Genomic DNA, 57,671 nt, shown 5'->3' with positions numbered 1-57,671 from the left:
CTGCTCCTGGACGATCCGGATGACCTCGGCGACGCAGCCGGGGTGGAGCACGTCGTCGTCGCCCAGGGTCCAGACCCAGGTGCCGCGGGCCAGCTCGAGCGTCGAGACGAGGTTGGCGATGCCGCCGGTGTTGCGCTGGTGGCGGACGTAGCGGAAGCGCTCCTCGCCGACCTTGCGCTGCCAGCGCTCGACGACCTCGGAGGTGCTGTCGGTCGAGGCGTTGTCGTGGACCGCGAGCTCCCACGCCACGTCGACGGGAGCGAGCTCGGCCACGAGGTGGGCGAGCAGCTCGTCGAGCTGGGGTGCCCGGTTGTACGTCGGGATCGCGAGCGTGAGCAGCGGCACGGTCGCGCTCCCGTGCGACGTGCGGTCGCCGCTCATGCGCCCACCGGTCCCCGCTGAGCACGCCGCTCCGGCACTGCTGCCAGCATGACCCTCACCCTCCTGCCGCTGCGGACCCCCGCGGGTGCCCGCCGGCGTCCTCGCAGGCGGCCCCCCCGCCATGGCGAACTCCCATGGAACCAGATCGCGCCGGACCACGGACGCGGCGAGGGGGATTTCACCCCTTCGCAACAACCCGGCAGCCTGGGACGGGCGTACGTGTCCGGGAGGCCACGACCGCGTAGCGCGTCGGGGCACGGCGCGCCTGCTCCGGTCAGGGGAGGGTCCGCGGAGCGTCCTCGCCCGACTGGTACGGGTGGAATACTGCGATGTGGGTGCGTGCGGCCGATGGGGAGCGCAGCGCCCAGGCGCCCCCGGCAGGTCGGCCGCCGGGACCGCCCGGCGCGCCCGTCGGTCGCGCGTAGGGGAGGAGGAGCGTGAGTCTCAGCAGCTACCTGGGGGTCGTCCGGCGACGGTGGGGCTACGTCCTCATCGCCCTGCTGGTGTGCGTCCCGCTCGGGGTGCTGGCGCACGAGCGCGCCGTCCCCGTCTACTCCTCCACCGCGCAGGTGCTCCTGCTCCCGAACGACCTCTCCGAGCGCGGCGTCTCGAGCGACACCGGGGACACGACCGACCCGGTCCGCTACCAGGCGGGCCAGCTCAGCGTGATGATGAGCCCGCAGGTGGTCTCCGCCGCCGCGCGCGACGCGGGGCTGCCTGTCAACGACCTGCGCCGGCACCTCTCCGTCGTCGCGGACGACTCTGCGGACACCGTCGAGATCACGGTCACCTCGACCGACGCCCTCAAGGCGACCGACGCTGCCAACGCGGTGGGTCGGGCGTACATCCAGTACAACAAGACCCAGGCCCAGCAGTCGCTCCAGACGGCCGCCGACGGGATCGGGCGCGAGCTGGACACGCTCTCCACGCAGATCACCGCCCTGCAGAACGCCTCCAAGGGCACGGCCAACAGTGCCGCCCTCCAAGCCGCGATCGCGCAGTACACCGCGCTGTTCTCCAAGCAGCAGGACCTCACGATCGACGCCGGCATGAAGAAGGGCGGAGCCCAGCTCGTCGGGCCCGCCGACGGTCCGGGGTCGCCCACGGGGCTCTCGCTGAAGACCGAGATCGTCCTCGCCGCGCTGTTCGGCCTGGTGCTGGGACTCGGTGCGGCGTTCCTCCGCGAGCAGCTCGACGACCGGCTCCGCTCGCGCGAGGAGCTCGAGGACATCCTCGGCGTCCCCGTGCTCGGCGAGATCCCGCGCGACCGCAAGACCGCCAAGCGGGAGCGCTACGTCGCGGCGCTGGCGGACTCCTCGGGCACCTTCGCCGAGGCGACGCGGGCGCTGCGCACGAACATCACGTTCCTCGGCATCGAGCAGCCGGTCTCCAAGCTGCTCGTCACCAGCGCGATGCCGGGCGAGGGCAAGACGGTCACCGCCGCCAACCTGGCGCTCACCTTCGCCCAGGCCGGGCTGCGCACGGTCGTCGTCTCGGGCGACCTGCGGCGCCCGCGGCTCGAGGCGCTGTTCGCCGGCACCGCACCGAGCCCGGGCCTGTCCGGGGTCCTCGCCCTGCGCCTCACGGCGGGCAGCGACTCCGCCCGGCGCGAGCAGCTCGCCAGCGCCGTCGGCTCGGCGGTCGTCGCCACCCGCCAGGAGGGGCTCTCCCTGCTCCCGGCCGGCGCCTGCCCGCCCAACCCCGTCGAGCTGCTCGGCTCGGGGCGCATGGACGACGTGCTCGCGCTGCTCGAGGAGCGCTTCGACGTCATCGTCATCGACGCCTCCCCGCTGCTCGCCGTCACCGACGCCGCCGTGCTCGCCCCGAAGGTCGGCAACGTCCTGCTGGTCGCGTCCATGACCTCCTCGCGGCGCCGCGCGCTGGCGCGCCTGTCGACCGTCGTGGCGCCGATCCCGGCGCGCGTGCTCGGCGTCGTCGCCAACAAGGCCCGGCTCGAGAAGGGCTCGTTCGCGCCCTACTACGAGGACCGGTCCACCCGGCAACGGGCGTCCGACGACGCCCGCTCGAGCGCGCGCCCGGAGCCCCAGACCGTCGAGCAGCGGACGGTCGAGGCCCTGGCGCACGACCACCGGGTGGTCGACCACCGGACCGCTGACCACCGCCCGGCCGGGCAGCACGACCTCGACCCCGGCAGCGGCGACGCCGCCGGCCAGCGCGGCTCGGCGCCGAGCCCGACCGGGGGCTAGCCCTGAGCGCGCCGACGGCGGCGCGGCACGCCGCCGTCGGCGGTCCCGCCGCCGCTCCTGCCGGGCACGCTGCTGCCCCCAGCGCCGAGGACGTGCGCGCCCCGGGCGGGCGACTGCCGGTCTGGGCGTGGGTGGTCGGCTTCCACGCCGTCTGCTTCCTGGCCGCGTTCGTGCTGCACCAGGGCCGCCTGGTGGCCTACGCGTACCCCGCCGGTGCCGTCGTCTGCTGCGCGCTGCTGCTGCGGCGGCGGGAGACCGCGGACTTCCTCGTGTTCACGCTCTGGCTGTGGTTCCTCGGCCCGGAGATGCGCCGGGTGGTGGACTTCGGGGTCGGCTGGACGCCGAAGAGCACCGTCATGCTCGCGATGCCCGTCGCCAGCTGCGTGTGCCTCGTCCCCGCCCTGCGCGCGCACCGCCGCGTGGCGCCGGACATGACCCGCGCCCTGGCCACGGCGCTCACGGCGGTGGTCTTCGCCTTCGTCACCGGAGCCCTCGTCAACGGCAAGGCCCCCGCGCTCGGCGGCCTGCTCGACTGGCTGCCGCCGGTCCTCGTGGGCGCGTGGGCGGCGGGAGCCGGCCCCGAGACCCCGGTGCTGCGCCGGGCGCTCGAGCGCACCGCGCTGTGGGGCGCGATCGTGCTCGGCGCGTACGGCCTGGTGCAGTTCCTCGTGCTGCCCGAGTGGGACGCGTTCTGGATGCGCAACGCGCCGATCAACTCGATCGGCAACCCGCACCCGTTCCAGGTGCGCGTCTTCGGCACGCTCAACTCGCCCAACCCGTACGGCGCGGTGCTGGGCGCGCTGCTCATCATGGTGCTCGCCGGAGCGCGCAGCCGGGGGCGCGCCCTCGCCACGGCCGCCGGGGTCGTCGGCATCGGCCTCTCCCTCGTCCGCACCGCCTGGCTGGGCATCGTCATCGCCGTCGGGGCGCTCGCCCGCGCCGGGCGCACCCGCGCGCTCGTGGCGATCGTGCTGGCGGCGACCCTCACGGTCGTCGGCCTCGCGTTCGTCGGGGGCCCCGTGGGCGAGGCGATCGGGGAGCGGGTCGCCAACTCCTACCAGTCCGGCGGCAAGGACAAGAGCCTCAACGACCGCACCGACGTCTACCGCAAGACGCTGCCGGTCGTCCTGGGCTCGGCCACCGGCAAGGGGCTGGGCTCCACGGGCGTCAGCACGAAGCTCAGCAACGCCCAGGGGAAGCCGGGCGCGGCGGGCACGTTCGACTCGGGGCTGCTCGAGGTGCTCTACACCTACGGCCTGCCGCTGGGGCTGGTGCTGCTCGTCGTGCTGCTCCTCGCGGTGTGCGCGGCCTGGCGACGAGCGCGGGAGTCCGACGACGACTTCCTCGTGGCCTGCGGCGCCGCGGTGGCCGGGCTGCTGGTGCAGCTGCTGCTCGGCAACCCCCTGACGGGAGCACCGGGCGTCCTCTTCTGGGTGCTCTTGGCACTGCTGTCGCGCGTGCGCGGGAGCGGAACCCCCGTTGCTGGGGCATCGTTGGCCGAGCAGGGGCGAAGGAGCCGCACGCTGGTCTAGGGGAGGACGTGCTGTGGCTCCGTGGCACCGGGGGACGCGCCCCCGTCGTCCCTCCTCCGCGCTGCTCGTCCCGGTCGTCGTCGTCGCCCTCTGCCTCGCCCTCGCCGTCGGTGTGCGCTCCCACCGGCGCGACGAGGTGCCGGCACCGCCGACGCACGACACGACCAGCCGCTTCCTCGACTCCATCGGTGTCGCCGCGCAGCTCGTCTACTCCGCCCAGCACTACCCGCAGATGCGCGCGGTGCTCGGCGATCTGGGGGTGAAGCACGTCCGGGTGGGCGGCTCCGGTCGCGAGTTCCAGGACAAGGTGCTCGACCTCTACCACTCGTTCGGCATCACCTCGATGATGGTCCTCGACCCCCGCGACGGCTATTCCGGGAATTCGGTGGTGAAGGACGGAGTGCTTCCCGTCCTTCACGCTCTCGACGGTGTGGAAGGCCCCAATGAATGGGATGCCAATCCGCAGCTGAGCTATGACGGGCAGGCATTTCCCGGTGGAGTGCAGACCTTCCAGCGCGAGATCTGGTCGGGAGTCAAGGGATTCCGCTCTGATGACTCGAAGCTCCAGGAGCAGGTGCGCTCCTTGCAGGTGCTGAGTCCCGCCCTCGCCGATGCCAAGCGGTCCAACGCCCTGGGGCGGGTCGACTGCGACGCCGCCGCGATGCACAGCTACCCGGGGTCGGAGAACCTCCCCGACGACAAGCTCGGCTCGATGTGGATCCCCGACTCCAGCCTGCTCTGCCGCAGCGGGAAGGTGGTCGCCACGGAGTCCGGCTACTGCAACGACCTGCGGCCGCACGGGTGCACCGGACAGGGCGGCGTCTCGGAGCGCGCGAGCGCGAAGTACGCGCTGCGCCAGCTGTTCGACTACTACGCCGCCGGCGTCCAGCGGCTCTACCTCTACGACGTCGGCATGGACGACTGGGACCTCTTCCTGCGCGCGGACGGCTCGCGCAAGCCCGCGTTCTCCGCGGTCCGCTCGCTCGTCCAGGTGCTCGGCCACAAGGGCCGGCGCAGCACGGTCCCCGTCCCCGACGTGACCGTCGACGGCACGGCGGCGCTGCGCTCGACGACGCTGTACGACGACCGGGACGGCTCCTGGTACGTCGCGCTCTGGCTCGAGGTGAAGAGCTTCGCGGACGGCCGCGACGTGGAGACCAGCGCTCCCGTCCACGTCTCGCTCGGCGGCCCGTACGACGTCGACGTGCTCTCGCCGACCTTCGGCGGGACCAGCCCCCAGCAGCGCCTGGAGGACCGCTCAGCGCTGGACCTGAGCGTCCCGGACCAGGTCGTCCTGCTCCACCTCACGCACTGAGGTGTGACGATCATGGGGGCGCCTCCCCCACACGGGTGAGCGCCTCACGACAGCCTGCTGATGTCCCCTGGTCAGGCTGAGCCTTTCGGCCTAGAGGACCGGGACCCTGGTCACCCCGTTGAGGTATTCAGCGGGACTTCCCGTGGGGCGATCCATTTCCTGTCAGCGCGTGCGAACGCGCTAGCCCCCCCACAGGAAGACCTGGATCCCCATGCTCCGCACTCGTGCACTGACGACGGCCGCTGCCGCTGTCGCTGCTTCTGCCGCGGCCCTCGTCGCCATTCCGGCGAACGCCTCTGCTGCTGTCCTCCCGGCGCACCAGGCGCTCTCCGCTGATGGTTTCGTCGACTCGATCGGTGTGGCCACGCACCTCACCTACACGAACACGCCGTACGGCAACTACGACATGGTCGAGAAGCGCCTCGCCGACCTGGGCGTGCGCCACATCCGCGACGGCTGGGGCACCGGCTCCGCCTACGCGAGCGACTTCGTGCGCAACCGCCTGCAGAAGTACGGCATCGGCGTGACGATGGTGATGGACCCCCGCCAGAACGCGACTCCCGCCGCCCTCAAGGACATGGTGAAGAACCAGCTGGTCCCCGGCGCGGACGCGGTCGAGTCGCTCAACGAGTGGGACACGCAGGGCGGCGACTGGGCGGCGTACGCCCGCAACTGGACGATCCAGGTCTCGCGGGCGGTCAAGGGCGACCCGGCGACGCGCAGCATCCCCGTGCTCGCCCCGTCGTTCGCCGACACGAACGACACCTCGAAGTACCAGGCGCTCGGCGACCTGTCCGCGTACGTCGACGCCGGCACGAGCCACGACTACCCCGGCAACCAGTACGAGATGACCGACCAGATCATCGGCACGGTCAAGCGGAACTGGTCGATCGTCGCCCCCGGCAAGCCGGTCGTCGCGACGGAGACGGGCTTCTCCACCGGCACCCAGCAGGCGCCGTACGCGACGATGCCCGAGGCGCAGGTCGCGACGACACTGCCCCGGCTCTTCCTCGAGCACTACGCGGGCGGCATCTCCCGCACGTTCACCTACGAGCTGCTCGACCAGTTCCGCGACCCGCTGTTCGAGTCCAACTTCGGCCTGCTGCGCTACGACGGCACCCCCAAGCCGTCGTACACCGCGCTGCAGAGCATGATCGGCCTGCTCACCGACAAGGGCCCGGCCTTCACGCCGGGCGCGCTGGACTACTCGATCGACGGTGGCGACAGCTCGACGCGCTCCCTGCTGCTCGAGAAGCGCGACGGCACGTTCTACCTCGCGGTGTGGCAGCAGCAGCCGCAGTTCAACGGCTCCTCGGTGCTGAACCCGCCGAGCACCAGCGTGACCGTGCGCCTCGACGGGCCGGCCGATGTCGCGGTCTACCGCCCGAACTCGGGGACGGCGCCCCTCTCCTCCGCGAGCTCCACGCAGAGCGTGACGCTGGACTCGTCCACCTCGACGGCGATCATCAAGATCGACCCGTCGTCGGCGCCGACCGCCTCGGCCCCTGCGGCGCCTCCGGTCGCCCCGGCCCCGCCGGTCGCCGCTCCGCCCGTGGTCGCCCCGGCTCCTCCGGTCGCCTCCGCCCCCGCGCCCAGCACGCCGACCGCGGCTCCCACGGCGCCCACCACCGCCCCGCCGGCCTCCGCTCCTCCGGTGAGCGGCTCCACCACGACCACCGAGGTGTCGCGCACCGCGTGGACCCAGGTCGCCAACGGCTGGGGCCCGGTCGAGAAGGACCGGAGCAACGGCGAGGCCGCCGCGGGTGACGGCCGCACGCTGACGATCGCCGGCAAGACCTTCAGCAAGGGCCTCGGCGTCCACGCCCCCTCGGAGGTCGTCGTCCCGGTCGGCGGTGCCGCGACCTTCTCCGCCAAGGTCGGCGTCGACGCCGAGTCGGGGACCAAGGGCTCGGTCGACTTCCAGGTCTGGAACGGCTCGACCAAGATCGCCGACTCCGGCGTGCTGAGGGGCGGCGCGGCCGCCAAGACGCTCACCGCCGATGTCCGCGGCCTCAAGCAGGTCCGCCTCGTCGTGACCGACGCCGGTGACGGGCGCAACAACGACCACGCCGACTGGGCGAGCCCGGTGCTGAGCACCCCGGCGCCGACCACCGCCACGGTGGCCGTGAGCAGCCTCGGCTGGACCACGGTGCAGAACGGGTGGGGCCCGGTCGAGAAGGACCGCAGCAACGGCGAGGGCGCCCTCGGGGACGGGCGCACGCTGACGATCGGCGGCACGACGTACGCGACGGGCCTGGGCGTGCACGCCGGCTCCGAGATCGTCGTCCCGACGACGGGCGGCCACACGTTCAGCGCCAAGGTCGGCGTCGACGACGAGGTGGGCGCGAACGGCTCGGTCGACTTCCAGGTGTGGAACGGCTCGACCAAGATCGCCGACTCCGGCGTCGTGACGGGCAGCTCGACTCCCCGCACCATCACGGCGAACGTCACGGGCCTGCGCTCGGTCCGGCTGGTCGTGACCGACGCCGGTGACGGCACGGCCTTCGACCACGCCGACTGGGCGGACGCGAAGCTCACGGTCGACACCACCGCGGTCGCCGTCGCGCTCGCCGACAAGCGCAGCGTCGCCCCCAAGGCGACGGCGAAGGCGGGGGCCAAGGCCAAGACGAAGGCCGCTGCGGTCCGCGTCACGCGCACCGTGCACGGGGCCTGACGCCGCGGAGCGGTCCCCGCGAGGACGTACGACGAGAGGACCCGGCCGCCCCAGGGGGCGACCGGGTCCTCTCGTCATCTGCCGGTGATCATGCACGTCGTGGGACCCAGGACGTGCATGATCACGGAGAGGGGTGGGGCGCGGGCGTCAGCGCCCGGCGAGCAGTCCCCGGTAGACGCGCTCCACGTCGTCGGCCAGCCGGCCGACGGTGAGGTCCTCGACGCCCTCGCGGGCGGCGGCGCGCAGCTGGTCGGCGAGACCGGGCTCGCTGAGCACGCGCACGACGGCTGCGGCGAGCACCTCCGGCTCGCCGGGCGGCACGAGCAGGCCAGCGCGGCCGCCGTCGAGCATGTTGGGGTTGCCCGCCACGTCCGTCGCCACGATCGGGCAGCCGGCCTCGCGAGCCTCGGCGAGCACGAGCCCGCCGGGCTCGTGGTGGCTCGCGAGCACGAAGACGTCGGCCTCGGCCAGCCACGCGTCGGGCCGCGGCTGGAACCGCTCGAAGACCACGGCGTCGCCGAGCGCGAGCTGCTCGGCCTGGCGCTCGAACTCCTCGCGGTCCGGGCCGTCGCCCACGAGGTAGAGGACGGTGCCGGGGACGGCCGCGCGGACGGCGGGCAGCGCCGCCAGCAGGTCCTGGATCCCCTTGCGCTTGTTCATGCCGCAGACCGTGACGACGTTGGGGTGCGCCAGCCCGCGCGGCGGGAGGGGCTCGCGCGACCGGCTGCGGGCGCCGTCGACGGTGCCGTTGCGCAGCACCCGGATCCGCTGGGCGGGGAAGCCCTGCGACAGCAGGTGCTGGCGGCCGGCCTCGCTCAGCACGATCGAGGCGGAGGCGTAGCGCATGAGCTTCGCCTCGGGGCCCTCGTTGTGCACGGTGGCAACGAGCGGGACGCGGGTGCCGGCGAGCGCGGCGCGCGCCAGCAGCACGCCGGTCACGTTGTGGGCGTGCACGACGTCGGGGCGGACCCGGGCCACGATGCGCCGCAGCCGTGCGGGCGCCAGCGCGAAGGACGGCGAGCGGCGGCGCTGGTCGAGCGCGGCCAGGCGCACGCCGTGCTGCTCGAGCACCCGGGCCCAGCCCCCGCCCTGCGAGGCGACGGTGACCTCGTGCCCGGCGTCGGCCTGCGCGCACGCGAGGTCGACGGTGACGTTGTTGATGCCGTTGCCGAGCTCCTCGACGTCGTTGAGGACGTGGAGGATGCGCAGGCGGGGCAGCGTGGCGAGCGGCGCCGTCGAGCGGTCCTCGGGAGCCGCGCTCGTCCCCGCGGGCATCTCGGGCCGGACGCCGCGGCGCACGTCGCGCAGCGCCGCGAGCTGGCCGCGCAGCGAGGGCAGCAGGCGCGCGGCCGTGGCGGGGTCGCGGCGCGCCAGGGCGGCCGCGGCGCGGAGCAGCCCCGGCGTGGCCCTGTCGCCGACCAGCAGGCCGAACGCCGCGCGCCGCACGAGCAGCTCCGGGCGGTAGGACAGCAGGCAGAGCACGAGGTTGTACGCCTCGTTGCGCACCGCGACGGGCTGCGGGCGGTGGCGCTGGTCCTCGTCGAAGCGCGGGCCGTGGTAGTGGTCGACGACCGCGGCGGGGTCGAGCACGAGCCGCCAGCCGAGGGTGCGCGCGTGCAGGGAGGTCGCGACCTCGAAGTGCACCTGGGCGCCGGAGCCGGGCAGCGAGAGGGGCAGCGCGAGCGCCGGGCGGCGGAACGACATGTTGACGCCCTTGAGCACGTCGGCGTCGCCGGCCGGCCCCTCGACCACGTGGTGGAACCCGAGCAGGCCGCCCCACGCGGTGAAGCGCCCCGCGCCCGCGACCGTACGGGCCGGCTCGTCGGGCGCGGGGTGGTTCACGTCGCGCCCGCCCACGCCGCCGACCTGCGCGTCGTCGTAGTGCGGCAGCAGGGTGGCCAGCCAGTCGGGGCGCGGGACCGCGTCGTCGTCGGTGAAGGCCACGACGTCGCCGGTCGCGGCGTCGACGCCGCGGGCCATGGCCGCGAGGACGCCGGGCTCGGCGACGACGGCGACGTCGACCCGCCCGACGTACGCCTCGAGGGCGGTCCGGGTCTCCTCGTCGGTGTCCCGGCGCACGACGACGACCTGGTCGGCCGGCCGGTCCTGCGCCAGCAGCCCGTCGAGGCAGCGGACGAGCAGGTCGGGGCGCCGGTAGCTCGGCACGACGACGCTGATGGTCCGAGCTCCCGCGTCCTGCGGAGCCAGGGTGTTCGGACTCACGCGAGGACCTCCCGGTAGACCTCGAGGACCCTCGGGGCGAGGACCTCCGGTGCGAAGTCGGCCGCCCGCGCGCGGGCGGCGCTGCCGAGCCGCGTCCGCAGCCCGGGGTCGTCCAGCAGGCGGGTGAGCGCCGCGGCGAGCGCCACGGCGTCGTCGGGCGCGACCAGCAGCCCGTCGCGCTCGGAGGTGATGATCTCGGCCGGCCCGCCCGCGGCGGTGGCGACGACGGGCAGGCCGGCGGCCATCCCCTCGACGACGACCTGGCCGAACGGCTCCGGCGTGACGGAGGCGTGGACGAGCACGTCGAAGCCCGCGAGCTCGCCCTCGACGTCCTCGCGGAAGCCGCGGAACTCCACGCGGTCGGCGATGCCCAGCCGCTCGACGTCGCGGTGCAGCCGCGCGACGTAGTCGTCCTCGCCGAACATCGCCGTGCCGAGGAGGACCGCGCGGTGCGCGCTGCCCGCCGTGGCCGCGGCGAAGGCCTCGAGGAAGACGTGCTGGCCCTTCCACGGCGCCAGCCGGCCGACCATGCCCACGACGAGCGGTCCGTCGCCGCCGCGGGCGGTCGCGGCGACGCTCGGCTGGTACGGGTCCGGCACGACCCGCGCCGGCCGCCGCAGCGGTCCGAGGGTGCGCAGGGTCTCGTCGCTGTTGGCGAGCACCGCTGAGGGCAGCCAGCGCGCCGCGGTGCGCACGAGGCGCACGGCAGGGCCGGGCAGGTAGTCGTCGGCGACCCGGTCGCGCGCGTGCCAGACGACGGGGACGCCGGCGAGCCGCGCGGCGAGGCTGCCGTAGAGCGCGGACTTCAGCGAGTTCGTGTGGACGAGGTCGGGCCGCTCGGCGCGCAGCTCGCGGGCGAGGCGGAGGACGTACGCCGCGGTCCCCACCGCGCTCGCCACCGGCAGCCGGCCGCCGACGCGGTCGCGGGACAGCCCGCGGGCGTCCTCGGCCATCGGGCGCACGTCGACGCGGATGCCCGCGGCGCGCAACCGCGGGACGAGCGGGCCGTCCTCGCCGAGCACGACGTGGCGCTCGACCCCGTCGAGCGACTCGAGCATGCGCAGCAGGGCGATCTCGCCGCCGGACAGCGCCGCGCAGTGGTCGAGGTAGGTCACGCGCAGCGGCCGGTCGCCGGGACCGGCGCTGGCCGCCGCGGTGCGCGCCGCAGTCCCCGCCGCCTCGTCCGCGGCCAGGGCGTAGACCGCGAGGTTCTCCTCCGCCGCGCGCGCCCAGCTGAAGGTCTCCGCGTGCGCCCGGCACGCGTCCCGCGAGGGCAGGTCGCCCACGAGCGCGGCGCGCAGCCGTTCGGCGAGCGCCGCCACGTCCCCGGGCGGCACGACGAGGCCGGTGCGCTGGCCGCCCTCCAGCCCCTCGACGACCTCGGGCAGCCCGCCGACCGCGGTGACGAGCACGGGCGTCCCGGTCGCGAGCGCCTCGACCGCGGCCAGCCCGAACCCCTCGAGGCTGAGCGAGGGCAGCACGCACGCGTCGGCGGCGCGGTAGAGGTCGACGAGGTGCTCCTCGGTGACCCGGCCGAGCAGCCGCACGCTGCCGGAGACGCCCAGCTCGGCGGCCAGCGCCGCGAGCGCGGGCGCCTCGGGCCCCTCGCCCGTGAGCAGGAGGGTCGCGCCGGGCGGGGGCGGGAGCTGCGCCCACGCGCGGAGCAGCACGTCGAGGCCCATCCGCGGCACGAGGCGCCGGGCGCTGACGACGACGGGGCCGCTGAGGCCGAGCCGCTCGCGGGCGCCCTCGTGGTCGGGGGTGAACCGCTCGAGGTCGACGCCCGGGCGGACGACGTGGACGCGCTCGCGGTCCACGCCGTACCCCTCGACGAGCAGGTCGGCAAAGGCGGTCGAGAGCACGACGAGGCGGCGCGCCCGGCGGTAGACCGCGCCCTCGAGGGCCCGCTTCGCGCGCACGGCGGCGCCCTGCCGGGTGCCGGCGGCGAGGGACTCGTCGGCCCACGGCCCGTGGAAGTGCACGACGAGCGGGCGGCGGCGCCAGGCGCCGGCGAGGACCGGCCAGGCGGCGTACAGCGCGAAGTGCGCGTCGACGACCCCGGCGTCCTCGCGGGCGGCGGCCCGGGCATAGCCGCGCAGCCGCTGCGCCAGGGGCGCGGTCTCGTCGCCGACGACCCGCGCGGAGGCGGGCGCCTCCGTGGCGGGCGCCAGGACGAGCACCCGCGGGGCGGCGCCGGCGGCCTCGAGGGCGCCGTGCAGGTCGCGCAGGTAGCGGGTCAGCCCGCCGGGGGTGTCCCAGCTCATCCCCACGAGCACCGGGCGCAGCCGCGCTGCGCTGCTGGTCGTGCTGCCCCAGCTCCCCCCGGGTGCCTGCGCACGCTCCTGCGCCGCGCCGTCCGTCCCCACGTCCCGTGCTCCCGTCCTCGCCTGCTCCGACCCGTACGGCAGCGCTGCCCGTCCCAGGCTAGGGGGACCGGGAGCGCCGTGGACCCGCTGCACGCAGCTGGTCCGGGCACCACCCGGTCGGCCGTCACCCGGTCGGCCGTCACCCGCTCGCTCTCATCCGGTCGCTGTCTGACGGTCGCGGTCATCTGGTCGGGGCGCCACCAGCGCGGGCAGGGCGTCTCACGCCGACGCGCCGCCCTCCCGCCCGGAGGCGGGGGAGCGGCGCGTCGTGTGGTGCTGCTGCTCGGGACCGGGCGTCAGGCCCGGCGGCGCCGCGCCGCGAGGAGGGCGGTGCCGGCGCCCAGGAGGAGGAGCAGCGCGCCCACGCCACCGAGGGCGAGGGCGTTGCCGCCACCGGTGTGCGCCAGGGCGCCGTGGGCCGGGAGGGCCGCCGGGCTCTGCTCGGCCGACTTGCTCACCAGCGGGGCGCTGGACGGGCTGTCGGAGGCGGTGCTCTCCGTCGGCTCGGCCGAGGCGGAGCTCGTCGGCGCGGTCGAGGCGGAGGTCGTGGGCGTGTCGCTGGCCACGACGTCGCTCGGCGACGGCGCGGGCGCCGGAAGGGCGCACTGGCCGGCCGGGACCGTGTAGGAGACCGTGGCGCTGGTGTCGCTCGGCGGCGTGGGCCCGGTCGCGGTCAGCGTGCTGCCGCTCAGGTCCTTGCCGGCGACCGGGATGCCCGCGGTGCCCGACGCGTCGGTGGTGACGGTCTGCGTCGCCCCCTTGACGCTGACGGTCACGCTCGAGGTCGGCGAGAAGCCGCTCACGACGACGGTCTTCGTGCTGTCGTTGCAGGTGACCTGCGGCGACGTCGTCGGGACGTACGCCGCGCGCGCGGTCGCAGGGACCGCCGCACCCACCACCACGAGCGTCCCCGCCACTGCGAGCCGAGCTCGACTGCTGATCATGTGTTCCCCCCGGACATCCGGTCTGCCCCCGCGTGCACCCCATGGTGCGCCTGCCGAACCGTACCAAGCCAGGACGTGCCGCGTCCCGCGCCCGTCAGGACGACTTCGTGCACGGCGCGTCGCCGGTGCTGACCGAGAGTGGCTGGACCAGAGGCTGCGCCCACACCCGCGGGCGCTGCGCCGCGAGGGCGCCCTGCACCTGCAGCCGCACGGGCACGCGCGCGCCGGCGTCGACCAGGACGACGACCGAGGCGACCACCCACCCGCGCTCGCTGCCCAGCTGGGCCGCCACCTGCTGCCCGCCGACGCTCGCCCCCGTGACGCGGCTGCCCTGCGGCAGGTAGAAGGAGACGAAGGCGCGCTGCTGCCCCAGCGGGTGCCGGCCGGGGTCCACCCGCGAGGTGACGTACGCCGGCAGCCCCGAGCGCGGCGCGGAGCTGCTGAGCTCGAGCTGGACGACCGCCGAGGGGCTGCCCGCGCTGCAGTCGCGCGACCAGCGCAGCGCTCGACCGGTGTAGTAGTCGAGCTTGCTGCCGCCCGCGTCGTTGACGACGAGCCCGAGCCCGGGGGCGGCGCTCGAGGGGAGCGCCCCGCCGATGGCCATGCCCTGGAGCCGCCGGTCGACCGCCGGGTCGCCGGGCATGCCGGCGAGCAGGCGGTGCTCGTCGAGGGCGCGGCGCAGCGCGGAGACGAGCGCGCCGGTGTCCCCGCCGCCGGCGAGCACGCTGCGGAAGCCGGTGACGACCAGCTCGCGGATCCGGGCGTCGCGCACGGCGAGCCGCGGGTACAGCGCGTACTGGTCGCGCAGGACGAAGTCGGCGGCCTGCTCGGGGCGCACGACGCGCCCGTCGCCCAGCGTCACGGGCGTGCCGACCGCCTGCAGGACGTACTGGAAGACCTCGGGGTCGAGGGCGAGCACGCCGTCGACGTGCTGGTGGTAGAGCCGCTGGTAGAGCGCGGCCCAGGTGGCCGCGGCGTACGGGAAGTGCGGGCTGACCCCCGAGTTGATCCCGGCGGACTGCGGGGTCCAGGCGGCCCACAGCGCGCGGTAGTCCGCGGGGGCGCCGATGTCGACGGGGGAGTCGTCGGGGACGTCCATGCCGTCGTTCATGACGACCCGCGCGAGGTGGATGCGCCCGTGGTCGACCTCGACCACGGCCGCTGCGCCGAGCAGGCCCCCGGTGCCGCGGGCCTCGACGGGGGTCTGGAGGGCGACGAGCCAGCGGCGCAGGCCGTCCGCGCCCAGCGCGGAGGGGAGGACCGCCGCGGCGCCGTCGATGCCGCGCAGGGTGGCGACCAGCTGGTCGACCGAGCCGAGCAGCTGCGTGCGGGCGTCGCGCACGGCGCCGAGGCGGGCGTCGTCGGGGGTGCGGTGGAGCGCGGCCTGGACCGTACGGGCCGCCCCGAGGGCCGCCGTGATGCGCGGACCCACCTGCTGCAGCGGCGCGACGTCGATCCGGTCGCCCTGGCGCAGGCGGCGCGGGTCGATGCCGGCGCTGGCGGCGACGAGCGGCGTCAGCACCTGGCGGGAGAGGTCGTCGGCCGCGACGCTGATCACCCGCGCCGTCGTGACCGAGCTGCCGACGACCGGCAGGTGCGCGGCGAGCGACCACGCCGTACCGGCCGTGCGCTGCCGCGCGTCGGCGGTGTGCCGGGCGGCGGCGGCGACAGCGGTGCTCGCGCCCGTCGTGTCGCCGTCGAGCGCCCGGCTGCGGGCCTGCTCGAGCTCGGTGCGCGCCTGGACCAGGTCGTCGCGCGCCGCCGACGCGGACGAGCGCAGCTGCAGCCCGAGCACGGCGCCCACCGCGACCAGCGCCAGCAGGACCAGTCCGGCGGCGCCGAGGAGCGTCCGGCGACGCGGCTTGAGCACTCGGCGAGGCTACCCGCGCACGCTGGGTGGCGCCGGACGCTCGCGCCACGCCCACCCGTCCGCCGCGGGGTCGGGAGGCGGACGGCCGGCCCAGGCACCGCGGAGCGCCGAGGGGCCGGCATCGTCTAGACTCGACCAGCCTCGGCGAGGGACCGTGCGGCTCAGACTGGTGTCGCGAGATCCGTCATCGACGAGCAGCGCGCTGCTCCCTGCCCTGGCTCCGACCAGCGACACCCCAGGAGCAGCCCCGTGACCGAGATCCGCATCTCCGCGCAGACCCGTACCGAGTTCGGCAAGGGCGCTGCCCGCCGCACCCGCCGCGCCGACCAGGTGCCCGCCGTCGTCTACGGCCACGGCCTCGCCCCGCGCCACGTCGCCCTGCCGGGCCACGACCTCATGCTGGCGCTCAAGACGGCCAACGTCCTGCTCGACCTCGACCTCGATGGCGAGTCGGTCCTGGTCCTGCCGAAGGCCGTCCAGCGCGACGCCGTCAAGGGCCACATCGAGCACGTCGACCTCGTCGTCGTGAACCGCGGCGAGACGGTCACGGTCGACGTCCCGCTGCACAGCACGGGCGACGTCGCCGGTGGCGGCACGCTCGTCGTCGACACCCAGACGGTCACCGTCGAGACCTCCGCGTCCGCGATCCCCACCTCGGTCGAGTACAGCGTCGAGGGCCTCGAGGTGGGCGCTCAGGTGCACGCCGGCGACCTCTCGCTGCCCGAGGGCACCACGCTCGCCGAGGGCGGCGAGGTCCTGGTCGCCAGCGTCATCGGCGAGACCACGGCCGAGCAGCTCGACGCCGAGACCTCGGCCAGCGAGGCCGAGCTCGGCGTCGTGCGCGAGACCCCGGACGCCGAGGCCGAGGCCGACGCCGCTCCCGCCACCGAGGGCTGAGCCCTGGCGGACGGCGCTGCCGAGCCCTGGCTGGTCATCGGGCTCGGCAACCCCGGCGAGGAGTACGCCGCCACCCGGCACAACGCGGGCTACCTCGTCGTCGACGCCCTCGCGGCGCGGGCGGGCGGGCGCTTCGGGGCCTCCCGCCGCGTCCGGGCCGACGTCGTCGAGGGCCGCATCGCCGGCCCCGGCAGCCTGCGGGTCGTGCTGGCCAAGCCGCACACGTACATGAACGAGTCGGGCGGCCCCGCGGCCGCCCTGCGCGACTTCTACGGCGTCCCGGTGGAGCGCACGGTCGTCGTGCACGACGAGCTCGACCTGCCCTTCGCCGCCCTGCGCTGCAAGCTCGGTGGGGGTGACAACGGCCACAACGGGCTCAAGTCGCTGCGCCGCTCGCTCGGCGGCGGGGAGTTCTACCGCGTGCGCGTCGGCATCGGGCGCCCGCCCGGGCGCCAGGACCCGGCCGACTTCGTGCTGAAGCCGTGGTCGAGCACCGAGCGCAAGGAGCTCGACCTGCTGGTCGAGCGCGCCGCGGACTGCGTCGAGGCCCTCGTCACCGAGGGCCTCGAGCGCGCGCAGCAGCAGTTCAACGACTGAGCGCGGAGCAGCTGCGCGGGTGGTCCCCTTCGAGGGAGCGGAGCGTTCCGCTCCGTCCTGGGGTACGGAGCGCTCCGCTCCGCGGAGGCACCACCCCGGGCTCCGTCAGCGGGTGACGAGGCCCTCGGGCAGCTCGGCCACGCTGCGCGCGCCGGCCAGCGCCATCACGTGTGCGAGGTCGGCGCGCACCGCGTCGAGGCACTGCGTGACGCCGGCGCGGCCGGCGGCGGCGAGCGCCCAGAGCACCGGGCGGCCGAGCAGGACCGCGCTGGCCCCCAGCCCGAGCGCGACGAGGGCGTCGACGCCCGTGCGCACGCCGCCGTCGACGAGCACCGGCACCTCCGCGCCCACCGCCTCGACGACCTCGGGCAGGGCGAGCGCCGTGGGCACCGCGCGGTCGAGCTGGCGGCCGCCGTGGTTCGACACGAGCACCCCGCCTGCCCCGGCGCTGACGCAGTCGCGCGCGTCGTCGCCGCGCAGCACGCCCTTGACGACGACGGGCAGCCCGCTGACCTCGTGCAGCCACCCGATGACGTCGAGCCCGATGCCGGGGTCCTGCTCGGTCGCCCGCTGGTCCACGACACCGCCGGCCACGTGCTGGGCGAGGTTGGCCAGGTGCAGCGAGCCGACCGAGAGGCCCTCGGTCGTGCGCTTCTTCAGCCCGACGTACGGCGTGTCACCGGTGAGCACGAGCGCCTTCGCGCCGTGGGCGGCGGCCCGGCGCACCAGACCCTCGGTCAGCTCGCGGTCGCGCATGACGTAGACCTGGAACCACCAGTCCGCCCCCGACCCGGCGGCCGCGACCTCCTCCAGCGGCACCGAGGAGCGGGTGGACAGGCACAGCAGCGACCCGGAGTCGGCGGTGCCTGCCGCGGTCGCGACCTCGCCGTCCGGGTGCGCCAGCCCGTGCAGGGCGCTCGGCGCCACGACGACGGGCGCCGCGAGCCGCGTGCCCAGCACCTCGGTCGAGGTGTCGACCTCGGCCACGTCGCGGAGCACCCGGGGGCGCAGCCGGTAGCCGCGCCACCCGGCGAGGTTGGACTCGAGGGTGATCTCCTCGCCCGAGCCGCCGGCGTAGTAGTCGTAGGTCGAGCGGGGCAGCGCCAGCTCGGCCTGCGCCTCCTGCCGGGCGAGGACCCGCAGGGTCACGCCCAGACCTTCCACGGCGCGACGCCGCGGTCCCAGAGCCCGTTGAGCTCCTTGTAGTCGCGGAAGGTGTCCATGCCCATCCAGAAGCCCTCGTGCTGGAACATCGAGAGCTGGCCCTGCTCGGTGACGCGGGGCAGCGTGCTCGTCTCGAGCATCGAGTCGGGGTCGTCCTCGACGTACTTGTCGAGCACCTCGCGCTCGAAGACGAAGTAGCCGCCGTTGACCCAGCCCGCGGTGTCCGTCGGCTTCTCGGCGAAGGCCGTGACGCTGGAGGACTCGAGGTCGACCTTGATCTCGCCGTAGCGGCTCGACGGGTGGACCGCGGTCACGGTGGCGAGGCGCCCGGCCGCGAGGTGGTGCTGCAGCAGCGCGCTGACGTCGACGTCCGCGACGCCGTCACCGTAGGTGAGCATGAAGCGCTCGGCGTCGACGAGGTGGTTGGCCACTCGCGCGAGCCGCGCCTCGGTGTAGGTCGTCACACCGGTGTCGACGAACGTGATCTCCCAGTCCTCCTCGACCTGGCTCTCGTGGACGACGGGCTCGTTGTCGCCACCGAGGTGGAGCGTGAAGTCGCTGGCCTGGAGGCGGTACTCGAGGAAGTAGCGCTTGATGGTGTCGGACTTGTAGCCCAGGCACAGCACGAAGCGCCGGTGCCCGTGGTGGGCGTAGGTCTTCATGATGTGCCACAGGATCGGCTTGCCGCCGATGTCGACCATGGGCTTGGGCAGGTGCTCGCTCGCCTCGCGGAGGCGGGTGCCCATGCCACCGCAGAGGATGACGACGGGGATGTCGGCGGCGTCGGCTCCAGCCGTGGCAGCGCTCTCGCTCACTACGGGACCTCTCGTCTGCGCTGGCGCGTCGCCCGCGTCATCGCTCACAGTAGCGGCGGGGCACCGGCCGTTGCCTGGTGTCCGGACTTCCGGGCACCCGAACGGACGCAGGGAGTGACGACCCCGGGGCGGGCGGGCGGTCAGGCGGTCGGGGCGACGACGACGACCTTGCCGGGCAGCTCACCGGCGGCGGCGCGGACGTGCAGGGCGGGCAGCTCGGCGAGGGCCACGCGCTCGGCCACGTCGACGACGAGCTCGCCCGTGCTCACCCGCGCGACGAGGTCGGCGAGCTGGTCGGCGTCGCTGCGGACGTACAGGTCGATGCCCTGCACCCCGCGCGCCTCGTCGGACGGGGCGGGCATCCACACCGTCGTGTTGACGAGCCGCCCGCCGTCGCGCACCAGCGAGGTCAGGGCGGCCAGCTGCTCGGGCGCGACCGGCGCGAGGTTGAGCACGAGGTCGACGGGCTCGGTCACGGCCTCCGTCACAGGCGTCGCGGTGTGGTCGACGACCTCGTCGGCGCCGGCGCTGCGCACCCTGTCCGCGCTGCGCGGGCTGGCCGTGGCGATGACGGTGGCGCCGGCCTCCTTCGCGAGCTGGACGGCGTACCCGCCGACGGCGCCGCCCGCGCCGTTGACGAGGACCCGCTGCCCCGCCGTGAGTCCGCCGTGGTCGAACAGCGCCTGCCACGCCGTCAGCCCGACGAGCGGCAGCGCCGCGGCGTCGGCCAGCGGGATGCCCTTCGGTGCGCCGGTCAGCACCTCGGCGGGGGCGAGGACGTACTCGGCGGCAGCTCCGGGGGCGGTCATCGGCAGGAAGCCGACGACCTCGTCGCCCACGGCGACGCCCTCGACGTCCGGGCCGAGCGCGTCGACCGTGCCGGCGACGTCGATGCCCGGGGTGTGCGGCAGCTCGACGGGGATCGGGCCCTGCATGGACCCGGCGCGGATGGTGCCGTCGACGCCGTTGAACGAGGTGGCGGCCACCCGGAGGCGGACCTGCCCGGGGCCGGGGACGGGCTGCTCGGCGTCCTCGTAGCGGAGGACCTCGGGGCCGCCGAACTCGTGGAAGCGCACTGCCTTCATGGCTGGACCTGCTCTCGCTGGGGCCAGGACCGCCGCTCGGTCCCGGGGACATCCCCACCGTCGCAGGTCCGCGCGCTCTCATCCTGGGCCGGACTGGCCCACCTCCAGCACCGCCGGGCCCTCCGCGGCCCCGACCACCTCGGCGAGCCGGGCGGCGTCCGCGGAGCCGGGCGCGGCGGTCAGCATGAGCGCCGCGAGGTCGTCGCCGGGGATGGCGACGAGGTTCCCGAGCAGCGTGACGGACTCCCCGTCGGGGTGGACGAACGTCGCGCTGCTCTCGTAGGCGTCGACGGGCCGCGGCGACCGCCAGAGGCCGTCGAAACGGCGGCTGCGCGTGCGCAGCTCGTCGAGCAGCGCGGCGAGCGCGGTGTCGCGGGGGTAGCGCAGGGCGGTGCTCCGCAGCTGCGCGACGAGGACCGCCTCGTGGTCGGTCGCGTCCGCGTCCGACTGCTGGAAGGCGCTGAAGGGGCTGCAGAACGTGCGCCACGCGATGTTCCAGTCCCAGGCGTCGCCGGGGAGGTCCCAGTGCCCGAGGGCGAGGAACGCGCTGTTGACCGCGACGAGGTTCATCGCGGCGTCGGAGACGAACATCGGGGTGCCGGGGAAGCGCTCGAGCAGCCGGGTGGCGCCGGGGCCGACCGTGGTGGGCACCTGTCCGGCCGCCGCGGCGTACCCCGCGAGCGCGCAGAGCCGCTCGTAGTCCGCACGCCCGGCGTGCAACGCTCGCGCGATCGCGTCGACGACGCCGATCGAGGGGTGGCTGCGGCCCTGCTCCAGGCGACGGACGTAGTCGGCCGACATCCCGGCGAGCTCCCCGAGCTCCTCGCGCCGCAGCCCGCTCGTGCGCCGTCCGCCCGGCCGCAGCCCGACGGACTCGGGGGCCGTCGCCTCCCGCAGCTGGCGCACGGCCGCGCCGAACTCCTCCACGCGCGCCAGTCTGCCGACCGGGGCTCGGCTGATCAACGCCCGCCTCCCCCCGTCCGCTGGTCGGACCCGGCTCAGCCGGTGTTGCGCAGCCCCGCCGCGACGCCGTTGACGGTGAGCAGCAGCGCGCGCCGCAGCTCGGGGTCGACCGCGTCGCCCGCCGCGCGGGCCCGCTCCAGCAGCGAGACCTGGAGGTAGGAGATCGGGTCGAGGTACGCGTCGCGGACCTGCAGCGTGCGCAGCAGGGTCGGGTTGGCCCCGAGCAGCTGCGACTCCCCGGTGACGCGCAGCACCTCGGCGACGGTCCGCTCGTGCTCGGCGACGATGTCGTCGAAGATGCCGCGCAGCCCGGGCTCGACGAGGGAGTCGATGTAGTGCCGGGCGATGCGCAGGTCGGTCTTGACCAGCGTCATCTCGACGTTGCTGAGGAAGTTGCGGAAGAAGTCCCACTCCTGCCACATCTCCTGCAGCGCGGCGCCGTGGCCGGCCTCGCGCGCGGCGGCGAGGCCGGTGCCCACGCCGTACCAGCCGGGGACGATCTGCCGGGTCTGGGTCCAGCCGAACACCCACGGGATGGCGCGCAGGGCGGAGAGCCCGGCGTCGGCGGAGGGCCGGCGGGAGGGGCGCGAGCCGATGTTGAGGTCGCCGAGCATCTCGACGGGCGTGGACTGCGCGAAGTACGTCGCCAGCTCCGGCCCGCGCGTCAGCCGGCGGTAGGTGTCCTCGGCCGCCCCGGCGAGCAGGTCCATGACGGCGTCGTAGCTCTCCAGCACGCCCGGCTGGACCCGCGACTCGCGGTGCAGCACGGTCGCGGTGAGGGTGGCGGCGAGGGTGAGCTCGAGGTTCTCGCGGGCCAGCGACGGCAGGAGGTACTTGTCGCTGATGACCTCGCCCTGCTCGGTCAGCTTGATCTCGCCGTCGAGCGTGCCCCAGGGCTGCGCGAGGATCGCGTCGTAGGTCGGGCCGCCGCCGCGCCCGACGGTGCCGCCGCGGCCGTGGAAGAGCCGGAGGCGTACGCCGTGGCGGCGCGCGGTGTCGCGCAGCCGGCGCTGGGCGCGGTGGATCCCCCACTGGGACGCGGCGATGCCGGCGTCCTTGCTGGAGTCGGAGTAGCCGAGCATGACCTCCTGCACATCGCCGCGCAGCTCGACCAGCCGGCGGTAGGACGGGTCGGAGAGCAGCTCGTCGAGGATGCGGTCGGCGGCCTTGAGCTCCTCGCCGGTCTCGAGCAGCGGGACGAAGCCGATGCGGGCGACGCCGCCCGGGAGGTCGACCAGCCCGGCCTCGCGGGCGAGCAGCACGGCGGCGAAGACGTCGTCGGCGTGGTGGGTCATCGAGATGATGTACGACTCGACGACGGCGGGGCCGAAGCGGTCGAGCACGTCGGCGACGGTCTGGAACACCGCGAAGACCCGGGCCCCGGCGGCGTCGAGCGGAGGGGGCGTCGGCGCGAGCGGGCGGCGGCTGCCCAGCTCGGCCGAGAGCAGGGCCTGCCGCTCGGGCTGCGCGAGCGCGGCGTACGCCGGGGCGCCGGGCTCCTGGAGCCGGTCGAACAGCTGGCCCAGGGCCATGTGGTGGGCCTCGGAGTGCTCGCGCACGTCCAAGGTGGCGAGGTGGAGGCCGAAGGCCTCGAGCGTGCGGATGAGGCGCTCGAGCCGGCCGTGCGCGATGAGCGCGCCCTTGTGCGCGAGCAGCGACTCGCGGACGACGACGAGGTCGTCGATGAGCTCCTGGGTGCCGGCGTAGTCGCGGCCGGGGACGTGCGGGCTGCCCGCCGCGTGCCGCCGCCGGGTCGCGGCGATCTTCTCGCGGATGCAGGTGAGCTTGAGGCGGTACGGCTCCTGCTGGTTGAGCCGGCGGTAGCGCGGCGGCACCTCCGGCAGCTTCTCGAGGTCGGCGGCGAGGCTGGCCTCGAGCTCGGGGGTGACGCCGGCGATGCGCGCGTTGGAGGAGAGCTCGGCGCGCAGCTGGTCGACCTCCTCGGCCGCGCCGCGCAGCGCGTGCTCGTGCTGGAGGAGGAAGACGTCGAAGGTGACGCCCGGGGTCACGTTGGGGTTGCCGTCGCGGTCGCCGCCGATCCAGGAGCCGAACGTCAGCGGCTTGGCGAACAGCGGCAGGTCGACGTCGACCCGGGCGAGCTCGTCGACGAGCTCCTCGAGCACGTCGGGCACGGCGATGGCGAACAGCTCGGAGAGGTAGTAGACGGCGTTGCGCGCCTCGTCGATGACCTCGGGGCGCTCGGAGCGCAGCTCGTCGCTCTGCCAGAGCAGGTCGATGAGCTCGGCGAGCCGGCGCACGGTGCGCGGGTCGTCGCGCCAGTCCTCGCGCTCGACGAGCTCGCCGATGCGGCGCAGCTTGGTGAGCACGGTGCGCCGGGCGGCCTCGGTCGGGTGCGCGGTGAACACCGGACGGACCGAGAGGTGCGCGACGAGCTCGCCGAGCTCCTCGCGCGGGACGCCGGCGGCGTCGATCGCGTCGACCGCGCGGTGCAGCCAGCCGCCGAGCTCGGCGCGCTCGCGGCGCAACTGGCGGGTCCGGTGGACCTGCTCGGCGACGTTGGTGAGGTGGAAGAACATGGAGAACGCGCGGGCGAGCAGCGCTGCGGTGTGCACGTCGAGCGTGGCCAGCAGCTCGGCGGCGGCGGTCCCGTCCTCGCGGGCCAGGTGGCGCACCCGCTCGACGAGGTCGCGCAGCTCCTCGCCCTCCTGCCGCACGAGGGTCTCGCCGAGCAGCCGGCCGAGGACGCGGATGTCGGCGCGCAGCTCGGCGGGGATCTCGTCGGTGTCGACGGCAGGGGCAGCGGTCACCGCGGGCTCCTCCTCGTGGGCGGGCACCCTGCCCGGAGGGGCGGGGCGGCGGGTGGACGGCGCTGTCCGGCTCGACGGAACCCTACTGCTCCCCGCTCGGCCGTCGTCCTACAGCCGTACGCGCAGCCGCGCGGTCGTCGACCGGCCGCCGGCCGTGGCCGTGACCACGAGCGTCCACGTGCCGTGGCCGGCGGCGCGGCGGCCGACCCGGCGGTCCCAGCTGAGCACGGTCGTCCCGCGGGCAGCGGTCCGCGAGAGCACCCGCACGGGCTTCGTCGCCCGCTTCCCGCGGGCCGCGGGTGCCTGGACCGACAGGGTGAGCGTCGCGCGCCGGTCGAGCCGGGCCGCGACCCGCACCGCCCGGGCGCCCACCGTCGAGCGGCACGAGCCGTGGGTCGAGACGGCGCAGAGCGAGACGCGCGGGGCGGGCGGCGGGCTCGTGACGGGCGGGCCCGTGACCGGCGGCGTCGTGACGGGCGGGGTGCCGGGGTCGGCCGTCGACGCCACGGGCAGGGCGATGCGCCCCACCTGGTCCAGTCCGGCGTCGACGAACCAGAGGGCGCCGTCCGGGCCGGCGGTGAGGTCGGTGAGGGTGCGGGGCCCGAGGTCGTACGCCGTGCTGCTGAGGTCGTCCTCGACGCGGTCGAGGATCGCGTGCCCGGTGGCGGGGTCCTTCGTCGCGTACCAGAGGTGGCCGTCGGAGCCGAGCGTGAGCGAGCCGGGCCCGACGCCCGGCCCGGGGAGCGGCAGGGTGCACCGGTCGTCGCAGCACGATCCGGATCCTCGGCACGCCCTCGTGGGGCCGACCAGGTCGTCCTCCGGCCGTCCACGCGCTCCTCATCCTCCTGTCACCTACCGTCGACCACTCTTCGTGGACACCTCGTCACCCGCTGGAGTCCCGATGTCCGTGCTGCCCTCGTTCCTCGACCTCGGCACCACCACGCCGTGCGCCGGTCAGCACGCCGTCTTCTTCCCGCCGGTCGTGGCGAAGGAGGGCGACGAGGAGCGCCGGGCCCGCGAGGCCAGGGCGCTCGCCCTGTGCCGGCGCTGCCCGGTGGCGGCCGACTGCCTCGCCTGGGCCGTTGCCTCCGACTGCGGCTCCGGGGTCTGGGGCGGCAGCACCGAGGAGCAGCGCGCCGCGGCGCGCCCGCGCAGCCGCCGCGCGCGGACCGCGTGAGCAGCATGACCCTCGCTCCGCTCCCGCCGCCGCCTGGCGTCCTGCTCGCCCTGCGCGTGCAGATCGGGCTGGAGGGCGCGCACGCCCTCCGTGGCCAGCTGCTCGCCGCGCTGCGCCGGGCCGGCAGCCCCGTCGACCTCCACGACGCCGCGCTCGTCGCCGCCGAGCTGCTCGCCAACGCCGCGGTGCACGCGGGCGGCGACTGCTGCGTGCGCGCGGTGCTCGAGCCCGGGGTGCTCCGGGTCGAGGTGGAGGACCGCGTACCGGCCGACGACCGCCTCGTCGCGGCGGTGGCCCTGGCCCGCGTCGGCGCGCCCGGCGGGCTGGGGGAGAGCGGGCGCGGCCTCGCGCTGGTGTCCGCGACGTGCTCCGCGTGGGGAGTGCTCGCCGTCCCCGGCGGCAAGGTGGTCTGGGCCGAGCTGCCGCGCTGACGCCGCCGGAGGTGCGCGGCCGGGCCCGGTCGCCGCTCCCGCCGTACGCTGGAGGCACCCCCCGACGAAGCCGCGTCCGGGGGTCGTCCGGCTGTCCGCGAGGAGCGAGCGTGAGCCTGTCTGGCCTGTTGGCGGTCGTGGGGACCGAGCCGGCGCTGGCGCGCGCCGTGCGGGAGGCGCGCGAGGGCGCGTCCCCCGAGCTCGAGGTCGCCGCGCCGTCGCCGGTGCGCCCCTTCCTCGTCTCCGCGCTCGCCGCGGACGCGCCGGTCGGCGCCGGCCGCACGGTGCTCGCCGTCACCGCCACGGGCCGCGAGGCGGAGGACCTCGTCACCGCGCTCGGCTCGCTGCTGCGCCCCGAGGACGTCGCGCTCTTCCCGGCGTGGGAGACGCTGCCGCACGAGCGGCTCTCCCCGCGCAGCGACACCGTCGGCCAGCGCCTCGCCGTCCTGCGCCGCCTCGCCCACCCCTCGCCCGACGACCCGTCGACCGGCCCGCTGCGCGTGGTCGTCGCGCCGGTGCGCTCGCTGCTGCAGCCGATGGTCCGCGGGCTCGGCGACCTCGAGCCCGTCCGGCTGCGCCCCGGTGACGAGACCGGGCTCGAGGAGACGGTCGAGCGGCTGGTGGGAGCGGCGTACTCCCGCGTCGACATGGTCGAGAAGCGCGGCGAGTTCGCGGTCCGCGGCGGGATCCTCGACGTCTTCCCGCCGACCGAGGAGCACCCGCTCCGCGTGGAGTACTGGGGCGACACCGTCGAGGAGGTGCGCTGGTTCAAGGTCGCCGACCAGCGCTCGCTCGAGGTGGCCGAGCACGGGCTCTGGGCGCCGCCCTGCCGCGAGCTGCTGCTGACCCCCGAGGTGCAGGAGCGGGCGCGCGTGCTGCTCGCCGAGCACCCCTCGCTCGCCGAGGTCCTCGACAAGCTCGCCGACGGCACCGCCGTCGAGGGCATGGAGGCGCTCATCCCGGTCCTCGTCGACGACCTCCAGCTGCTGCCCGAGGCGCTGCCCGCCGGCGCGTTCGTCGTGGTGTGCGACCCGGAGCGCGTGCGCACCCGCGCGGCCGACCTCGTCGCGACCTCCCAGGAGTTCCTCGAGGCGTCGTGGGCGACGGCCGCGAGCGGCGGCGAGGCGCCGATCGACCTCGGGGCCTCGTCCCTGCGCGACCTCGCGGAGGTCCGCAGCGCGACGCTCGCGGCGGGCCGCCCGTGGTGGACCATGACGCCGTTCGAGACCGACCTCGAGCTGCTCGACGACGACGGCGACGTGCTGCCGGTGGGCGCGAAGGCCGTCGAGGGCTACCGCGGCGACACGCAGCGCGCCCTCGCGGACGTCAAGGGCTGGCTCGGCGAGGGCTGGCGCGTCGTGCTCGTCACCGAGGGCCACGGCCCGGCCGAGCGCACGGTCGAGCGGCTCAAGGAGGCGGGGATCCCCGCGCGCCTGGACCCCTCGCTCGACGCTGCTCCCGACGCGGGCGTCGCCGAGGTCGCGACGGGCTGCATCGAGCACGGGCTCGTGTCCTCGGCGCTCAAGCTCGCGGTGCTCACCGAGACCGACATCGCCGGGCAGCGCACCTCGACCAAGGACATGCGGCGCATGCCGTCGCGCCGGCGCAACCAGGTCGACCCGCTGCAGCTGCGGCCGGGCGACCCGGTGGTGCACGAGCAGCACGGCGTCGGCCGCTACGTCGAGATGGTGCAGCGCACCGTCCAGGGCGCGACGCGCGAGTACCTCGTCATCGAGTACGCCCCCTCGAAGCGCGGCGGCCCCGGCGACAAGCTGTTCGTGCCCACCGACCAGCTCGACCAGGTGACCCGCTACGTCGGCGGCGAGCAGCCCGCCCTCGACCGCATGGGCGGCGCCGACTGGCAGAAGCGCAAGGGCCGCGCGCGCAAGGCGGTCCGCGAGATCGCCTCCGAGCTCATCAAGCTCTACTCCGCGCGCATGGCCACGCCGGGCCACGCCTTCGGGCCGGACACCCCGTGGCAGCGCGAGCTCGAGGACGCGTTCCCCTACACCGAGACGCCCGACCAGATGTCGACCATCGACGAGGTCAAGCGCGACATGGAGCGCACGGTCCCCATGGACCGCGTCGTCTGCGGCGACGTCGGCTACGGCAAGACCGAGATCGCCGTACGCGCCGCCTTCAAGGCGGTGATGGACGGCAAGCAGGTCGCGGTCCTCGTGCCGACGACCCTGCTGGTGCAGCAGCACTTCTCGACGTTCGCCGAGCGCTACGCGGGCTTCCCCGTCGTGGTGAAGGCGCTGTCGCGCTTCCAGACCGACAAGGAGGCCGAGGCCGTGAAGGCCGCGGTCGCCGACGGCTCGGTCGACGTCGTCATCGGCACCCACCGGCTGATCTCCGGTGAGGTGCGGTTCAAGGACCTCGGCCTGGTGATCGTCGACGAGGAGCAGCGCTTCGGCGTCGAGCACAAGGAGAAGCTCAAGCAGCTGCGCACCAACGTGGACGTGCTCACGATGTCGGCGACGCCGATCCCGCGCACGCTGGAGATGTCCATCACCGGCATCCGCGAGATGTCGACGATCCTGACCCCGCCGGAGGAGCGCCACCCGGTGCTCACCTACGTCGGTGCCTACGACGAGAAGCAGATCTCGGCGGCGATCCGCCGCGAGCTCCTGCGCGAGGGCCAGGTCTTCTACATCCACAACCGCGTCGAGTCGATCGACCGCGCGGTCTCGCGGCTGCGCGACCTCGTGCCCGAGGCGAGGATCGCCTTCGCGCACGGCCAGATGAACGAGCACGCCCTCGAGCAGGTCGTGCTCGACTTCTGGGAGCGGCGCGTGGACGTGCTGGTGTGCACCACGATCGTCGAGTCCGGCCTCAACATCTCCAACGCCAACACGCTCATCGTCGAGCGCGGTGACACGCTCGGACTGTCCCAGCTGCACCAGCTCCGCGGGCGCGTGGGCCGCGGGCGGGAGCGGGCGTACGCGTACTTCCTCTACCCGCCGGAGAAGCCGCTGACGGAGACCGCCCACGACCGGCTCGCGACCATCGCGCAGAACAGCGACCTCGGTGCCGGCATGCGCGTGGCCATGAAGGACCTCGAGATCCGCGGAGCCGGCAACCTGCTCGGCGGCGAGCAGTCCGGCCACATCGCGGACGTCGGCTTCGACCTCTACGTCCGGCTCGTCGGCGAGGCGGTCGCGGAGTTCAAGGGCGAGGGCGACACCGCGCCCGCCGAGGTCAGGGTCGAGCTGCCCATCGACGCGCACCTGCCGCACGACTACGTGCCGGGGGAGCGGCTGCGGCTCGAGGCGTACCGGAAGATCGCGGAGGCGGCGTCCGCCGACGACATCGCTGCGGTGCGGGCGGAGCTGACCGACCGCTACGGCGTGCTGCCCGAGCCGGTCGAGAACCTGCTGGCCGTGGCCGCTTTCCGCACGAAGGCACGCGCGGCCGGCTTGCGCGACGTCGCGCTGCAGGGGACGTCGGTGCGCTTCGGGCCGGTCGACCTGCCGGAGAGCCGGGTCATGCGGCTCCAGCGGCTCTACCCGAAGACGCTCGTCAAGCCTGCGGTGCAGCAGATCCTCGTGCCGCGGCCGACGACGGCGCGCGTCGGTGGGCAGCCGCTCCGGGACACCGCGCTGCTCGACTGGGCGGCGACGCTCATCGACGCGGTGCTGGTGGACGCCCCGGCCGTCGCGAAGTAGCGCGACGGCCGGGCGCCGGCCTCAGTAGTCGAGCGCGATGTCCGTGCGCCTGTTGTAGGCCATGCCGGCCGGCGTGGTGTTCGTCGCCTTCGGCGCGCTCTCGCCCGTGGTGACCGCGATGTGCGACACGTCGCGCCCCCGCAGCAGGTACGCGCACACCGCCGCCGCCCGCCGCTGGCCCAGGTGCGTGTTGTACGTGTCGGTGTTGCGCGAGTCCGTCGACCCGACGCACCGCACGCTCGTCACGCCGTCGAGCTGCGTGCGGAGCCGGTCGAGGTAGTGCCGGTCCGCCGGGGAGATCGCCCAGCTGTCGGTCGCGAAGAAGACCGGCCGCACCGCGACGACGTGCTTGGCGACCACCCTCGTGACAGCGCGCGCCGCTAGCGCGGGCCCGCCGTCGCGCGGGGTGACGGACGTCGCGATCACCAGCGGCTGTCCTCCCGGCTGCGCGGCCAGGGTGCGCCCCAGCGGGGTCAGCTGCACCGGCACGGTGACCGCCTGCGCGGCAGCGGCCGCTGGCAGCGCGACGGAGCCGCTCCCGACGACGACCTGGCGTCCCGACACCGTGGTGCGCAGGACGACGGAGCAGCGGGCGATCTGCGCGTCGGAGACGCTGCACTGCACCGGGACCGTGCCGCCTCCGGCGACGGCCGTCAGCACGCGCAGCCTCGGCGCGCTGGTGGCCGCGCGCGGCGAGGGCTGCTGCGGCGCAGCCGGTCCGGCGCCACCAGTGGGCGGCGCGGGAGCCGGGGCCGGAGCCGCGGGACCCGCGGGTGCCACGGGTGCCGCTGGTGCCGCGGGTGCCGCCGTGACGGTGGGCACGTAGGTCGCGTCGAGCGCCTGGCCGTACGCGTCCACCACGCGGAAGCCCACGCCGCCTGCGGTCCCCACGAAGCCGGCGGCGGGGACGAAGCTGATCGTGCCGGTCCCGGGATCGAGCAGGTAGGTGCCCTCGCCCGGCCGCTCGACCCGGCTGACGGTGGTCCCCGCCGCGTCGAGCAGGGCCACCGAGCCGCCCGAGGGCACGGGCACCGTCCGGGTCTGCGTCGCGGTGCCCGTGCCGGTGGACGCGAGCGGGGCGGCGGGCGCGGGGGCCGGCGCCTGCACAGTGACGGCGACGGTGCTCGCGGTCCGTGAGCCCGCGGCGTCCGCCGCGTCGTAGCCGAAGGTGTCGGTGCCGGCGAAGCCCGGAGCCGCGGCGTACGCGACCCGGCCGGAGGCGAGCACCGTGGTGGTGCCGTGCGCCGGCGGGGTGAGGATGCGCACCGTCGTCGGGTCGAGCGTGCCGGCGTCGTTGCCGAGCACGGCGACCTCCACCGGCGCGGTGCCGGTGGTGGTGGCGGTGTCCGCGACGGCGACCGGCGTCACCGTGACCGTGACGGTGCCCACGGCCACCCCGCCGTGCCCGTCGCCGATCGTGTAGGTGAAGGCGTCCGTGCCGGACCAGCCGGGCTGCGGCGCGTACGTCACGACGCCACTGGTGAGCGTAGGGGTGCCGTGCGCGGCGGGCGCGACCGACGTGACCGACAGGGCCCAGCCCGAGGGGTCGGTGTCGTTGGCGAGCACCGGGACCGTGACCGGGGCGCCGGCGGGCGTGCGCACGTCGTCCGGCGCGGTTCCCGGGGCGCCGGGGGCGGCGCTCACGACGATCGTGAGCGGCGCGGTGGCGAGCCCGCCCGTGCGGCCGTCGTCGACGCTGAGCGTGGCGACGTACGTGCCGGCGAGGGTGGCGGTGCCGGTGAAGGTCCCGTCGGAGCCGAGCGCGAGGCCGGCCGGCAGGGGTCCGGTCGCCGAGAAGGTGAGCGGGTCGCCGTCCGCGTCGGTCGCGGTGACGGCGCCGGGGGTGCCGTGCAGCGCGATGGTCTGCGTGGTGCCGCCGGTGACGACCGGGGTGGCGTTCCACCGCGCGTACAGCGTCGTGCTGGCGACCGGCGTGAAGCTCGAGCCGACGGCGCGGGCCGTGCCCGGACCGGAGGGCGTGGTGCTCCAGCCGGTGAAGACCGAGCCGGTGCGGCTCAGCGGCGCCCCGGAGCGGATGGTGGTCGCCGACCCGACGTCCACGGTGTCGCTGGTGACGCTGCCGGTGCCGCCGTTGGCCGAGTAGGCCACGGTGACCTGCTGGACCCACTGGGCGTAGAGCGTCGCGTCGGCGGCCACGGCGTACGTGCTGCCGGCGGCGTACGCCGTGCCCGTGCCGGCCGCGGCGGTGTTCCAGCCGGCGAAGCGGTACCCCGCACGGCCCAGTCCGGTGCCGGCAGCGACGGGAGTCGAGCCGCCCGCGGAGAAGGTGCCGGAGGCCACAGAACCCGTGCCGCCGTTGGCCGAGTAGGTCACCGTCCAGGTCGTCGCGGTGACCGCGAACGAGCGGCTGACGGGGGTCGCCGCCGTCCGGGTCGCGTCCCCGGCCTGCGAGGCCTGCACCGTGCAGGTACCGGCCGCGTCGGCGCTGATGGCCTGCGCGCTGGTCGAGCACACCGCGGGGGTCAGCGAGGTCAGGGTGACCGGCAGGCCGGACGACGCCGTGGCGCCGGAGGCGAAGAGGAGCGGGCCGGTGGTGAGGACCTTGTCGGTCGGCTGGGTGAAGGTCACCGTCTGCGCGACGGGGGCGACGACCTGGAAGGACCGCGTGACGGGGACGGCGGTGGCGTACGACGCGCTGCCGGCCTGGTCCGCCTGCACCGTGCAGGTCCCGGTGGCGATCGTCGTGATGGTGCTGCCGCTGGCGGTGCAGATCCCGTTGGTGCTGCTGGTCAGCGTGACCGGCAGGCCCGAGCTGGCCACCGCGCCGGAGGCGAAGGCGCGGCCCGTCGCCGTCGAGGGCGGCGCGGCGAAGGTGATCGCTTGGCCCTGTGCAGCGATGCCGACCGTCAGCGTCGTCCCGCCGGCGCTGTCGGCGAGGCCGTCGTTGACGACGAAGCCGACGGGCCCCACGCTCGCGGCCGCTCCCGGGGAGAAGCGGAGCAGGCCGGCGTCGACGTCCTCGCTGGAGACGAGCTGTCCCGCCGTCACGGGCTGCCAGGTGCCGCTCCCGTCGTACTGGAAGGTGCCGTTGGCCGGCAGGGTCGGGATCCGGACGCCCGCCATCGGGTTGCCGTCGGCGTCCGCGTAGGTGCCGAAAGCGCTGCGGGGCAGCACGGTCGGCGTCCCCGACTGCACCCAGTAGGTCGAGCTGGTGGTCGTCGGCGCGACGTTGTACGGGTTGGCGGTCCGCGTGGGCGTCGTCACCCCGGTCCAGTCGGCGGGCGAGAAGAGCAGGCCGAAGTAGTTGGTGGACGAGGTCGCGGTCGCGCCCACGCTGATGCTGACCTGCTGCAGGCGGTCGAAGTCGACCTCGACCTGGTCCTGCGGGATCGCGCTGGAGTTGCTGGTGTCCGAGGTGAGGAACCGCACGCGCTGGCCGCCCTGCGCGGTCGGTGCGGTGATCTTCCCGCCGTTCCCGGCGGACATCATCGTGTAGTCCTGGAACCCGGTGAAGTCGGTGAACTGCAGGCCGGATCCCGACGAGTCGAGGTCGATCGACGTGACCGCGACGTTGCGCAGCACGACGGGCGTGCCCGAGCCGGGGAGGGTGTACGTGCCGGCCGCGTAGAACGCGAACGTGAACTGCGCCGTGCCGTTCGTGCCGCTCGTGGAGATGTCGGCCTGGAACGGCGCGGCAGCCGTCGACGCGGAGCCGGGAGCGTCGTAGCTGGTCGTGGTGTTCAGGAACGCCGCCCCCGACAGGGTGGTCGTGACGACCGCGTCGATGGCCGGCTTGCCTGCGGGGCCGACGTTCTTGTAGACGACGACGTCGCCGTTGGCCTTGCCGTTGCCGACGACGTCGGTGAACTTGCCCGCGCTGTGGTCGAACGTCAGCGGCGCGTACGCGAGGTCGACGGTGGTGGCGGCGCTGGCGGTCGCGGCCGTCCCGACCACGACCACGGCGGACAGGGTCCCGACGGCCAGGGCAGCCGCGACGGCGGAGGAGGCGGCACGACGGGCGAGGGAAGCAGAGGGCACGCGCAGGGCTCCAGTCCACCGGGCCGCCGCGGTGGAGCCCGCGGAGGTCACGTCGGACCGCTTCGGCCCGGGTGGGCGCGCCCTGAGCCGGCGGTGGTGGATCGGGACCTTCGGGCCACCCGGCCGGCGGTGCGGGAGCCGGCGGGACCGGGTCGGAGGTCCCGGTCCCGCCGCTCCTGCTAGGCCAGCTGGAGCTGCGCCTCGACGCGCCCGGGGTCCCCGGCGTACGCCGCGGCCTCGACGGTCACGGCTCCGGACGGGACCACGAGCGCGTGCTGCTGCGCGTCCCAGCGGGCGAGCGGCCGCAGCGAGGCGGTCACCTGCACGGAGGCGGAACCGCCTGCTGGCACGGCGATCGGGGCGAACCCGAGCAGGGCCCGCTCGCCCGCGCGGTCGCCGTCCTGGCGCACGCCGTAGACCTGGACGACGTGCCGGCCGTCCCGGTCGCCGGTGTTGGTGACGGTCACCGCGACGGCGAGGCTCTCGGGGCCGGTGCGCTCGGCCGAGGCCTCCGACAGCGAGAAGCTGCTGTAGGACAGGCCGAACCCGAGCGGGTACGCCGCCTCCACGCCCAGCTTGTCGAGCAGCTTCTGCCCGTGCCAGCGGTCGTAGACCGCGGTCGTGGCGTCGCGGTCGAAGGCCGGCAGGTGCTCCTCGCTCGTGGGGATGGAGAACGGCAGGCGGCCGCTGGGATCCACGGTGCCGAGCAGCACGTCGGCGAGGGCGTGGCCGCCCTCCATGCCGGCGTACCACGCCATGACGATGCCGGGAACGGACTCCCGCCACCCCTCGATGACCACGGCGCCGGCGGCGACGACCGCCACGACCGTACGCGGGTTGGCCTGCGCCACCGCGCGGATGATCTCCTCGTCGACCGGGCGCAGGGTGAGCCGCGCGCGGTCCCCGCCGGGGCCCTGCAGCGGCTTGGTCTCCCCCGTGCCGAAGAGGGTGTCGAGCGCGTCGGGGTCGTCGCTCGGCGGGTAGAGCGCGACGAGCTCGGGGGCGCGGAACGCGGTGGGGTCGATGAACTCGCCCTCGTCGTCGGCGGTGTAGCCCGCCACGACGATCGCGACGTCCGCCTGCGCCGCAGCCGCCGCAGCGGCGGCCGGGTCGTCCGCGTCGACGTGCACGACCTCGGCGTCGGGCAGGGCGGCACGCAGGCCCGCGAGCGCCGTGACGACCTCGGGGGCACGGACGTCGGACGAGCCGTGGTCGCCGGTGTTCGCCTGGTCGGCGAGGCGGCCGATGACCGCGACGCGGCGCAGGCTCGAGGCGTCGAGCGGCAGGACCGGAGCACCGTCGACGGACTCGTTGCGCAGCAGCACCATCGCCCGCGCAGCGGTCTCCCGTGCGAGCGCGCGGTGCTCGGCGGACGCGACGACGGAGGCGTCGGGCTCGGCCTCGGTCAGGGACGCGGCGTGGCGCAGCTGGGTCGCGAGGATGCGGACGCCGGAGCGGCGTACGTCGTCCCAGCTGGCGCGCCCCTCCTCGATGTCCTTCGCCAGGTGCTCGCCGCGCTGCTGGCGCAGCGGCTCCTCGACGTCGAGCCCGGCCCGCAGGGACTTCGCAGCGTCGCGCAGGCCCCAGATGAAGTCCGAGACGACCACGCCGGAGAAGTCCCAGTAGTCGCGCAGGACCGTCGTCAGCAGCGTCTCGTTCTGGCCGGCCCACTCGCCGTTGACCGAGTTGTACGCGCTCATCAGCGCGTCCGCGCCCTCCTCGACCACACGGTGGAAGTGCGGCAGGTAGACCTCGTGCAGCGTCTCCTCGTCGATCTGCACGTCGACGGTGAAGCGCGCGTTCTCCATGGAGTTGAGTGCGTAGTGCTTGGCGCAGGCCATGAGGTGCTGGCGGACGCCGCGGACCAGGGCCGCGCCCATCTCGCCGAGGATCACGGGGTCCTCGCCGTACGTCTCCTGCGCGCGGCCCCACGCGGGGTGGCGGGGCAGGTTGATGCAGACGCCGGCGAAGAAGTTGGCGCCCTGCGCCCGGCCCTCGGCGCCGATGACCGCGCCGACGCGCTCCTCGAGCTCGGGGTCCCAGGTCGCGCCGCGCGCCATCGACACCGGGAACGCCGTCGAGCTGCCCATGACGATCCCGCGCGGGCCGTCCGTGAAGCGCAGGCCGGGGATGCCGAGGCGGGGGACTGCACCGTGGACGTAGGGGCGCAGGTTGTAGCCGTTGTGGAACATGTCGAGCATGCCCGGCCAGAAGTCCTCGTCCCCGTCGAGCAGGTCGAGCCGCTCGGCGTCGGTGAGCTCGGCGTAGAGGCCGGCGGCGGCCTCCTCCGGGCTGGTCCCGCCGCGCACAGCCTCGAGCGCTGCGGAGAAGTCCGTCCCTGCCACTGCGTCCTCCCTTATCTACTGTCTTGTAGGTAGCGAAGGCTAGGCTGCCGGGACGCGGGAGCACAAGCGCCGCCGTCCACCACCGAGGAGGAGCCCGTGCCGGGTCTGCGCCGACGGCTGCCCCCGGACCAGCGGCGGGCGGAGATCGTCGCCGTCGCCCGCCGGCTCATCGCCGAGCGCGGCTTCCGCGGCGTCACGGTGCAGCAGGTGGCCGAGGCGGCCGGCATGACCGTGGCGGGCCTGCTCCACCACGTCGGCGACAAGGACGGCATCCTGCTCGCCGTCCTCTCCGACCGCGACGCCGTCGACCTCGAGAGCGTGGCGCGCCAGGTCGCCCTCCCGCCGGGTACGCCCGGGCGCGGCCGCGCGCTTCTCGACGCCGTCGTCGAGCGCAACGCCGGGCAGCCGGAGATCGTCCGGCTCTACACCGTGCTCGACGCCGAGGCCCTGGCGCCCGAGCACCCGGCCCACGCGTACTTCGTCGAGCGCGACCGGCAGGCCCGGGAGACGTTCGCCGACTGGCTCGCGGGCGAGGTGCCCGACCCCGACGCCGCGGCGGTGCAGGTGCTGGCGGCGATGGACGGGCTGCAGCTGCAGTGGCTGCGCGCCCCGGAGGAGTTCGACCTGCGTGCCGCCTGGCGGACCGCGGCTGACGCGCTGCTGGGGGCGGCGGCAGCGGGCGCGTGAGCCCGGCGTCCACCCGCGCGGGCCCGGGTAGCGTTGCGCGGCGTGGGAGAGGGCCGGGTGCAGGGAGCCGTCGGGGTCGCCTGCTCGCAGGACCCGTCAGACCCTTCGAGCTTCTCGGGCACCCCGAGCGGCATCCTCGCCGGCCTGCGTGCGCTGGGCGTCGACGGCCGGCCTGTCGCCGCGACGCTCCCCACGAGGTCCCAGCAGGGCCTCGAAGCCGCCCTCGCCGCGCTCGCGCTGAGGCCCGCGCAGCTGGGGCGCCCGCTCCGGGACGCGTACCGGGAGAACCAGTCGCGGCTCGTCGCGAGCCGTCCGCTCGAAGCCGCTCGCAACCTCCTGGCGGCCCGGGCCGCGCGCCGGTCCGGGGCGGGCGCCTTCATCCAGTTCGGCACGGACTTCCGACTGCCGGCGGGATCGGCGTACGTGACGTACGACGACCAGACGGTGGTCCAGGCGCTGCGGTCGGGGCAGTACCCCTGGGCCCGGGCGCTCTCCGCCGAGGAGCGCGTCCGCGTGGTCGAGCGCCAACGGCAGGTCTTCGCCGGTGCCATCGCGTGCTGCGTCGGCTCGGAGTGGGCCGCCCGCAGCGTCTGCGCGGACTACGGGATCCCCACCGACCGGGTACGCGTCGTCGGCTTCGGTGCGCGCGACCTCCAGGCGCCGGTGGGTGAGCGGGACTGGTCGCGCCCGCGCTTCCTCTTCGTCGGCAGGGACTGGACGCGCAAGAACGGCGACCGCGTGATGCGCGCCTTCGCGGAGCTGCGCAGGCGCGTCCCGGCCGCGACGCTCGACCTCGTCGGGGAGCACCCCCCGGTCGAGGCCCCCGGAGTGACGGGGCACGGCGTGCTCGCGCTGGGCGATCCCGCCGACCAGACCGTCCTGGCCGCCCTCTACGCGCGCGCGACCTGCCTCGTCGTCCCCTCGCTCCACGAGCCGGCCGGCATCGTCTACGTCGAGGCGGCTGCGGCCGGCGTCGGCTCCATCGGCACGACGTCTGGAGGGGCGGCCGACCTCGTCGGGGAGGGGGGCCGAGTGGTGGACCCCGAGGACGACGCCGCGCTGCTCACAGCCATGACCCGGTTCGCGGACCCGGCGACCGCGAGGGCCTTCGGGGAGCGCGCGCACGCGGGTGCGGCGTCGTCCACGTGGACCGCCGTCGCCGGGAGGCTCCTCGCCGCCCTGGGCGGCGTCACCGCCGCCGCGCCCCCCGCTGCAGCGAGTCAGACGGACACGACCGGCACCTGACGCGCGTGGGCGGCAGCCCAGCCGGCCAGCGCCTCCCGCCAGTCCCGCAGCGGCTCCAGCCCGGCCGTGGCCCACGCACCGTGCCCGAGCACGCTGTACGCCGGCCGCTTGGCCGGCCGCACGAACTTCTCGCTCGTCGTGGGCAGGACGCGCTCGGGGTCGTGGCCGAGCAGCGCGAACGTCTCCCGCGCCAGGCCGTACCACGTCGTCTCGCCGCTGCTGGTCCCGTGGTAGGTCCCGGCCGGGGCGTCGGCGAGGCCGAGGGCGACGAGCTGCTCGGCCAGGTCGTGCGACCAGGTCGGCTGGCCGCGCTGGTCGTCCACCACGTCGACCGTGCCGTCGGGCCCGCGCTCGGCCGCGAGCCGTGCCATCGTGCCGACGAAGCTCTTCCCGTGGACGGCGTAGAGCCAGGCGGTGCGGACGACGAAGCCGCCCGCCGGGTGCAGGTGGCGGACCGCCTCCTCTCCCACGAGCTTCGAGCGGCCGTACGCGTTGATCGGCGCCGTCGGCGCGTCCTCGGCGTACGGCGTGGTGCCGTCGCCCGCGAAGACGTAGTCCGTGGACGGGTGCAGCAGGCGCGCCCCGCTCCGCGCGGCGGCGACGGCGAGTGTGGCGACCGCGGTTCCGTTGAGCTCGGTCGCGGCCGCCTCCGCAGTCTCGGCGCCGTCGACGTCGGTCCACGCGGCGCAGTTCACGACCACGTCCGCGCCCTCGACGGCCGCAGCCACGGCACCGGCGTGCAGGAGGTCGAGGTCGGCGCGGGTCCGCGCGTCGACGTGCTCGCCGCGGGCGCGCAGCACCGACACGACGTCACGCCCGAGCATGCCCCCCGCGCCGGTCACCAGCCAGGTGGCCACGGCGTCAGCCGCCGAGGGCGGCGCGCTGCTTGAGCGGCTCCCACCAGGAGCGGTTGTCCCGGTACCACGCCACCGTGTCCGCCAGGCCCTTGTCGAACTCGACCTGGGGCTCGTAGCCGAGCTCGGCGTGGATCTTGCTGATGTCGACGGAGTAGCGGCGGTCGTGGCCCTTGCGGTCCTCGACCGGCACGACGCGCGACCAGTCGGCGCCGACCGAGGCGAGCAGGCGCTCGGTCAGCTCGCGGTTGGTGAGCTCGGTGCCGCCGCCGATGTTGTAGACCTCGCCGCCGCGGCCCTTGCCGAGGACCAGCGAGATGCCGCGGCAGTGGTCGTCGACGTGCAGCCAGTCGCGCACGTTGAGCCCGTCGCCGTAGAGCGGCACGGTCAGCCCGTCGAGCAGGTTGGTCACGAACAGCGGGATGACCTTCTCGGGGAACTGGTGCGGCCCGTAGTTGTTGCTGCAGCGGGTGATCGTGACGTCGAGGCCGTGCGTGCGGGCGTAGGCCCGGGCGAGCAGGTCCGAGGACGCCTTCGACGCGGAGTACGGCGAGTTCGGCTCGAGCGCGTGCGTCTCCGGCCAGGAGCCCTCGGGGATCGAGCCGTAGACCTCGTCGGTGGAGACGTGCACGAACTTCGCCAGGCGGTGGCGCAGCGCCGCCTCGAGCAGCGTCTGGGTGCCGAGCACGTTGGTGACGACGAACTCCGCCGCGCCCGTGATCGAGCGGTCCACGTGGGACTCCGCCGCGAAGTGCACGACGGCGTCGGACTGGCCCACCAGGCCGTCGACGAGGTCGACGTCGTTGATGTCGCCCTGCACGAACTCGAGCTCGGGCGTGCTGTCCACGTCGGGGAGGTTGGTGAGCGTCCCCGCGTAGGTCAGCTTGTCGAGCACGGTGATCCGGGCTCCGGACAGGCCGGGGTAGCCCCCGGCGAGGGCGGTGCGCACGAAGTGCGAGCCGATGAAGCCGGCTCCTCCGGTGACGAGCAGGCGCATGGTCGGTGGCCTTCCGGTCGAGGGACGATGAACGGGTGGTCGCCCCCTCGCGAGCCCACGACCAGACTACCGAGGATCCGCCCCACGGGAATCCCCCTGCGCCCGCGCCTGAGCGCGCGCAGCGCTCGAGCAGCGCTCGTGCAGGGCTCGAGGGGACTCCCCGTCGTCATGATCGCCCGATAGCCTGCGGGCCATGAGAGGCATCATCCTGGCCGGCGGCAGCGGCACCCGGCTGCACCCGATCACCCGCGGGATCAGCAAGCAGCTCATGCCCGTCTACGACAAGCCGATGATCTACTACCCCCTCACGACCCTGCTGCAGGCGGGGATCCGCGAGGTGCTGATCATCACGACGCCGCAGGACTCCGAGTCCTTCCAGCGCCTCCTCGGAGACGGCTCGGCGCTCGGCATCCGGATCGAGTACGCCGTGCAGCCCCGCCCGGAAGGCCTCGCGCAGGCCTTCGTCATCGGGGCCGACTTCATCGGCGCCGAGAAGGTCGCGCTCGTGCTGGGCGACAACATCTTCTACGGCGTCGGGCTCGATGAGCAGCTCAAGGGCTGCACGGACGTCGAGGGCGGCCGCATCTTCGCCTACCACGTGGCGGGGCCGCGCGCGTACGGCGTCGTGGAGTTCGCCGAGGACGGCAAGGTGGTCTCCATCGAGGAGAAGCCCGAGGTGCCGCGGTCCAACTACGCCGTGCCCGGCATCTACTTCTACGACAACCAGGTCGTGGAGATCGCCGCCGGGCTGCAGCCGAGCGCCCGCGGGGAGCTGGAGATCACCGCGGTCAACGGGGAGTACCTCGAGCGGGGCGAGCTGACGGTCACCGTGCTCCCGCGCGGCACGGCCTGGCTCGACACCGGTACCTTCGACACGATGGTGCAGGCCGCGGAGTTCGTCCGCGTGATCGAGCACCGGCAGGGCCAGAAGATCGGCTGCATCGAAGAAGCTGCCTGGCGCGAGGGCTGGATCGACGACGACCAGCTCCGCCGCATCGCAGAGCCGCTGAGGAAGTCGGGCTACGGCGACTACCTCTTCGGCCTGCTCGACGGGACGACAGCGCCCGCAGCGGAGTAGCCGCGCGGGGACCAGGGAGGGGACGACGTGAAGGTCCGGCAGCTGGGCATCGAGGGCGCGTACGAGGTGGCGCCCGCCGTCTTCGGGGATGCCAGGGGCGTCTTCCTCGAGTGGTTCAAGCAGGAGGTCTTCGAGGCGGCGGTGGGTCGACCGCTGGACCTCAAGCAGGCCAACTGCTCCGTCTCCTCGCGCGGCGTGCTGCGGGGCATCCACTTCGCCGATGTGCCTCCTGGCCAGGCGAAGTACGTCACCTGCCTGTCCGGCGCGGTCCTGGACGTGGTCGTCGACATCCGCGTCGGCTCCCCGTCCTTCGGCACGTGGGAGTCGGTGCTCCTCGACGACGCCGACCGCCGCGCCGTCTTCCTCAGTGAGGGGCTGGGCCACGCCTTCGTCGCGCTGACCGACGGTGCCGTGGTCAGCTACCTCTGCTCGGAGGGGTACGCGCCGGCCCGCGAGCACGGCATCTCCCCGCTGGACGAGCAGCTGGCCGTCGAGTGGCCCGTCGGGCGCGAGGAGCTCGAGCTCTCCGCCAAGGACCTCGCGGCACCGACGCTCGCGGAGGCCCAGCGCGACGGGCTCCTCCCGTCGTACGACGCCTGCCGCGCGTTCGTCGCAGGACTCGCCCGCTGACGCCGTCACACTGCGTGGGGTGCGGGCGCTGGTGCGGCTCCTGGACCAGCGCGGGACCACGCCTGGTGTGAACGCAGCGTGAAGATCGTGGTGCGCCGCTTCCCTCGGACGGCCCACGTCGGGCAGGATGGGTGTCACGCAGGATGCACGGCAGGTATCAGCCTGTTGTGCTCTTAGCACCCCAAGCAGTAGATTGTGGCCCATACCGGGTGGGGTCGACGAAGTCCGACCATCCCGTCGTGAGGCCGGTCCTTCGATGCCGAGGGGCCACACGCGCAGCGCTGCGCTCCGGGGACCGTGCGTGCCGGGGTCCCCTTCCAACTGGTTGAGTCGCTCCGCGCCGTCAGCGGGTGGAGCCGGTGGGTCAACGCTGCCCGAGCCGCTCCCCGTCAGGGTGCGACGACGCGGACATGGAGGTGCAGCGTGACCACGATCGGAGACGCACTGCCCGGACCCCGGGACGAGCTCGGGGCTGGTCGCCCCGAGGTCATCCGGGCCGAGGACCTCGAGGCGGCCCTCGCCGCCCCCGCTCGCGGGGGTGCCATCGACCTCGAGCGCCGGACCCGGATCCTCGAGCCGCACCCCGCCGACGTCGCCGCCCTGCGGCAGAGCACGACCCCGGCCGACCTCCTGGCGCCGGCGCGGTCGCGCTCGCTGGCCCAGCGGCTGACGCCCACGAGCACGCACGCGATCCTCGCCGTGGACCTCGTCGCCGCCGTCGCGCCGATCGTCCTGCTCGGCGGGGGCGACCGCGGCTGGCTCCTGCTCACCGCCGCGCTCGCCGCGGTGCTCTGCGCCGCCGTCGGCCTCTACCGCCCGCAGCTCCAGCTGTTCGTCCTCGACGACGCCCCGACGATCCTCCTGCGCTGGGCCGCGGCCCTCGGCGCCACGAGCCTGGTCATGCTGACGCTGACGACGCCGGCCGACCCGCGGCGCTTCGCGCAGGTGAGCGCCCTCGGCGCCCTCACCGTCTGCCTCGGCCGGGCGTCGTCCTACCGCCTCGTCCGGGCCGTGCGCGCGACGCGCGTCGTCGGGCACCGCGCGCTGTTCCTCGGCGGCAGCCCGGAGGCTGCGGAGATGGCGACGATCCTGCGCGAGGACCACCGCTACGGCCTGCAGCCGCTGGGCTTCATCGACGACGCCGGTGACGAGTGGCAGAAGACCGATCTCGGCTCGCGCCTCGGCAAGGTCGACCAGCTCGACGAGATCATCAAGACCTACGACGTCGAGGTGCTGATCGTCGCGCCGGGTGCGACCCCCGAGGCGAAGATCGTCGAGTCGCTCCGATCGGGCCACGCCTCGAGCTGCGCCATCTACCTCGTCCCGCGGCTCGCCGGCGCACTGAGCGCCCAGGGCGTCGTGGACCACATCGGCGCGATCCCCGTGATGCGCCTGCGCGGCCCGCGCTACCGCGCTGCCCTCGGCTGCGCCGTGAAGCGCGCCTTCGACGTGGCTGCGAGCGCCGCGGCGATCCTGGTCTTCTCCCCGGTGCTGGTCGCGTGCGCCCTCGCGGTGCGCACCACGGGGCCGGACATCATCTTCCGCCAGCAGCGGGTCGGCAAGGACGGGCACCTGTTCGACGTCCTCAAGTTCCGCTCCATGCGCCCGGTGAGCGAGGCCCAGCTGGCCGCCTGGAGCGCGATCGGCGACCCGCGCATCACCAAGGTCGGCAAGTTCCTCCGCAAGACCTCGCTGGACGAGCTCCCGCAGCTCTGGAACGTCCTGCGCGGCGACATGACGCTGGTCGGGCCCCGGCCCGAGCGCCCCTCGTTCGTCGAGCAGTTCACGCAGGAGATCCCGGACTACGCCCACCGGCACCGCGTGCGCGGCGGCCTCACGGGCATGGCCCAGGTGAGCGGACTGCGCGGTGGCAGCACGTCGATCGAGCGCCGCGCCCGCTTCGACAACTACTACATCGAGAACTGGTCGTTCTGGCTCGACATCAAGGTCATCCTGCGTACGGTCCGCGAGGTCACCGGGGCACGTGGTGGCTGAGGTGCGGCCGGGAGCAGCGGGTTGAGCCGGGAGCATGTCGTGTTCGCCGCCAAGAGCCCGTGGTCGCCGGCCATCCGGCGTGAGCACGCGCTCGCGCAGGAGGCAGTGGCGGCGGGTCACCGCGTCGACTTCGTCGAGCAGCCGGTGGATGTCCGGGCCCTGCGCTCGCCGCGCGGCGCGTACGACTTCGCCCGTGGCCTGCGCGGGCACGCGCGCCAGCAGGTGGTCCCCGGCGGCAGCGTCCGCGTGTGGTCGCGCAGCACGGTCCTCCCGGGCCACCGCGGGGAGGTGGGTCGCAGCAGCAACGGCCTGCTGCTCCAGCAGCTCCTGCGCCGGGTCACCACGCCGGAGTCGGTGCTGGTGTGCCAGGCACCGTGGGACTGGCACGCGGTCCGCTCGACGCCCGCGCGGCGCCGCGTCTTCGACTGCACGGACGACTGGACGGCGCTGATGCCGCACCGGGCTGCGATGGTGCGCGACACCTACGCCCGGATCGGGGTGGAGGCCGACGAGGTCATCGTCGTCAACCCCTCGCTCGCCGAGGACTTCCCGCGGGCCCGGGTCACCGTGGTGCGCAACGGCGTGCTCTCCGCGCTCGTGCGCGACGAGCCGGCCAGCCGCCCCGGTGCACGGCGCATGGCGTACGTGGGCACCCTGAGCGAGCGCTTCGACGCGCCCCTGCTGGCCCGCGTGCTCGAGCTGCTCCCGGACTGGAGCCTCGACCTCTACGGCCAGTGCCGCTACGCGGGCCACGGGGACGAGCCCGCGCCGGAGCTGCAGCAGCTGCTGGACACGGCAGACGGTCGGGTCCGGTGGCACGGCGTCGTCTCGCGGGAGCAGCTCGGCTCCGTGCTGGACGCGGCGGACGTGCTCGTGGTCGCCAACCGGCCCGAGCTCTCCCAGGGCCAGTCGTCGATGAAGGTCTTCGACTACGCCGCCCGCGGACGCCCCATCGTGACGACGGTCCCGCAGATGGCCGACGCTGCCGACGCCCCTCCCGGGACGCGGCTGGCCAGCACCGCCGAGGAGTTCGCGGCCATGGTGGTCGAGGCCAGCGAGGAACCGCTGGCCACGGCCAAGGAGCGCATCGCCTGGGCGGCGTCCGCGGCGTGGTCGTCGCGGTGGCGCGAGTGGAGTGCCATGGCCATCCGGGGGGAATACCTCTCGGACGACTCCGGCCAGAGGGGGGCCTGACGTGCGCGACCAGGAACGCGTCGTCATGCTCACCAACGCCATCGCGCCCGACAAGCTGGGCGGTCTGGAGCGCGTCGTGCGCGAGCTCAGCGCGCAGCTCGTGAGGGCGGGCGTCGACGTCACCGTCGTGACGAAGCAGGTGGACCGCGCCCACCCGCGCGAGGAGGTCGGCGAGGACGGGGTGCGGATCGTCCGGCACCCCGTGCCCAGCAAGAAGAACCCGCTCTTCGCCGTGCAGTACCCCCTCGCCGTGGCGAAGGGCGTGCGCGACGAGCTGGCCCGCTTCCCGGACGCCGTGCTGCACGCGCACTACGCGATCACCGGGCTGCCGGTCTCCTTCGGCTCCAGGCCGTACCTCTACACCTTCCACGCTCCGGTCTACAAGGAGATGCTGTCGGAGCGGCAGGACAGCTACGCACTGCCCGGGTTCGTGCAGCGCCCCGCCGTCGCATCGCTGCGCGCGGCTGAGGCGCGTGTCGTGCGCAAGTCCCAGAAGGCCGTGGTGCTCAGCGAGTTCATGCGCGACGAGCTCCGCCAGCTCGACCAGTCGACGGGCGACGGTGCTGCCGTGATCGCGGGCGGCATCGACGTCGACTGGTTCTCCGAGGGGCCGCGGACGCGCGACGCGTGGGCGGAGCAGGCGCAGCCGCTGCTCTTCACCGCGCGCCGCTTCACCGCCCGCACGGGGGTCGCGCAGCTGGTGCAGGCGATGCCTGCCGTGCTGCAGAGGTTCCCCGGAGCCCGCTTGGCGGTGGCGGGGGACGGCCGGCTCCGTCCCGAGATCGAGGCGGACATCGCCCGCCTCGGGCTCGGCGAGTCGGTGCGCCTGCTGGGTCGCGTGTCGGACGAGGACCTCCTGCGGTGGTACCGCAACGCCGACCTGACGGTCATGCCGACCCAGGAGCTGGAGGGGTTCGGGCTCACGACGGGGGAGTCCATGGCCTGCGGGACTCCCGTGCTCGTGACCCCCGTGGGGGCCAACCCCGAGCTGGTGAGGGACATCCACCCTGCGCTCGTCGCGCAGGCAGCAACCCCGGACGCGATGGCCGCGTCCATCATCACCCTGCTGTCGGAACCTGCGCTGCTGCAGGAGCTCCGGCCTCGGGTCCGGGACCACGCTGTCGGTCAGTGGTCCTGGAAGGTCGTGCTCGAGAAGCACCGGAACCTTTACGCCCACATCCGGGAGGTGCGCTCATGAGAGCGCTGCGCGTGCTGCACGTGACCCAACCGACGACCGCCGGAGTCGCCCGCTGGGTGGCCGCCCTAGCCCAGGACCAGTCGTCGCGCGGCTGGGACGTGACCGTGGCCTCCCCCCAGGGCTGGATCCAGGAGGAGTGCGAGCGCCTCGGCGTGCGGCACGTCCTCTGGGAGGCCAGCCGCTCGCCCGGGCGCAGCACCCGGGGTGAGATCCGCACCTTGCGGCAGATCGTCCGCCGCGGCGGCTTCGACGTCGTGCACCTCCACAGCAGCAAGGCCGGTCTCGCCGGCCGGCTCGCCCTGCGCGGCGCGCTGCCGACGGTGTTCCAGCCGCACTGCTGGTCGTTCCAGGCCGCGGGCGGCGCCATGGGCCGGGCCTCCCTCGCCTGGGAGAAGTTCGCCGCCCGCTGGGCCTCCAGCATCGTCTGCGTCTCCAACGAGGAGAAGCGGATCGGCGCCGAGGCCGGCATCCCCGCGGACCGCCTCGTGGTCATCCGCAACGGCGTCGACCTCAAGACCTGGACCGCACGATCCAACGCCGACCGGGCTGCAGCCCGCGCCCAGCTCGGCGTCGAGTCGGGGGTCCCCGTCGTCGTCACCGTCGGGCGGCTGGCTGAGCAGAAGGGCCAGGACCTGCTCCTGGCCGCATGGCCCAAGGTGCGCGAGGCGGTGCCGGAGGCGCGCCTCTACCTCGTGGGTGACGGCCCGATGCGCCCGCAGCTCGAGCAGCTCGCGCGCTCGACGGAGGGCGTCCACCTCATCGGGGACACCGACGGAGTCGCGGACTGGTACGCCGCGGCCGACGTCGTCGCGCTGCCCTCCCGCTGGGAGGGCCTCGCGCTCGCCGTGCTCGAGGCGGCGGCGTCGGGTCGCAGCGTCGTGGCCACGAACGTGTCGGGCATGGAGGAGGTGCTGAGCGAGGACGGCGCGTCGGGAGGGGCGGTCGTCCCCCTCGAGAGCCCCGAACTCGCGACGGAGCTGGCCAACGCGGTCATCGCCCGCCTGCGCGACCCCCAGCTGGCGCTGTCCGAGGGCGACCACGGTCGCGCGAGGGTGGAGGCGGCCTTCGACCTGCGTGAAGCCGCGCGGCAGACGGCAGTCCTGGCCGTCGACCTCGCGTCGACGGGGCGGACGCCGCTCTTCGAGCGGGAGTCCGCGGTGGCGTCGACGCTGCAGGTCGAGCCGTAGGGACCACCGCTCCTGGCCAAGGCACCGGCGCTGGTCTAGCATGGTCGTTCGACTGATGACCGAGCGGTGCCGGACATTCGACTGTCTTTCGGCCTCCTCTGATCCTCTTTGGGCGACGGCGCCCACTCCCGGCGCCTCGACCCCCCAAGGAGTTCCTGCGTGAGCGACACCGCACCCACCCGCCTCGATGCCATCTGGCCGGCCAAGTGGCTGATCGTCGCCGTCGCCCTGCTGCTCGGCGCCGGCGTGTTCCTGTACGTCAAGGCGCAGCCGGTCTCCTACTCCGCGCAGTCGAGCGTCCGCGTCACCGTGCCGCAGACCAAGAACGGCGCCCGCGACTCCGCGCTCGCCTCGGAGGAGCTGGCGGCGCAGTACGCGCAGTACGCGACGAGCACGGACGTCCGCTCGTCGGCGGAGAAGCGGCTCGGCGCCGGCGTCGGTCAGGTGACTGCGGTGCCGCTGAACAACTACAACCTCATCGCGGTGACCGCCAGCGGCAGCACGGCGAAGCAGGCTGCTGCCCGGTCGAACGCCGTCGCCGAGGCGCTGGTCGACTACGTGACGACCGTGAACTCGTCGGTGGTGAGCGCTGCTTCCAAGCGGGTGAAGGCGCAGCTCGACTCGCTCGACAGCCAGATCACCTCGATCCGCGCCCAGATCAAGAAGCTCCAGGCGGTGGCCCAGGGCACGGGTCGCGCCGCCGACCTCGCTCAGGCCGAGGTGGCGAGCCAGCAGTCGCTGCTGTCGAACCTCCTCAACGTCCAGCAGAACACGCTCAGCGGGTCGACCAACGACATCCTCGTCGGTCAGCCCGACGTCGCCGTGGTGGACCAGCCGCAGGTCGGGTCTCCCGTCACGAAGCACGCTCCGCTCTACGCGGTCGTGGCCTTCCTCGTGGCCCTGCTTGCCCTGAGCGAGGTCGCCGTCCTCCGCGCCCGGGTGCGGGCGCGCGGCCGTACGACCCGGTCGTCCCGCTCGTCCTCGTCGGGTGCTGCGCCCGAGGACGAGCAGGGCCTGGACATCCCCAACACCCTGGCCAACGGCAACGCGCCTGCCGCGACGCGCCCCAGCGCCTCCGCTCGCTCCCTGCGCTGAGGCGGGACCGCGCCCGCCCGTCCCGCCCGAGCTGAGGAGCCCCCGTGCGCATCGTCCTCGCGACCCCCGCAGCAGAGGCCGGCGGCGTCTGGAAGCACGTCCTCGACCTCGCAGCCGGCTTCCAGCAGCGGGGTCACCAGGTGACCGTCGCGCTGCCTCCCGGCGCGGAGCCGCGGATGACCGAGGCCGCAGACAGGCTGGGGCTCCGCGCTGCTCCGCTGCAGGAGTCCCGCTCCCTCCAGGCCGACGTCTGGCACCTGCACCTGCCCAAGTCCCTCGAGTGGGGCGCGCTGAAGTGGATGGCGGGCGCACGTCGCGTCCGGGGGCGCGCGACCATCGTGACGGAGCACCTGCCGCGGGTCCCCGCGACCGACCCGACCCTGCCGTGGGACCCGGGCGTCGTGCTGGGCAGGGCCAAGCCCGGTGCGGCACTGGCGAAGACGGCGCTCAAGAAGGCGATGCTCCTCCCCGCCGACCGTGTGATCGCGGTCAGCGAGCACTCGCGCCGGTTCCTGCTCTCGCGCTACGGGTTGCGGCCGGAGCGTGTCGTGGCAGTGCCCAACGGGGTGGTCCCGCCCGAGGTCGTCGAGCCCGTCCCGGACCCGGAGGGGGTCCTGCGCGTGCTCAGCGTCGGCGCCCTGCACTTCCGCAAGGGGTACGACGTGCTGCTCGACGCCGCTGCGCTCTCGTCGGGCACGTGGTCGGTGTCGGTGATCGGCGAGGGACGGGAGATGGAGGCCATCCGGGCCAGGGCGGCCGAGCTGCCGAGGACCTCCGTCGACCTGCTCGGGTGGCGACCCGACGCCGCTCGCGCAGCTGAGGCGGCGCACGTCCTCTGCCTGCCCTCGCGCTCGGAGGCCATGCCCTACTCGGTGCTCGAGGCCATGGCGTGCGGTCGTGCGGTCGTCGCCTCGGCCGTGGACGGGGTCCCCGAGCTCGTGGAGGACGGTGTCACCGGTCTGCTGGTCCCCCCCGACGACCCCTCCGCCCTGGCCGCCGCCCTGGACCGGCTCGACAAGGACCGCGCGGCGGTCCTGGAGATGGGCGCGGCGGGACGTGCGCGGCTGCTGTCGCGCTTCACCCTCGAGACGATGCTGGAGTCCACGTTGCGCGTCTACGAGTCGGCATGAGCGTCGTCGACGAAACGCCTGCGCCGTCGGCGAGCCCGGAGGACGGTCACAGCGCTGGGTCCGCTCCCGAGCACGGGGCGTCGCTCGCGAAGAAGGTCGCCGGCTCCGCCGTGAACATGATCGGGCGGCGCGTCCTCCTGCTCGTCCTGTCCGCGGTGTCCACCGCTGCCCTGACCCGGGGCATGGGGCCGGCGCAGTACGGTGCGTTCGCGTCCGCCCTGGCGGTCTGGACGCTGCTGATGAGCGCCGGCGACACCGGCTTCGCCCTCCTGCTCGGGCGCGACCTCGCCGTCACCGAGGAGCGCGGTGCCCTGCTGTCCGCCGCCTACCGCATGCAGGCGGTCTGGGCGGGCCTGCTGACCGCCGTGCAGCTGGCGCTGGCGTTCGCCGCCGGACTCGACACCGTGCGGGGCCAGTGCATGCTCGCGTTCGCGGTGAGCGTCCCGTTCGTCTCGCTGAACAGCGCTCGGCAGGTCTTCACCAGCTTCTACAAGACCGGCGAGCTCGTGGTGGCGGACCTCGCCGTGACCGCGGCCCAGGTCGCGGTCGTCGTCGTGGGAGCGGTCCTCGGTGCCGGTCCTGTCTTCTTCGCGGGCGCGCTCAGCGCCGGGTCGCTGACGACCGCGGTGGCTGTCGCGCTCATGGCGCGCCGTCACGTCGCACTGCAGCGGTCCTACCGCTCGCTCCGCCGGCGCGTGCTCCGCGGCGTGTTCGAGCTGGGCGGCGTCGCCTTCATGTCCCGGGTCTACGTCTCGGTGGACCTGATCCTGCTGGGGTGGCTGTCCGCGACGCAGGTGGCGATCGGCCAGTACGCGGTGGCGACCAAGGTGTACACGCTCGTGGGCACCGTGCCGAGCCTGATCGTCTCGTCGGCGATGCCCGCGCTGGCGGCGCTCCTGCGCGGCGACCGCGTCGACTTCGACGCGATGCTGTCCAAGCTGTGGCACTGGCTGCTGGTGCTGGGCATGCCCGTCTACGTCGTCTCGGCGGTCGGGGCTCCCTTCGTCATCCACGCGCTCGCCGGCTCGTCGTACGACGGGTCGTCCGGCATGCTCCGCATCCTCAGCGTGGTCGGCCTCGTCAGCGTGGTGAACGGCTTCCTGGGGACCGTCCTGGTCGTCCGGCACATGGTTCCCGCGATGCTCGTGCAGAACGCCCTGGCGATCGTCGTCAACGTCGTCGGCAACGTCGTCCTCGTGCCCCGCTACGACGCCGTGGCCTCCGCCTGGGTGACGCTGGCCACGGAGCTGCTCATCTGCACGGCCTCCGTCGTCTCTCTGCGGAGGGTCGTCCCCTTCGGCCAGCTCGCCAGGGTGTCAGGGCGTCCGCTGCTCGCGCTCGCCCTCAGCGCAGCTGCCGGTGCCGCGCTCGTGCGCGTACCGCTGCTGTCCGCGGTCCTCACCCTCGTCGTGCTCGTGATCTCGGGCGCGGTCCTCGGTGCCCTCCCCCCCGAGCTCAGTCGCTTCACCGACAAGCTCCCTGGCCCGGTCCGGCGGATCCTGCCGACCTGACCTCGCGGAGCGCTCCCTTCATGGAGAGGCCCCACCACGGATGTCCCGTCCCCGCACCGCTCTGCTCGCGGTGCCGGTGCTGCTGCTCGCTCTGATCGCCGCGTTGCTGCTCCGGCCGGAGGAGGGGGAGGAGCACAGCGCCTGCTCGAGCAGCGCCGTCACGCCTGGCCTCGCCGAGGCGCTCGCCCTCCGCAGCGCCCGGTCCTCGCCGGAGGACCCGCGCTTCTTCGCGGACGGCGTGTGGCACTTCGACGGCTCCTGCCCGCGCTGTGCCCTGGGAGCCGTCGTGGCTGACGCCGTCCTCGGTGCGACGGAGCACGACTCCGTGCACGCCGGCCGCGCCCTCGAGGCCCTGTCCCGCTTCATCCGTGCACGGCAGCAGGCGAACGGGAGCTTCGCCTCGTCGTTCCCGCAGCAGGTCAAGCAGCCCGACATCGACACGGCGATGGTGACGGGGCAGGTCGCCCTGGTGGCGCTCCTGCTCGCCGACAGGATGGACGGCCGGCAGCGGGCGGAGCTCGCGGCGAGTGTCCGAGGAGGCGCCGACTTCCTCATCCGCAACGGCAACCTCCACTGGTACACCAACGGCAACATCGCCCTGTTCAACGCCGTGGACATGGCCTTCGCCCAGCGCCTGACGGGCGACGCCGCCTACGGTGCCCGCTACCGCGAGGCTCTCGAGTTCGCCCTGCACCCGCAGGGCAGGGGACACGCCCCCGCGGGTGCAGGGCTCGTCGTGACGCGCCGAGGAGCTCGAGCCGACGGCTCGGACGGAGCGGGCTACCTCTCAGAGAGCGCCGGTGGCGCCGAGGGGTTCGACCCGGACTACGGCCAGGTGCAGCTGGACGTCGCTCTGCGCCTGTGGCTGCTGGAGAGGGACACGGAGTCCCTGCGCCTGGTCAACCTGCTCTACGGGCAGCTGGCGCAGCGGGTGGACGTCGCACGGGACCGCTTGGACACGTCGGGGGGCTCGCGGCACCAGGAGCCCGGTCGCTGGATCTACTTCGACAGCGCCGCACCCGTGGCCCTGTGGCGCCTGGACGGGCGGGACGACCTGCGGCGCCCCGCTCTAGCGGTCTGCTCCCACCTCGTGCCGCGCTTCGCCTCGACCTACCAGGGCGCAGACCCCAACGAGTACTTCGCGCTGGGGTCGCAGGCGGCGATGACCGTGCTGGTGGCCCACCTCGCAGGGACCCGAGCGCGTGATCGGCCCTTGGCCTCGGCGTCCTTCGGGTAGACCCCGCGCGTGGTAGCCTCGTGACTCCACGTCGGGCAACGGAGCCACTCATACACCTGAGGTGAGGAGCGCCCCGCGTGAGCGCTGTCAACACGTTCCGTCTCGAGGGCCCCTCGGTGGGCACCCGGTCCCGCTCGCCGTTCCTGGTGGCAGTCCTGTGCGCTGTCGTCGCCGTCGCCGCCTCGACCGGGATCGTGGCCTCCCACCTGTTCTCGCAGCAGAGCACCCTGAAGTACGCGCTCACCGTCGCGGGCCCGGTGGCGGGCCTGGCGCTCGCGGCAGTGCAGCGGCGCAGTCTGCTCCTCGTCTTCCTCCTCACGGTCATGGCGCCGTTCTCGGTCGAGGCGACCTTCTCCGGGGTGAGCGTCACGCCCCTGTTCCTGCTCCTCGTCCCTGCCGCGGTCGCCGTCTACCTGCGCAGCAGTGCGGACCACGCCGGCCCCCGCAGCACGCTGCGGTCCGTGGGCTGGGTCGCCCTCGCGGCCGCCTCCACGTCCCTGCTGCGGACCTCGCACCCGACGCGCACGCTCACGCTCCTGTGCGTCACGGTCGTGGTGCCGCTGGTGGTCTCGCACGTCGTGGTCCGGGAGGAGCAGGGCCGGACCAGGGTCGCGCAGGCCCTCGTCTGCGCCGCCTCCCTCCAGGCGGTCCTCGCGCTGTACGAGGTGGCGACGCAGCACCGGCTCAACCTGTACGGCGGCCAGCAGAGCACGGACTACTTCTTCGCCTACGAGGACACCTTCCGACCCGCTGCCGCCATGCCGGACCCGATCTCCCTCGGGAACCTGCTGGCGCTCTCGCTCCCCATCGTGCTCGTGCTCGGCCTGTCGGCGAAGCGTGCGGTCGAGCGGGCAGCCTGTGCGGTGGTGGGGGTGGTCCTGGTCACGGCCCTCGCCTTCACGCTTTCCCGCATGAGCTGGATCGGGGCCACCGTGGGGATCGTCCTCGCGCTGGCGGTCATGCCCCGTCGCACGGCACTGCGGGGCGCGGGCTCCGTCGCGGGCCTCGGCCTGCTCGCGATCGCTGCGGCACTCTCGCTCGGAGGGCCCACCATCCGCGACAGGTTCGCCTCCATCCTCCGGCCCACGGGCGCCAAGGTCTCGACGCAGCAGGGGGATCTCGACCGGCTCCGCATCTGGCACGCCGCGAAGCAGGCGTTCTGGGAGCACCAGTGGACGGGTCTCGGCTTCGGCAACATCGACAAGTGGATCGTCGCGCGCGTACCAGGTCAGACCCTCGGGACGCACGCCCACGACGCGTACCTCAACGTCGCGGCTGAGGCTGGCGTCGTCGGTCTCGCAGCACTCGTCCTCGTGCTCCTCGCGGCCTGGACCGACATCTTCTCAGGCGCCGCTTCAGACCGCCTGTTCGCCGCTGGGACAGCAGGTGCGCTCGGGGCCGTCATGGTGGGGTGGGCGACGGACTACACCGTCCGGCTCCCGGCCGTCATGGCTGTCCTCGCCGTGCTGTTCGGCCTCATCAGCGGCACCGCGCGGCTCAGGGCCGGTGCCGCTGTGCAGCGCAGCGAGGCTGCCGGCCCGGGGACCTCGCGGTCCTGAGCCCGAGGGGCTCCGCGGTGCTCAGTGTCAGTGGCGCCACTCGTAGGCCACGCCGCTGCGCAGGACCTTGGCGGGCACCCCGCCGATGATCACCCCGCTCTCCTCGAAGCTCTTGGTCACGACCGCGTTCCCCGCCACCGTGACGCGGTCGCCCAGTCGCACGTCACCCGTGATGCGGGCTCCGGGGCCTATGTAGGCGTCGTCCCCGATGGTGGGTACTCCCTCGTGCGTCGCCCCGATCGTCGTGGAGGGGTGGATCCGGCAGTTGGCGCCGATGCGAGCGCGAGTGTTGACGGTGATGGTCCCGTAGTGGGCGATCGAGAGTCCGGGCCCGAACGTCCCCAAGGGGATGGTGAACCCGAGGACGGCGGCCTGGCGCAGGTGGAGCCGCCACAGGACGGCGAGCCTGATGCGCTGGAGAGGCGTGGGGGGCTGCGTCGTCAGGTACTCGAGCCGACGCAGGGACCGCTGCCACCGCAGGATCCGTGCCTGGCTCGTAGGACTCACGGCGTGCCGCCAGTTCCACGAGCCGTGGATCCCGTTTGCGCGGAGGTCCTCAGCCAGGTAGAGCTCGAGCTCGTGCTTGCTCGTGATCATGCTCCCATCGTGGCAGGGGAATGTTGCGCTGAGGTAGCCGAGATCGATTGTTGTCTCGTCCTCACAGGGACTTCTCTGCGCAGGGGAGTGGTGACGTGACATCCATGCGAACGCAGGGTGTGTCTTTCGTGGCGTCGCGCCTCTCCGGTAGGCTCGGTCATCGAGGCCATCGGACCGTCCTCTGCCCTTCGGCTCGACCCTTGGATGGTTCGCATGCCCAGCAGCTCGCCGAGAGTGCTCCTGCTGACACCCGTCTTCCCGCCGGCCAGAGGCGGGATCGAGACCCTCTCGCTGCAGATGAGCCGACACCTGGGCGAGTGCGCGCTCCTCGTCGTGACCGCGGAGCAGGACGGCTGGCGCGAGTGGGACGCCGGCAGCGGCTTGACCGTCGAGCGGGTCGCGAACGTCCCGCGGGGCGGCCGGAAGACGCAGCTGCGCTTGACAGCTGCCGCAGTCACAGCTGCACGGAGGTTCAAGCCCGACATCACGGTGTCGATGCACGTGCGACTGGGGCCGGCCGCAGAAGCGGTGCGGGCGCTGACCAAGTGCCGGTGGGTGCAGTACTACCACGCGAAGGAGGTGCCCACGTGGCGCCGCCAGGCCGGGTGGTGCGCCAAGAGGGCGGACGCGCACATCGCGGTGTCGCGCTACACCGCGGACCTGGTCGAGCGCGCAGGCGGCCCCCGCGACCGCGTCGCAGTGGTGCCGCCCGGCATCGACCTGCCCTCGGGTGGGGTCACGGCGAAGCGCGGCGGTCCACCGCGGCTGCTCACGATCTCCCGGCTCGCCGATTCGTACAAGGGCCACGACGTGGTGCTGGAGGCGCTTCCCGCCCTCCTCGAGGAGTTCCCCGACCTCCGCTGGGACGTAGTGGGCGACGGACCGCTGCGCGAGTCCCTCGAACGACGCGCGAGCTCGGCAGGAACGGCGACCGCCGTGTCGTTCCGCGGCAGCGTGTCCGACGACGAGCGCGACGAGCTGCTGGGGCAGGCCCACGTCTTCGTGATGCCCAGCAGGGTGAGCGAGGACGGCAAGGACGGGGAGGGGTTCGGGATCACGTACGTCGAGGCCGCTGCGCACGGCGTGCCCGTCGTGGCGGCCGCGGAGGGAGGAGCGCTCGACGCCGTGGCGGACGGCCGCACCGGCCTCCTCGTGGACCCGCGCGATCCCGCTGCGGTCGCGGGTGCCGTCGGGAGGATCCTGCGCGACGAGGACGAGCGGCTCCGGATGGCGGAGGCCGGGATCGACTGGGCGAAGGGCTTCTCCTGGGAGCGGGTAGCAGCCGCGACCCGGTCGGTGCTGTTCGAGGGAGTCGGTGCCCGATGAGGATCGCGGTCGTCCACAACCTCCCTCCGGGCGGCGCGAGGCGCCGGGTCGAGGGCCATCTGCGCGGGCTCGAGGGTGAGGTGAAGGAGTTCGTCCTCGAGAGCGCGACACCGGTGACGGATGACGCCGTGATCGTGCCGCTCACCCAGCGTGCCGACTCCGTGCCCCGCGCTCTCAAGCCGCTCGTGCGCTACCCCGACCACCTCGCGCTCCTGCTCGCCTGGCGCACGTTGTCGCGGGCCGTCGCAGCGTGGAGCCCGGACGTGGTCTACCTGAACCCCTGCCGCTACCTGCAGACGCCGCCGCTGGCCGACGTCGGGGGCGCCCCGATCGTCTACTACTGCGACGAGCCGCGAAGGGCGGACTACGAGCAGCAGGCCCGCTCCAGCAAGAACACCGTGACGCGCCTGCCGTACTGGCTGCTGCACGAGAGCGAGCGCCGAGCGGACCGCAGGGGCGTCGCGCGCGCGTCGCGGGTGCTGACCAACTCCCGCTACACGAGCGGGACCATCCGCAGGGCGTACGGCGTCGACTCCCACGTCGTCTACTGCGGAGTGCCGGAGCTCTTCACTCCCGCTGCGGACGCGCTGGTGCCGACCCACGTCCTCTCCGTCGGGACGCTGATCCCGACGAAGGGGCACGATCTCGTGCTCGAGGCCGTGGCAGGGGCAGGGCTGGACCTGCCGGTGGTCGTGGTCTCGCCGCGGAGCCGCCCCGAGGAGGAGCAACGGCTGCGCGCCCTCGCCGAGCGGCTCGGAGTGCAGCTGTCCGTGCGCGTCGGAGTGTCGGACGATGAGCTGCTCGAGCTCTTCCGCCGCGCGTTCGCCACGATGTACCTCGCGGTGGCCGAGCCCTACGGCCTGGTCAGCATCGAAGCGCAGTCGAGCGGGTGCCCGGTCGTCGTGGCTGACGAGGGTGGGCTGCCCGAGACCGTGGTGGACGAAGCGGGGGTGGTCGTCCCTCGCACGGCCGCCGCTGCAGCTCGTGCGCTGGTCGACCTCCAGGACCCCCGCGCCCGGGACAAGGCCGTGGTGGCCGCTCGCGGCAGCACGGCCCGCAACACCTGGGCCGCGTCCTCCGCGCAGGTGCTCGAGCACCTGCGCGACGTCACCGGCCGCGCCCGTCCGTGACCACCATGAGCCCGTCCAGTGGAAGGAACCCCGTGCCCGGCAGCAGGACGACCATCGAGGCTCTCGTCGTGGCCTACAACAGCGTCGACGACATCGAGGACTGCCTGCGCTCCCTGCTGGACTCGGCTCCGCAGGACAGTGACATCGACTTCTCCGTCGCCGTCCTCGAGAACGGCAGCCCCCGGAGCTGCGCGGAGGTCGTGCGGACGAAGTTCCCCGAGGTCCGCCTGCTCGAGATCGAGCGCAACCGGCTCTTCGGAGGAGGGATGAACCTCCTCGTGGACACGAGCCGCGCTGACTACGTCCTGATCATGAACCCCGACACCGTGACGCCGAAGGACATCTGCACTCCGCTGCTCGAGGCGCTGCGGGAGGACCCGGCGGCCATCGTCGCGGGTCCCAAGCTCGTCTACCCCGACGGCACCCTGCAGCAGTCGGTCACCCGCTTCCCGGGAGTCGACTTCGAGATCGGTCTGCTGCTGCAGAACACCCGACTCGGCTCCCTCGTCAGGCCCGTATGGGACCCCCGGAAGGCTGTCGCCAGAGTCCGTCAGGACCTCACCGGCATCACCGGCACCACTGTCGTCGAGTCGCTCTGGGCGACCGTCTGGCTGATGAAGCGCGCTGATGCGCTCGCGTACGGTCCCTTCAACCCGGCTTTCCCGATGTACGACGAGGATCTCGACTTCTGCCTGCGGGCGAGGAAGGACGGGCGGCACGCCCTCTACGTGCCCGCTGTCGAGGTCGTGCACATCGGCGGTGCGAGCTCCACCAGCGAGCAGAAGCGGCAGATGATGCGGAGAGCGCGCCGCACCCTCCACCGGCACCACTCGAACCGAGTGGCGGCGCTCGCCTACGAGGCGGTCGACAGCGGGCTCGAGCGGCTGCGCCAGCTCAAGGCGCGCAGAGCGGGCTAGGTCTCCGGCGGCGGCGAGGACGAAGGGCCGACAGCGTGGTGCTGTCGGCCCTTCGTCCGTCGTCCCGAGTGCTAGGTGGTCACTGTCACGGCCACCACGGAGCTCGTCAGTGCGCTCCCGTCCGCGGTCACCGCGCGGTACGCCGCACTGCCCCGAGGTGTGATCACCCACTTGGCGACGCCGTTGGTGTCGGTGGTTCCAGTGGAGGTGGTGATCCAGAGGCCGTCGACACCCTGCTGCTGAAGCCACACCTGGACGCCTGCGAGGGTGCTCGTCCTGGCGAGCACCGCCTTCACCACGACAGACGTGCCGCTCCTCACGGCGCTTGCGCTCGCCGTCAGTCCGAGCGTGGCGCGGGGGCTGACGGTGACGGTGTAGGTGGCGTTGGCGGGCAGGGCGGGGGAGTCGGTGGTGGCGCTGGTGGTGATGCGGTAGGTCGCGGTGGTGTGCGGGGTCTGGGTGAAGGTGCCGGTGCCGGTGGTGTCGGTGGTGGTGGTGGCGATGGTGGTCCAGCCGGTGCTGGTCTGCTGCTGGAGCTGCATGGGGATGCCGGCGGGGGTGAGGGCGTTGGCGACGGTGCCGGTGAAGGTCACGGGGTCGCCGTCGGTGAGGGTGAGGGTGCTGGCCTTGGAGGTCAGGGCGATCTTGCCGCGGACGGTGATGGTCGCGGTGGTGGGGCTGGT

The 57,671-nt window shown here is 74.1% G+C and carries 42 protein-coding genes (1 of these 42 running past the window's edge); 25 read left to right on the top strand and 17 right to left on the bottom strand.

The genetic code is table 11. From position 1 onward, the window contains the following. A protein-coding gene (locus EV189_RS13960) for a glycosyltransferase family 2 protein (RefSeq protein WP_165400303.1) crosses the window boundary here: on the bottom strand, positions 1–381 show its 5' portion. It extends 567 nt beyond the left edge of the window; the window shows 381 of its 948 coding nt (coding positions 1–381); the start codon lies at positions 379–381; its stop codon lies off the left edge, out of view. Positions 382–818: 437 nt separating this feature from the next. Between EV189_RS13960 and EV189_RS13955 the strand changes: the two genes are divergently transcribed. From EV189_RS13955 to EV189_RS13940, 4 genes are all read left to right on the top strand, one after another. Continuing rightward, positions 819–2,588: a polysaccharide biosynthesis tyrosine autokinase gene (locus EV189_RS13955; RefSeq protein ID WP_130493531.1), complete on the top strand. Its 1,770-nt coding sequence runs from the start codon at positions 819–821 to the stop codon at positions 2,586–2,588. A 92-nt stretch (positions 2,589–2,680) separates the two neighbouring features. Beyond that, on the top strand, positions 2,681–4,120 hold the full coding sequence (locus tag EV189_RS13950; protein ID WP_130493530.1) for an O-antigen ligase family protein: 1,440 nt from the start codon (positions 2,681–2,683) through the stop codon (positions 4,118–4,120). Between the two features lie 13 nt (positions 4,121–4,133). After that, positions 4,134–5,435 carry a hypothetical protein gene (locus EV189_RS13945; RefSeq protein WP_130493529.1) on the top strand — a complete coding sequence of 434 codons (1,302 nt, stop codon included), beginning with the start codon at positions 4,134–4,136 and terminating at the stop codon, positions 5,433–5,435. A gap of 211 nt (positions 5,436–5,646) precedes the next feature. Continuing rightward, a complete protein-coding gene (locus tag EV189_RS13940; protein ID WP_130493528.1) occupies positions 5,647–8,109 on the top strand; it encodes an NPCBM/NEW2 domain-containing protein in 2,463 nt (820 codons plus the stop codon). 147 nt (positions 8,110–8,256) lie between these two features. On the opposite strand, the gene EV189_RS13935 is transcribed toward EV189_RS13940, so the two are convergent. From EV189_RS13935 to EV189_RS13920, 4 genes are all read right to left on the bottom strand, one after another. After that, positions 8,257–10,332: a glycosyltransferase gene (locus tag EV189_RS13935; protein ID WP_130493527.1), complete on the bottom strand. Its 2,076-nt coding sequence runs from the start codon at positions 10,330–10,332 to the stop codon at positions 8,257–8,259. After that, a complete protein-coding gene (locus tag EV189_RS13930) occupies positions 10,329–12,698 on the bottom strand; it encodes a glycosyltransferase family 4 protein (RefSeq protein WP_130493526.1) in 2,370 nt (789 codons plus the stop codon). Before EV189_RS13930 ends, EV189_RS13935 begins: the two co-directional genes overlap by 4 nt. A 296-nt stretch (positions 12,699–12,994) precedes the next feature. Next, positions 12,995–13,642: a hypothetical protein gene (locus EV189_RS13925; protein ID WP_130493525.1), complete on the bottom strand. Its 648-nt coding sequence runs from the start codon at positions 13,640–13,642 to the stop codon at positions 12,995–12,997. 94 nt (positions 13,643–13,736) lie between these two features. Beyond that, a complete protein-coding gene (locus EV189_RS13920) occupies positions 13,737–15,512 on the bottom strand; it encodes a DUF4012 domain-containing protein (protein ID WP_130493524.1) in 1,776 nt (591 codons plus the stop codon). A gap of 249 nt (positions 15,513–15,761) precedes the next feature. Between EV189_RS13920 and EV189_RS13915 the strand changes: the two genes are divergently transcribed. Both EV189_RS13915 and pth read left to right on the top strand, forming a co-directional pair. Further along, positions 15,762–16,409 carry a 50S ribosomal protein L25/general stress protein Ctc gene (locus tag EV189_RS13915; RefSeq protein WP_130493523.1) on the top strand — a complete coding sequence of 216 codons (648 nt, stop codon included), beginning with the start codon at positions 15,762–15,764 and terminating at the stop codon, positions 16,407–16,409. Positions 16,410–16,412: 3 nt separating this feature from the next. After that, complete coding sequence (gene pth / locus EV189_RS13910; protein WP_130493522.1) at positions 16,413–17,006, top strand: aminoacyl-tRNA hydrolase; 594 nt, start codon at positions 16,413–16,415, stop codon at positions 17,004–17,006. A 105-nt stretch (positions 17,007–17,111) separates the two neighbouring features. On the opposite strand, the gene EV189_RS13905 is transcribed toward pth, so the two are convergent. The 6 genes from EV189_RS13905 to EV189_RS13880 all read right to left on the bottom strand — a co-directional run bounded on the left by EV189_RS13905 (position 17,112) and on the right by EV189_RS13880 (position 24,329). Beyond that, on the bottom strand, positions 17,112–18,155 hold the full coding sequence (locus tag EV189_RS13905; protein ID WP_231116380.1) for an alpha-hydroxy acid oxidase: 1,044 nt from the start codon (positions 18,153–18,155) through the stop codon (positions 17,112–17,114). Then, positions 18,152–18,985 (bottom strand): glucose-1-phosphate cytidylyltransferase, encoded by an 834-nt coding sequence (gene rfbF, locus EV189_RS13900; protein ID WP_231116379.1) that lies wholly within the window; start codon positions 18,983–18,985, stop codon positions 18,152–18,154. The genes EV189_RS13905 and rfbF overlap by 4 nt, the downstream gene beginning before the upstream one ends. 140 nt (positions 18,986–19,125) lie before the next feature. Continuing rightward, positions 19,126–20,070 carry an NADP-dependent oxidoreductase gene (locus EV189_RS13895; protein ID WP_130493521.1) on the bottom strand — a complete coding sequence of 315 codons (945 nt, stop codon included), beginning with the start codon at positions 20,068–20,070 and terminating at the stop codon, positions 19,126–19,128. Positions 20,071–20,148: 78 nt separating this feature from the next. Further along, positions 20,149–20,997, bottom strand: a complete 849-nt coding sequence (locus tag EV189_RS13890; RefSeq protein ID WP_130493520.1) for a helix-turn-helix domain-containing protein — start codon at positions 20,995–20,997, stop codon at positions 20,149–20,151. A 71-nt stretch (positions 20,998–21,068) separates the two neighbouring features. Next, complete coding sequence (ppc, locus tag EV189_RS13885) at positions 21,069–23,828, bottom strand: phosphoenolpyruvate carboxylase (protein ID WP_130493519.1); 2,760 nt, start codon at positions 23,826–23,828, stop codon at positions 21,069–21,071. Between the two features lie 81 nt (positions 23,829–23,909). Beyond that, positions 23,910–24,329 carry a hypothetical protein gene (locus EV189_RS13880; RefSeq protein WP_130493518.1) on the bottom strand — a complete coding sequence of 140 codons (420 nt, stop codon included), beginning with the start codon at positions 24,327–24,329 and terminating at the stop codon, positions 23,910–23,912. A 373-nt stretch (positions 24,330–24,702) separates the two neighbouring features. Here EV189_RS13880 and EV189_RS13875 point away from each other — a divergent pair, with 373 nt between their 5' ends. The 3 genes from EV189_RS13875 (at position 24,703) to mfd (ending at position 29,077) form a co-directional block, all read left to right on the top strand. Then, entirely contained in the window at positions 24,703–24,978 is a 276-nt protein-coding gene (locus EV189_RS13875; protein WP_130493517.1) for a WhiB family transcriptional regulator, read from the top strand. A gap of 5 nt (positions 24,979–24,983) precedes the next feature. Then, the gene (locus EV189_RS20260; RefSeq protein ID WP_165400302.1) at positions 24,984–25,409 is read left to right on the top strand and encodes an ATP-binding protein; all 426 of its coding nucleotides are present in this window, start codon (positions 24,984–24,986) and stop codon (positions 25,407–25,409) included. Between the two features lie 155 nt (positions 25,410–25,564). Beyond that, positions 25,565–29,077 (top strand): transcription-repair coupling factor, encoded by a 3,513-nt coding sequence (gene mfd, locus EV189_RS13870; RefSeq protein WP_407938145.1) that lies wholly within the window; start codon positions 25,565–25,567, stop codon positions 29,075–29,077. A gap of 21 nt (positions 29,078–29,098) precedes the next feature. On the opposite strand, the gene EV189_RS13865 is transcribed toward mfd, so the two are convergent. Next, a complete protein-coding gene (locus tag EV189_RS13865; protein ID WP_130493516.1) occupies positions 29,099–33,076 on the bottom strand; it encodes an Ig-like domain-containing protein in 3,978 nt (1,325 codons plus the stop codon). Positions 33,077–33,255: 179 nt separating this feature from the next. Next, positions 33,256–35,421: a beta-glucosidase family protein gene (locus tag EV189_RS13860; protein ID WP_130493515.1), complete on the bottom strand. Its 2,166-nt coding sequence runs from the start codon at positions 35,419–35,421 to the stop codon at positions 33,256–33,258. 96 nt (positions 35,422–35,517) lie between these two features. On the opposite strand from EV189_RS13860, the gene EV189_RS13855 reads away from it, so the two are divergent. Further along, complete coding sequence (locus tag EV189_RS13855) at positions 35,518–36,108, top strand: TetR/AcrR family transcriptional regulator (protein ID WP_130493514.1); 591 nt, start codon at positions 35,518–35,520, stop codon at positions 36,106–36,108. Positions 36,109–36,150: 42 nt separating this feature from the next. After that, entirely contained in the window at positions 36,151–37,353 is a 1,203-nt protein-coding gene (locus EV189_RS13850) for a glycosyltransferase family 4 protein (protein WP_165400301.1), read from the top strand. Here the strand turns inward: EV189_RS13850 and rfbD are convergent. Both rfbD and rfbB read right to left on the bottom strand, forming a co-directional pair. After that, on the bottom strand, positions 37,329–38,210 hold the full coding sequence (rfbD, locus tag EV189_RS13845) for a dTDP-4-dehydrorhamnose reductase (protein ID WP_231116377.1): 882 nt from the start codon (positions 38,208–38,210) through the stop codon (positions 37,329–37,331). The two genes, EV189_RS13850 and rfbD, sit on opposite strands and share 25 nt — an antisense overlap. A 4-nt stretch (positions 38,211–38,214) precedes the next feature. Further along, positions 38,215–39,204 carry a dTDP-glucose 4,6-dehydratase gene (gene rfbB, locus EV189_RS13840; RefSeq protein WP_130493512.1) on the bottom strand — a complete coding sequence of 330 codons (990 nt, stop codon included), beginning with the start codon at positions 39,202–39,204 and terminating at the stop codon, positions 38,215–38,217. A 193-nt stretch (positions 39,205–39,397) separates the two neighbouring features. Here rfbB and rfbA point away from each other — a divergent pair, with 193 nt between their 5' ends. The 11 genes from rfbA (at position 39,398) to EV189_RS13785 (ending at position 53,018) form a co-directional block, all read left to right on the top strand. Further along, the gene (gene rfbA / locus EV189_RS13835) at positions 39,398–40,282 is read left to right on the top strand and encodes a glucose-1-phosphate thymidylyltransferase RfbA (protein ID WP_130493511.1); all 885 of its coding nucleotides are present in this window, start codon (positions 39,398–39,400) and stop codon (positions 40,280–40,282) included. A 27-nt stretch (positions 40,283–40,309) separates the two neighbouring features. After that, positions 40,310–40,912: a dTDP-4-dehydrorhamnose 3,5-epimerase gene (gene rfbC / locus EV189_RS13830; protein ID WP_130493510.1), complete on the top strand. Its 603-nt coding sequence runs from the start codon at positions 40,310–40,312 to the stop codon at positions 40,910–40,912. A 423-nt stretch (positions 40,913–41,335) separates the two neighbouring features. After that, positions 41,336–42,907, top strand: coding sequence for a sugar transferase (locus tag EV189_RS13825; protein WP_165400300.1), 1,572 nt, complete (start codon positions 41,336–41,338; stop codon positions 42,905–42,907). A 39-nt stretch (positions 42,908–42,946) separates the two neighbouring features. Next, positions 42,947–44,101, top strand: a complete 1,155-nt coding sequence (locus EV189_RS13820; protein WP_130493508.1) for a glycosyltransferase — start codon at positions 42,947–42,949, stop codon at positions 44,099–44,101. A gap of 1 nt (position 44,102) precedes the next feature. Beyond that, on the top strand, positions 44,103–45,299 hold the full coding sequence (locus tag EV189_RS13815; RefSeq protein WP_130493507.1) for a glycosyltransferase family 4 protein: 1,197 nt from the start codon (positions 44,103–44,105) through the stop codon (positions 45,297–45,299). Then, positions 45,296–46,486, top strand: a complete 1,191-nt coding sequence (locus EV189_RS13810) for a glycosyltransferase (protein ID WP_130493506.1) — start codon at positions 45,296–45,298, stop codon at positions 46,484–46,486. Before EV189_RS13815 ends, EV189_RS13810 begins: the two co-directional genes overlap by 4 nt. 159 nt (positions 46,487–46,645) lie before the next feature. Then, a complete protein-coding gene (locus tag EV189_RS13805) occupies positions 46,646–47,581 on the top strand; it encodes a Wzz/FepE/Etk N-terminal domain-containing protein (protein WP_130493505.1) in 936 nt (311 codons plus the stop codon). A gap of 44 nt (positions 47,582–47,625) precedes the next feature. Beyond that, the gene (locus tag EV189_RS13800; RefSeq protein ID WP_130493504.1) at positions 47,626–48,711 is read left to right on the top strand and encodes a glycosyltransferase family 4 protein; all 1,086 of its coding nucleotides are present in this window, start codon (positions 47,626–47,628) and stop codon (positions 48,709–48,711) included. Next, entirely contained in the window at positions 48,708–50,222 is a 1,515-nt protein-coding gene (locus tag EV189_RS13795; protein WP_130493503.1) for an oligosaccharide flippase family protein, read from the top strand. Before EV189_RS13800 ends, EV189_RS13795 begins: the two co-directional genes overlap by 4 nt. 40 nt (positions 50,223–50,262) lie before the next feature. Further along, the gene (locus tag EV189_RS13790) at positions 50,263–51,459 is read left to right on the top strand and encodes a hypothetical protein (RefSeq protein WP_130493502.1); all 1,197 of its coding nucleotides are present in this window, start codon (positions 50,263–50,265) and stop codon (positions 51,457–51,459) included. Between the two features lie 77 nt (positions 51,460–51,536). Next, on the top strand, positions 51,537–53,018 hold the full coding sequence (locus tag EV189_RS13785) for an O-antigen ligase family protein (RefSeq protein WP_130493501.1): 1,482 nt from the start codon (positions 51,537–51,539) through the stop codon (positions 53,016–53,018). Positions 53,019–53,045: 27 nt separating this feature from the next. Here EV189_RS13785 and EV189_RS13780 read toward each other — a convergent pair whose 3' ends face one another. Continuing rightward, positions 53,046–53,615 (bottom strand): LbetaH domain-containing protein, encoded by a 570-nt coding sequence (locus tag EV189_RS13780; RefSeq protein WP_165400299.1) that lies wholly within the window; start codon positions 53,613–53,615, stop codon positions 53,046–53,048. A gap of 204 nt (positions 53,616–53,819) precedes the next feature. On the opposite strand from EV189_RS13780, the gene EV189_RS13775 reads away from it, so the two are divergent. The 3 genes from EV189_RS13775 to EV189_RS13765 are packed head-to-tail and all read left to right on the top strand — an operon-like array spanning position 53,820 to position 56,988. After that, on the top strand, positions 53,820–54,941 hold the full coding sequence (locus EV189_RS13775) for a glycosyltransferase family 4 protein (protein WP_130493499.1): 1,122 nt from the start codon (positions 53,820–53,822) through the stop codon (positions 54,939–54,941). After that, a complete protein-coding gene (locus EV189_RS13770) occupies positions 54,938–56,071 on the top strand; it encodes a glycosyltransferase family 4 protein (RefSeq protein WP_130493498.1) in 1,134 nt (377 codons plus the stop codon). The genes EV189_RS13775 and EV189_RS13770 overlap by 4 nt, the downstream gene beginning before the upstream one ends. 32 nt (positions 56,072–56,103) lie before the next feature. After that, on the top strand, positions 56,104–56,988 hold the full coding sequence (locus tag EV189_RS13765) for a glycosyltransferase family 2 protein (protein ID WP_165400297.1): 885 nt from the start codon (positions 56,104–56,106) through the stop codon (positions 56,986–56,988). Between the two features lie 71 nt (positions 56,989–57,059). Here the strand turns inward: EV189_RS13765 and EV189_RS20255 are convergent. Then, the coding region (locus EV189_RS20255; RefSeq protein WP_231116376.1) for a hypothetical protein at positions 57,060–57,671 on the bottom strand (612 nt) is incomplete at its 5' end.

It is taken from the genome of Motilibacter rhizosphaerae (assembly GCF_004216915.1).
Lineage (GTDB): Bacteria > Actinomycetota > Actinomycetes > Motilibacterales > Motilibacteraceae > Motilibacter > Motilibacter rhizosphaerae.
This window is presented reverse-complemented; position numbering and strand designations above follow the sequence as displayed.

Excerpts from the sequence above, each read along its gene's own strand:
- EV189_RS13775 (WP_130493499.1), top strand. The coding sequence starts at position 53,820 with ATGGTTCGCATGCCCAGCAGCTCGCCGAGAGTGCTCCTGCTGACACCC.
- EV189_RS13925 (WP_130493525.1), bottom strand. The coding sequence starts at position 13,642 with ATGATCAGCAGTCGAGCTCGGCTCGCAGTGGCGGGGACGCTCGTGGTG.
- EV189_RS13895 (WP_130493521.1), bottom strand. The coding sequence starts at position 20,070 with ATGAAGGCAGTGCGCTTCCACGAGTTCGGCGGCCCCGAGGTCCTCCGC.
- EV189_RS20260 (WP_165400302.1), top strand. The coding sequence starts at position 24,984 with ATGACCCTCGCTCCGCTCCCGCCGCCGCCTGGCGTCCTGCTCGCCCTG.
- EV189_RS13780 (WP_165400299.1), bottom strand. The coding sequence starts at position 53,615 with ATGATCACGAGCAAGCACGAGCTCGAGCTCTACCTGGCTGAGGACCTC.
- EV189_RS13875 (WP_130493517.1), top strand. The coding sequence starts at position 24,703 with ATGTCCGTGCTGCCCTCGTTCCTCGACCTCGGCACCACCACGCCGTGC.
- EV189_RS13795 (WP_130493503.1), top strand. The coding sequence starts at position 48,708 with ATGAGCGTCGTCGACGAAACGCCTGCGCCGTCGGCGAGCCCGGAGGAC.
- EV189_RS13790 (WP_130493502.1), top strand. The coding sequence starts at position 50,263 with ATGTCCCGTCCCCGCACCGCTCTGCTCGCGGTGCCGGTGCTGCTGCTC.
- EV189_RS13810 (WP_130493506.1), top strand. The coding sequence starts at position 45,296 with ATGAGAGCGCTGCGCGTGCTGCACGTGACCCAACCGACGACCGCCGGA.
- EV189_RS13770 (WP_130493498.1), top strand. The coding sequence starts at position 54,938 with ATGAGGATCGCGGTCGTCCACAACCTCCCTCCGGGCGGCGCGAGGCGC.
- rfbA (WP_130493511.1), top strand. The coding sequence starts at position 39,398 with ATGAGAGGCATCATCCTGGCCGGCGGCAGCGGCACCCGGCTGCACCCG.
- rfbB (WP_130493512.1), bottom strand. The coding sequence starts at position 39,204 with ATGCGCCTGCTCGTCACCGGAGGAGCCGGCTTCATCGGCTCGCACTTC.
- EV189_RS13940 (WP_130493528.1), top strand. The coding sequence starts at position 5,647 with ATGCTCCGCACTCGTGCACTGACGACGGCCGCTGCCGCTGTCGCTGCT.